The following is a 54,628-nucleotide window of genomic DNA, read 5'->3' on the forward strand; positions in this document are numbered from 1 at the left end:
GCTCGAGCGCGATGGCACGCATGGCTTTTTCGTGATCTGATCGACGGGTTCAACGCGGGCGCCGCATCAAGCGCGCGCCCGCATCGTCGTTGTTATGCCGCGCGCGACAGGCGCGCTGCCCTGAAGCTCTGCTCGACGCTTTCCGACAGCACGGCGAGCGCCGATTGCATCTTGCCGAGCGCGCGCGACCTGACGATCCACACCGCGATCTCGGGCTTGAAGTCGCTGACCTGAATCACGTCGAGCTGCGCGGCATGCGCACTGATGCGCAACAATGGCAGCGGAACCAGCCCCAACCCGACGCCATCGGCGACGAGGCCCAGTTGCAGTTCCGTGCCGAGCGTTTCGAGGTTGAGCTTCAGCGCGTAGCCTTGCGCGGCAAGCGCCTGCTGCAGCCCCGCCCGAAAACCGCAGCCGTCGGGATTCAGCACCCACCCCTGAGACTGGCATTCGGCCAGTGTATGTATGCGCTTTTTCAGACTCCCCTTTTGCGCGACGACAGCGAGCTTCAGTTCGCCGAGCGTTTCTCCGGCCAACGCATCGGGCAACACGCGATTAGCCGGCAACAGCACGATTGCGGCATCGAGTTCGCCGTCCTCGAGCTTCTGCAGCAACGGACTGCCCCAGCCCGTCGACACGCGCGCCCGCAACTCCGGATGCGCGCCGCGCAGCGCATGCAACGCCCTCAGCATCGCGACGTCGGCGACCGTCTGCGCGACGCCGAGGCGCAGCACGCCGGCAAGCGGTGCGTCGTCGGTGACGAGATGCCTGAGCGCATCGACTTCACGGACGATCGCGCGGCACTGCTCGTACACGGCGCGGCCCATCGGCGTGGTCTTCAGCGGCTTGGTGTTGCGGTCGAGCAGTTCGACGCCGAGCGCTTCCTCGAAGTTCTGGATGCGTCGCGTGACGGCGGGCTGCGTCAGCGCGAGAGAATCGGCGGCCTGACTCAGCGACTGGCTGCGCACGACGGCGACGAAGGCCTCGATTTCATCGAGTTTCATGGAATGTTGTGTCCCTGAATGAAACGTTGAACGGTGCGCACACGCATGACCTTTGCATGAGCTTAGCGTGTCGACGCACCGATGTTCAAGCGGCGCGCGCTTTCCTCGCTCGCATATTAACAAAGCAGAACAATGCGTTTGCCTTATAAAACGCGCGTACGTATCGTGTGCTTTTCCACATGGTCCCGCGCGTTCTTCCCATGTCCTCTATTGCGAATCGCTTTCTACTGAAGTTTTCCGGTCTTCTGCTCGGCGCGCTCGGCGCGCTCTTACCCTTTGCGGCGATGGCCGATTCCACGCTCAAGGTCGGCGACCAGCAGTTGCAGACTCGCGGCATTCTCGAAGCGTCTGGACAACTGAACAATCTTCCGTACAAGATCGAATGGTTCAACTTCCCGGCCGCGCAACCGCTCGGCGAAGCGCTCAATGCGGGCGCGATCGACGTCGGCGGTCTCGGCGATGCGCCGCTGATCTTCGCCTACGCCGCGGGCGCGCGGGTGCGCGCGGTGGCGGCGACCCGCTCGATACCGCGCGACCTCGCGATCGTCGTGCCCGACGGCTCGCCGATCAAAACGGCTGCCGATCTGAAGGGCAAGCGCATTGCGACGACGCGCGGCTCGATCGGCCACTACCTCGCGATCGCCACGCTGGAGCGCGCCGGCATCAAGCTGTCCGACGTGTCGCTGCGTTTCATGCAGCCGGCCGATGCGAAAGCGGCGCTCGCGTCGGGCAACGTCGATGCATGGTCCACGTGGGACCCGTACGTCGCGCTCGCCGAGCAAAAGGATCATGACCGCAGCATCGCCAACGGCATCGATCTTTCGTCGGGACTCAGTTTTCAGGCGGCGACGCAGACGTCGATCAAGGACAAGCACGCGGAAATCGCCGATTTCCTGAAACGCGTCGCCGCCGGCCAGCGCTGGGCGCTCGCGCATCCGGACGAAGTCGCCGCGATGCAATCGAAGGTGACCGGCTTGCCGCCCGACGTGCTGAAAACGGTCTACCAGCGCGCGCAACTGCACCCCGTTGCGATCGACGACGGCCTGATCGCCGAGCAGCAAAAGACCGCGGACCTGTATCACCGCGCGGACGTGATCAAGACGCGCCTCGATGTCACGCCAAGCTTCGACCGGCAATTTCCGCTCGACGCGCGATGACATCGCAGGCATCCAGGCAACCCGCAAGCGCAACCCATCCCCTCACGATGACGAGCCGTCCCCCTGATAGCGCGCTTGCCGAAGCCGAGCGCGACGCCGCCGCGCTCGATGCGCTCACCGATCTCGACAGTCCGCAGGCCGGCGCGTGGCTCGACGCGCTGACCCGCGAGTTCGCGGCTGGTGCGGCCGCGCTCGACGCGGGCCCGCTGTTCCCGCACGACAACCTCGCGCGCCTGCGTCGCGCGGGGCTGCTGTCGCTGACCGTGCCGCGCGCGCTCGGCGGACGCGAGGCCACGCTCGCGCAAACGCTGCGCGTGGTCGGCGCGGTCGCGCGCGGGGAGCCGTCGACGGCGTTGATCCTCGTCATGCAATGCCTGTATCACCTGCGTCTACAAGCCAATCCGAACTGGCCTGCCGCGCTGAAGGAGCGCATCGCGCGCGATGCCGTCGAGCGTGGCGCGCTGATCAACTCGCTGCGAGTCGAGCCCGAGCTCGGTTCGCCGTCGCGCGGCGGCCTGCCCGCGACGATCGGACGGCGCGAAGACAATCACTGGCTGCTGAACGGCAGCAAGCTCTATTCGACCGGCAGCCCGGGCCTCACATGGTTTGCGGTTTGGGGCCGCACGGACGAGGCGTCGCCGCGCGTCGGTACATGGCTCGTGCATCGCGACACGCCGGGTATCCGCTTCGGCGAGCCCTGGAATCATCTGGGCATGCGCGCGACCGGCAGCCACGAGGTGATCTTCGACAACGTGCGCGTGCCGCTCGACCACGCGGTCGATTTACAACCGCCGCAGCAGGCCGCCGGCATGGACCCGCTAACCGGCGTCTGGATGAACGTGCTGCTGCCGTCGATCTACGACGGCGTCGCGCGGGCCGCGCGCAACTGGTTCGTGCAATGGGCCGCGCAGCGCGCGCCCTCCGGGCTCAACGCGCCGCTGTCGAGCCTCGAGCGGTTTCAGCAGACGGCGGGCCGCATCGACGCGCTGTTGTTCAACAATCGCGCGCTGCTCGATGCGGGCGCGGCCGGTCTCGTCGATGCGGCGCAAGCGCCGGCGATCAAGTATCTGGTCAGCCAGCACGCGATCGAAGCCGTGCAGCTCGCGCTCGAAGCGAGCGGCAATCCGGGGCTGAGCCGCAACAACCCGCTGGAGCGCCACTATCGCGACGTGCTGTGTGCGCGCATTCATACGCCGCAGAACGATACGGTGCTCGGCAATCTCGGGCGCTCCGCCTTTGCGGGTGTTCCCTCTTCTTAGACTCGGCCGTGCGCGAAGCGCGCGTCGTCTTGTCCATTTCATTAGGAGAATCCACGGATGAGCATCGAATTCATCGGCTACGTGAGCCATCAGGAATCTAGCGAAATCCACTTGCCGAAAGGCCCGGCCGTCAATCCGGCCTATATCGCCGCGCTCGCGCAGGCACACGAATATGGCGGTTTCGATCGCGTGCTGATCGCGCATTCGAGCGCATCGCCCGATGGCTTCCAGATCGCGTCGTTCGTCGCGCAACAGACGAAACGCCTCGGCATCCTGCTCGCGCATCGGCCTGGCTTCGTTGCACCGACGCTGGCCGCGCGGCAGTTCGCGACGCTCGATCACTTCAGCGCGGGGCGAGCGGCAGTGCACATCATCTCGGGCGGCGACGACGTCGAGCAGCAGCGCGACGGTGACTACCTGTCGCACGACGAACGCTACCGACGCACCAATGAATACCTCGACGTCGTCAAACGTTCATGGACGAGCGACGCGCCGTTCGATCACGCGGGCGCGTTCTACCGCGTGAGCGGCCACAAGTCGCAGATCCGGCCGCTGCAACAACCTCATTTGCCCGTGTACTTCGGCGGTTCGTCCGATGCGGCGATCGACGTGGCGGGCAAGCATGCGGATGTCTACGCTCTGTGGGGCGAATCGCTCGCGGCCGTCGAGGAGACCATCGCGAAGGTGCGTCAAGCAGCCGCACGTCATGGACGCGACGAGCACATTCGCTTCAGCCTGTCGCTGCGCCCCATCATCGCCACGACCGAAGACGCCGCGTGGAGCCGTGCCGAATCCATACTCGCGCGCGCGAAAGACGTGGTCGCCGCGTCGCCGAATTTCACGCGGCGGCCGAAGGAGCCGAAGAATGTCGGCTCGCAGCGGCTCCTGGCCGAGGCAAACAAGGGCAATGTCGTCGATCAACGTCTTTGGACCGGCATCACGGCACTCACGCGCGCGGCGGGCAATTCGACGTCGCTCGTGGGCACGCCTCAACAGGTGTGCGACGCGCTGCTCGAATATCACAAGCTCGGCGTATCGACGTTCCTGATCCGCGGCTTCGACCCACTCGAAGACGCGCTCGCTTATGGCCGCGATCTGCTCCCGCTCGTACGCGGCGCTGTCGCGCAACGACAAGGCGCAGCCGAAGCGATTCCGGCGTAAGCGCTACCCGATTCGTAATACGGCGACGAAAGAGCGCGGCGCGTGAGAAGCTCACTCGCCGCGCAATCATTTGAACCAAAACTCTGTCAAGCCAGCACGTCGGAAAACACGCGAGTTGCGAAGCGTTCCGAACTCGTTCCGGCATTGAGCACACCGACCGATTTCAGATCGTCCGCATAAAGCGCGATTTCCCTTCTGAACGCATCGCCAACCGGATGGTGACGATCGGTGTGGCTCTTCAGCATCCCGGTCAGTTGCGCGGCGTTCGCACCCGGCGCATTCGGCGCGAAGATCGCCGCCGCCTCGGCCGGATGGTTCGCGGTCCATTCGGTCGCTTCGAGCAGCGCCTGCGTGAGTGCCTGCGCGGTCGCGCGGTCCTTGCGGATCAGCGACCCGCGCAAGCCCAGCACGCAGCACACGCGGTTCGCGTACTCGCCGCACAGGTTGTTCGATACCTCCTGCAGATGATCGGTCTCGCGCAGCGTCCAGATGGTTGGATCGCCATCGGCGATCGCCTGCACCTCACCCTTCTTGAGCGCCTCGCCGAGCAGCGGCGCCGGATACTGGCGCCAGCGCACGTCGTTGTCGGGATCGATGCCGAGCTTCTTCAGCGTGATCGCGAAGAAATTCCTGGCCGGGCTCGCCATATCGCTGACGCCGACCGTGCGCCCCTTGAGCCCCTGCAGATCGACGATGCCCGACGCGCGCGTGGCGAGCAGCCGCATGCAGCCGCCGTGGATGCCCGCCGTCAGCTTCACGTCGAAGCCCTGTTCGAGCGGCTTGATCCAGCGCAGCGCCATGCCGACGCCGGCGTCGGACTTGCCCGTCGCGATCGCTTCGAGCAACTGGTCGGTCGAGCCCGCGAAGTTGACGAGTTCCACTTGCAGCCCATGCTTGCGGAAAATGCCCTGCTGCGCGGCGACCGGCACCGGCGCCGTGCAGATCGCGCCCGCATTCCACGACAGTTTGAGCGGCTTCAACGCTTCGTCGGCCGATGCCCGTACGCCCGGCAGCCCGAGTGCTGCACCGCCTAACGCGGCCGCGCCCGCGGCCCGTGCCGCACGGCCGAGCCATGCGCGGCGCGCGAGGTTCGTCGGCGCGCGGTCGTCGTCGAAATGGTTCATTGCTGTGCTTTCCCAGCGGTGTGATGTGGTGATGAATGAGCGGCTCGGAGATACCGGCGCGCGTGTCAGGTGTCGAGGCCCAGTTGCGCCAGCACCTGGCGGCGCAGCGCGACGAGCGCGGGATCGTCGCGATGCCGCGGATACGGCGCGTCGTTGCGCACCTGCGCGACGATGCGCGCAGGTCGCTCGCTGAGCACGATCACGCGATTCGCGACATACAGCGCTTCCTCGACATCGTGCGTGACGAGCAGCACCGAAAACCCCTGCGCCTGCCACAGCTGCACGAGTTCGCCCTGCATGCGCATGCGCGTCAGCGAATCGAGCTTGCCAAACGGTTCGTCGAGCACCAGCAGTTGCGGATCGTTGACGAGCGCGCGAGCCAGCGCCGCGCGCTGCGCCATCCCGCCCGACAGCTGATGCGGAAACGCGTTCGCGAATGCGGACAGGCCGACCAGGTCGAGCGCGGCATCGATGCGTCCAGCGGCATCGCGCTTCGTGCGACGCGCCTCGGGGCCGAGCCCGACGTTGTCGCGTACGGTCCGCCATGGGAACAGCGTCGGGTCCTGGAACACGACCACGCGCGAGGGGTCCGGTCCGCTGACGCGCTCGCCGTCGGCGTGGATCGCACCCTGCGCCGGCGCTTCCAAGCCGGCCACGAGACGCAGCAACGTCGATTTGCCGCAGCCGCTCGGTCCTAGCAGCGCAACGAATTCGCCGGGCTCGATCGACAGACTGACGTCGTCGAGAACTGGCAACGCGGCGCCACGCAGCGCGAAGCGATGACTGACGTTGCGCAAGTCGATGCGTGCGCCTTGCCGCGTATTGGCGGCGAAGCGCGCTTCGGTAACGGCTACCATTTCAGCATTCCTTTCTGCCAGACCAGCAGACGGTCGCGCACGCGAAACAGCAACGTGATGAGCCCGGAGCACATCAGCGCCATCACGAGCAGTGCGGCATACATGTTCGGATAGGCCGCCCACCCCTGCGCCCATTGCAGGTACCAGCCGAGCCCCGCCTTGACGCCCATCATCTCGGCGACGATCAACACCGCGAACGACGCGCCGAGCCCCATGAACAGGCCCACGAACACGGACGGCAACGCGGCGGGAATCGCGACGCGCAGGATCAGGAACGAAGGCCGCGCGCCAAGTGTGCGGGCCACGTCGTAGTAAGCGGAATTGACGCTCGCGACGCCCGACCATGTCAGCACGGCAACCGGAAACGCCGTGGCGAGCGCGATCAGGAACACGCTCGCGCTGAAGCTCGACGGAAAGAAGAAAAACGCGAGTGGCAGCCACGCGGTGGCGGGCAGCGGCCCGATCAGCCGCAGCACCGGATGCACCCAGTAACCGACCGCCTTCGACCAGCCGATCGCGACACCGATCACGAAGCCAGTCAACGCACCGGTGACATAGCCATAAGCAAGCAGCACGACCGAATGCGCGACGCTCGCGGCAAGCCGCGGCAGATCGTCGGCGTAGACGGCGAGCAGGGCTTGCGGCGGCGCGAAGAATGGCCGCGGCAGCCATTCGAGCTGGGCGGTGGCGATTTCCCATCCGGTGATGCCGAGCGACAGCGCGAGCAGCCACGGCGTCGCATCGAGCCATGCGTCGAGACGCGTGCTTGCCGCGGTAGCCGGGCGGAAATTCGACGCGGCGCCAACGCGCCACCCGGCCGCGCCGATTGCCAGCGACGCCGCCGCGAGCACCAGCTTCAGAATCAGCAGTTCGCGCGTGTACGGCCAATCGTCGAGCGCGGGCCACCATTGCGTGAGCGCCGCCCCAGCCAGCCAGCCAAGCGCGGCCAGCACCGCGACGACACGCTTGCCTCGTTCGCGGGCGGCGGGTGCGGCGGCGTCGGGAAAGCCGGCGTGTTCGACAGCGTGAGATTGAGTCGACCGCGCGTCGCGCTCCGTCAAGGTCAGATCATGCGTTGGCAAGATGAGTCTCCGAAATCGCGCGCACGTCGATGCGGCCTGGCAGGATCGCGTCGCGCTGCGCGCGGTCCGCGACTTTTTGCAGCGCGTCGATGTCGCTGTCATTGACGAAATGCTGCTTCAGCGACGCGCGTTTCGTGATTTTCCGCGCGGCGTCGAACGGCGAGCGCGTGAGCGTCGCATAGATTTGCGCGTAGGCCTCGGGGTTGGCGATCGCCCAGTCGCCCGCGCGTTGATAGCGCAGCAGCAGGTCCGCGATCGCGGCGCGCTTGCGCGGGTCCGCGAGAGCCCCGCCCGATGCCGTGATGAAGCCGAGTCCGCTGTTGATGCCGGTGCCGTCGCGCAGCACGCGGCCGCCGCGCTGCACGGCGATGCCGTAGTACGGATCGAACGTCGCCCAAACCTCGATCGAGCCCGATGCGAAGGCGGCGAACGCATCGACGGGCAGTATGAAGCGCACCGATACGTCGTCTTTCGACAAGCCCGCCTCGGCCAGCGCGCCATACAGCTGGAACTGCGAAATGCTGCCGCGCGCCGACGATACGAACACTGTCTTGCCCCTTAGATCGGAGACCGAACCGATCGTGGAGTGCGGCGCGACCAGAATGCCGAGTTGCGCGCCCGATCCCACTCGCGTCGCGACGATTTTCAGCGATGGGTCGCCGACGGCCGCCGCGAGTACCGGCAAGTCGCCCGCCGGCGCGAGATCGACCGAACCGGCGCGTTGCGCTTCGAACAACGGTGCCGCGCCCTGGAAGTTGGCCCAGCGCCACGCGTACGGCGTGCCGTCGAGCACTTTTGCGGCTTCGACGAGGGCGCGCGTGCCACCGGCCTGATCGCCGAGCACGAGGGTGACGTTTTCCGTGGCGCGGGCATCGCTCGTGCTGGCGAATGCGGATACCGCGGCGATTGGCGTCGCGGCCAGCGCACGCACAAGCGAGCGCCGCCGTGTCGAAATGGGCGTTGAAGCAGATGCGGTCATAGGTCCTCGCTGTCGATGTGCAACACAGCGTAGCGACGAACAACCGCGCTGAGAATCATTCTATCTCGATATGTTTATATCGATTCAATATTTATGTTTTGCATCTTCCGGAGCAGCCGCACAGGCATGCAACACGCGACGAAATTTTATCGAGGAGGCCCTATGAGCAATTGGATCGCGCAGCTTTTCCGGCATTTGACTGCGGGTGTGTATGTGATCGGCGTCGCGGACGGCGAGCGCCGCAATGCGTTCACCGCAAGTTCGGTGATGCAGGTTTCGTTTGCACCATTGCTGATCGCGCTCGGCATCAGTCCCGAGCATGAGTCGTACGAACTCCTGCGCAGCGGCGCGGTGTTCGCGATCAGCGTGTTGCGCGCGGATCAACAGAAGCTCGCCGAGCACTTCGGCACGCAGTCGGGCCGAGCCGTCGACAAGCTCGCGGTGGCTCGCTGGCGTACCGGCGTGACCGGCGCGCCGCTGTTGCTCGATGCGCTCGCGCATTTCGACTGCCGGGTGACCGGCGACATCGAGGCGGGAGATCATCGGCTGATAGTTGGGCGCGTCGTCGATGGCGCGCTCGCCGGCGCGGACGGCGACCCGCTGATCTACGCGCAGACTGGCAATCTCGACATGAGCGAGGATCTTTATCCGGAGACGTTTTCGTAGTTGGCTGGCGTGCTGGCTGCTCAATGCCCGTGCCCGCCATGTCCTCCGTGCCAGTGGCCGTAATAGCCGCCATGGCCATGGCCACCGCCCCAGTAGCCTCCGATCACCACTGACGGTCCCCACCATCCGTAGTAGCCCGGCCATGAATAGCCATAGGGATAGCCGTAATAGCCCGGATAACCGTAATACCCGGGATAGCCGTAATAAGCAGGCGCAGGTACCGCGACGTACGTGCAATTCTGTCCCGACAACGGCAAGTCGTTTGGCGTCGCATTCGCGGCCGCCGTACCGCTCGCCGGCACAGGCGCGTTGCCAGACGATGCTTCCGCGGGGCCAGTGGCAGTGGCGCTGGTGCAGGCGTAATAGCCACCGGCCCCCGGATAGTACGAATAAGGACCGTAATAGACGCAGCCAGACAACACACATACGCCCGCCACACCAGTGCATAGACCAACGATTCCACAACGCATGATCGCTCCCCCTATCCGGGCGCAGCGCAGCCGTCTCGACACGGCGTGTTTTTATTCTAGTCTTCGAATCCGGTATCGGGTACGCGTCTTGCGGACGACAGGTATTCCGTGGAAATCAGGAGTTTCGACATGAACCCGCTCGATCCCCTCGACCCGAACGCCTCCGCGACTCCCGCACAGCCCAGCACCGGCGCACGTATCGCCGGCGGCGGCGTCGGCGACGGTCCCGGACCCGAGGTCATGGCCGCCGCGACGCTCGGCGGCAACAAGGTGATCTCTTCCGATGGCCAGGACCTCGGCAAAATCTCCGACATCATGCTCGACGTGCGCAGCGGCCGCATCGCGTATGCGGTGCTGACGGAGGGCGCTTTTCTCGGCATCGGCGGGACCTTGCACGCGATCCCGTGGCGTTCGCTGACGCTCGACACGGACCGCAAGTGCTTCCAGCTGGACGCCACGGCCGAGCAGGTGAAAAGCTCGCCGGGCTTCGACAAGGACCATTGGCCGGCGATGGCCGATCGCGCATGGGGGACGTCGGTCCATCAGTTCTATCGTCGCGAACCGTACTGGGAAGCGACGCGCAGTGTCGTCGAAAGCGATCCCGCGACACGCGTCGATCCGACGAACGGAATCTGAAGACACTCATCGCGACGCTCGAGCACCGCTACCTCGCACGCGTTGCCTGTTACGGCGAGCACGCGAGGCGCGGTGCGCTGTTACACCCCGATGGTCCGCGTCGTCTTCAGCGCGATCCACGTCATGCCTTCGCGCAAGCCTTCGAGTACCGCTTCTCTTTCCACGGCGAACACCTGCGACTGATGGAAGGTGCGTTCGAAGTCACCCTCGGGCGACACATGTTTGACATGGATCGTCGACTGAAACCCGCCTTCCTGCGTCTTCTGCGTCTCGACGCTCACGGACCAGGTTCCTGCCTGCGCGTTTGCTGATATGGTCATTGGATGCTCCTCGGGGTTGTCGCGAGCGACTGCCATCGTCAGCGTAATGACCCGCCACGCCTCTCTCGTTGATCCACGTCAACCGTCAACACGAACCATGAGTCACGCTCGACGTCGTTCGCTTTCCCCGATACTTTCAGCTCCGTTTCAGACGCACGCCATCGAGTGAAAACCCTACCGGGAAAACGCGCAATGCCTCTTGCACGCGGCGTGCTTGGCGCGCCGCGCGCACCGATTTCGCGCCCCTCGCCCCGACGTTTCGCGGTAAGCTTTGCGACGGTATCCGCGTCACGAGTTCGTGCCGGTGCGGCAACGCTGCCCTCATGATCGACGAACGTCGGAGTTCATCATGTGGTACGCCTTCATCGATGCACAGCAACGCCTCGCGCGCGCGATGGTCGGGGGAGTTCTGTCCGAACCGGAGTCGGGGCCGCGCCCGCAGGCGGGCTGGCTCGGTCCGGAACAGGCGGCCGACGCGCTCAGCAACTGGCTGCTGAGATGCGCCTGCGCTTTCGAACGAACGCCGACATTCGCGATCCACTCCGTTGCCGCCAACGATAGCCGCGTTACCGTCGACGAAAGCGTCGTCGCCTCCTTGCCGCTCGGCGCGCTGCTCAGGTTCAAGCGCAACCCCTCTACGCCCCCTAGCGACGCAAAACTGCCGGTGCTGTTGTGCGCGCCCCTCGCCGGACATCACTCAGTCATGCTGCGCGAGACCGTCGAAACGCTGCTCGAGGAACGTGACGTGTTCGTGACCGATTGGGCCGACGCGCGCGACGTGCCGCGCGAAGCGGGCCCGCTATCGCTCGACGACTACGTGCAGGCGCTCGAAAGCTTCGTCGGCGCCGCCCGCGCGTTCGGTTCGCCGGTTCATGTGATCGCGATCTGTCAGGCGAGCGTGCCTGCGCTCGGCGCCGCGGCGCTGCTCGCCATGGACGAGGCGGCGCCCATCGCGAGCCTCTCGCTACTCGGCGGTCCGATCGATACCCGTTTGAACCCGACCGTCACCGACCGCTTCGCCAGTTCCCATTCGCTCGAGTGGTTTCACGACCATGCGATCGATATCGTTCCACCGCCCTATTGCGGTGCGGGGCGTCTCGTGTATCCGGGCTTCATCCAGCAGACCGCGATTTTTGCCGCGCATCCGGAGCGGCAGTTGCGACTCGAAGCGGATTACTGGTCCCGATGGCTCGCCGGCGACATGCCCGGTGCGCAGCAGGCGCTTCGTTCGGCAAACGAATATGCCGCGGTGCTCGACATGGCGGAGTGCTACTTCCTCGACATGCTTCGTGTGGTGTTTCACGAACATCAGTTGCCGCGCGATCTGTGGTCGGTCGCCGGGCGCCGGGTACGAATCGCCGCGCTGCGCGATACCCCGCTGTGCACGATCGAGGGTGACAGCGACGAGATCACGGGCGCGGGGCAAACGCATTGCGCGCATGCGCTGTGCGATGCATCGCCGATGCGATCCGCGCGGCAGCTCACCATCGAGCAGTGCAATCACTACGACCTGTTCATCGGGCCGCGTTGGCGCGATGGGGTTCATCCGGGGCTCTGCGAATTCTGGCGCGATGTCGAGCACGCCGCGTTGAAGGTTTGCCGGCCGCGCCGCGCAGCCAGGGGTTCGGCAAACCGCAGATCGGCGTGAGGTGCCGGGAAAACGTCTGCAGTGCGCATCTGGCGATCGTCGAGCGTCACGTCACGACGCAAGTTCGTCAGTTCCCACGCTCGGTGTCGATCGCTTTTTCGAGGATCATCTCCGCCACATCGAACGCGCGACGGATCGCCGCTTTGGCGTCGTCGTCAGCGCAGTGCGCGACGGGCTTGAGTTCGTGCGCGGGCGTGACCAGATCCAGCCGCACGTCATACATCGGATGCGCCGATCCCGGACGCAACGCCTCGATGGCGAGATGGCAGTGCGACACGAGCGCGCCAAACCGCGCGAGACGCACCAGTTGCGCACCTGCTTCCGCTTCGAGCGGAGCGGCACCCGCAAAGCCAAGGTAGACGATCTGCATGTCGATGCCCATCTTCGCCTCCCCTTGCGAGTGTCGATCGAACCTGTTCCGCGCAGACTCAGGGTCCAGGCGCTTGCTATGGGGCTTATCTTGTTCTTGCCAGAAAGGCGGTCATTGACGTGGGTCAAGCGCGGTGAAGGCGAGCACCCTCACTGCATATGCATACCCCCGTTAATCGCAATGTCCGCACCGGTGATAAAAGCCGCCTCCTCTGAGCATAGAAACGCGATCAACGCCGCCACCTCGTCCGGACGTCCCAGCCGGCCAACCGGAATCTGCGGCAGGATCTTCGTGTCGAGGATCTCGCGCGGCACCGCTTCGACCATCGCGGTCGCGAGATAACCAGGCGACACCGTGTTCACCGTGACGCCGTGCTTCGCGGTTTCGAGCGCAAGTGCCTTCGTGAAGCCGTGCACGCCCGCTTTGGCCGCTGAATAATTGGTTTGCCCGTAGGCGCCGCGCGAACCGTTGACCGACCCCACGTTGACGATGCGGCCGTGGCGCCGCTCGAGCATGCCGGGCAACAGCGGCTTGCTCATGTTGAACAGGCCATCGAGATCGGTGCGCAGCACGGCGTCCCAGTGCTCCTTGCTCATCTTCGCGAAGCTCGTGTCGTGCGTGATGCCCGCGTTGTTGATCAGCACGTCTACCGCGCCCAGTTCGGTCAGCACGAGTTGCGCGCAGCGCGCGCATGAATCGAAGTCGGCGATGTCGGCTTCGTACGCGTGAAACCCGCGCCCCGTGTCGCGCTCGTGCTGCAGCCATGTCGACACGTGATCGTTGTGCGTCGAGTGCGTCACCGCGACCGTCATGCCCGCGTCATGAAGCGCCCGGCTGACCGCCGTGCCCAAACCGCCCATCCCGCCTGTGACCAATGCCACGCGATCCGTTCCCATCTGAACTCCTCCTTGCCGTGTCTGCCATTGACGGTGCGCGCGCCGGCCTTGCCGGCTCGCGCGGCTAAACGACGCCCGCGAACGGCAGCGCGTTCTGCGAGCTCCACCACCATGCGCTCAGGCCGCCCGCGAGCGGCGCGACGCCTGGCGCGATGCCGTACACCGCCTGCCACCACGCATACCAGGCGGCGCAAGCGCGGTTGGCCTCGCCGAACCAGTCCGCCTCGCGCTGCGCGACGAAAGCGATCGACTTGCTCCAGTCGGCGACGCACCGCTCGGCGTACTCGTGTGCCGCGCCCTGTGCGGTCTGATACGCCGCCGCGTAGTCGAGCCAGCCTTCGGGCGGTCCGGATGCCGTCGAGGTCCATGGTGAAGCGGGGCGCCCGAGCGGCGCATCGGATTCGGAAACCATGATCGCTGCCCTCCAGAGCAAAGCATAGGATTGCCAGGCGCAGTTGCAAACCGTCGAGTGCGCCTGCCACTGTATCGAGCGCGCGGCGGCCCGCGCTTGATCTGCATCAACAGCCGCGGCCGCCGGGCCCTTAGACTCCATTCGACGACGGGCTCGAGCCTGCTTGCGCCCGTTTCCCCACGTTCTGTCACGGAGCTTTGGCGATGCGCTACAAAAGCATTCTCGTTCACCTCGATACGAGCGTTCGCGCACATCCGCGTCTCGAAATCGCATTGCAGCTCGCACACCGCTTTCATGCGACGCTGACCGGCCTGTTTTCGACTTACGTGCCGCCGCAGCACGCGTTCTTCGTGATGGGCGGCACCGCCGACTACTACGCGGAGTACGAGCGCCTGCGGCACGAGCGTGCCAGCGCGCTCGAGCGGCTGTTTCGTGCGGAACTCGCGCGCGCGAACGTCGAAGGTCATTGGATCGCCGCGAACGGCTACGCGAACGACGTCGTGCCGCCCTATGCGCATCTCGCCGATCTGATCGTCCTCGGGCAGACCGACCGATCCCGAGGCGTTCGTCGCCGAACAGTTCGTCGAGCACGTCGTGCTGTCGGCCGGGCGGCCGGTGCTGCTGGTGCCGTCGGGCGGCACCTTCGCGGCGCCCGGCCGCCACGTGCTGATCGCGTGGGACGGCAGCCGCGAAGCCACCCGCGCGATCCACGACGCGCTGCCGTTCCTCGCGCACGCGTCCAAAGTGACGCTGCTGACGGTTCATTCGTCGGGTGATCGTCCGCCGCGCGACACGGTTCCGGGCGACGACATCGCACTCACCGTCGCGCGTCACGGCGTCAAAATCGACGTGCGCGAACTGAGCGTCGCGGACGGCACGCCGGTCGGCGACGCGCTGCTGTCGCAGGCGGCCGACCTCGGCTGCGACATGATCGTGATGGGCGCTTACGCGCATTCGCGTCTGCACGAAGTCGTACTGGGCGGCGCGACGCGCACGATGCTCGAGTCGATGACCGTGCCGGTGCTGTTGTCGCACTGAAGTGCGCGCTTAAGGAGTCCGCCATGTTTCACCGCCTGCTCGACGCGCTCGACGGCAGCGACACCGCCTCCCGTGCGTTCGACGCCGCGCTGACCCTTGCCGCCGAATCGGGCGCCGAGCTGCAGCCGCTGTACGTGATCGACGTGCCCGTCATCGCCTACGACGCGCCAGGCTTCGACCCTTGCGTGATCCAGGACGCCTTCATCGAGGAAGGCAAGCGGATCGCGGCCGATGCCCAGAGCCGGATGACCGCGCGCGGGATCAAGGGCACGGCCCGCACCGTCGAAGCCGCGATCACCGGCGAAGACGTCGCGCATCGCATCGTCGAGGCGGCGCTCGAATGGCACGCCGACGCGATCGTGATGGGCACGCACGGCCGCCATGGTGTTCAACGACTGATGCTCGGCAGCGTCGCCGAGCGCGTGCTGCGCAGCGCCAGCTGCCCGGTGCCGATGATTCCCGCGCACGCGAACGGCGCGACGCGCGACCAGTCAGTCCCGGCCTGCGCCGAAAACGAACTCACCTGAGCCGCGAAAACCAGGCTGCTGCGCGGCCGCTCCGACGCGATCGCGCCACGGCTGCGCGACGCGGCGCTTCAGGGCCGCGCGTGCCCGTGTTCCTCATGCCGCACGATCAGCACCGGCTTGTCGGTCGCACGCACGAGCGACTCCGCGACGCTGCCGAGCAGAAAGCGCTGCACGCCGTGGCGACCGTGCGTGCCCATCACGATCAGGTCGGCTTCGATTTCGTCGGCGACGCGCGCGAGCACCGCGGACACGCTTTCGGCGTACGCGTCGATCACCCGCACGCCGCCGGGCACCTGTGCCTCGCGCATCAGCTCGCGCGGCGCATCGAGCGCGCGGCTGGCGAATTCTTGCGCCGCGGCCGCCGGTTCCGGCTCGAAAGCCACATCGGCATTGTCCGACCACTTGCCGTGCCCTACCACGCAGCAGGCTTCGAGTGTGGCGCCCGTCAGCTTCGCGAGCTTCAGCGCCTCGGCAAAGGCGCGCTGCGCGCTGGGACTGTCGTCGAGCGCAACCAGAATTCGTGCATACATGTTGGACTCCCTGTGAAAGCGCTGCCATGAACCGAAGCGGTGCCGTCGCGTGTCTGCACCGACAGTGTGAAGCGCGCGCCGTCGCGCGGCTTGACGCAGGTCAATGGGTCGCCGCTCGGGGTCGCCGCTTGCGAGCGGCGACAACTCCTTCAACGACCAGTTCCTTGCTGCCGATCATCGAGTCGATGATGTCCTTCATCTGCTCGCGCTCGACGCCATAGCAGCGCGCGAGCACCCGCACGACCTCGACCAGGGCGATCTGCGAAACGTACCCCGGCCGTCCGGCCGACAGGGACTCCATCAGCGCCGTCGCCTTCTTCGATCGCACGGCGTCGTTCTGGGCGAAGTGGCGGACCAGAACGTTCGTATCCAGTCCGATCATCGCGCCAATGCCCCCTGCTCGGCGATGGCCCGGTTCATGTCCTCGATCGACACCTGTTTGGCGGGCTTCTTCACGATGCCCTCGAGCGACGCAAGCGAGCGCGTGGCCGGACAGATCTCATAGCGGCCCGTCGCCTCGTTGAAGCTGAATTCGATCCGGTCTCCCGCCTCCAGGCCAAGCTTGTTGCGCACGTCCACCGGGATCGTGACCTGGCCCTTCGAAGTGATAGTTGCTGCTGCCATAGTGGCACCTCCGATGCTCCTAGCATTAAGGTAAGGAGAAGAAAAAGGCAAGGACGAAATGGCCGCACGCCGATGAGGTTTTTAACAGCAGACAGGCTAGAAACGCCGAGCAGCCTCGGAAGGCAGCGTCCGGACGTTATCGTCTATCGTGCCAGCACGGTCTACGATGAGCAGGAGTGGGAAATATCGATAATTTGCATCGTAGGCACGTCTTCCCCGGCAGTAACAAGCCTCAGACACTTACCATTCTTCGAATAAATGAAAATACATAATGGCCGGTCTATCGCACAGCTTTCCACTTCTTTAATACCACTTCGTATTAGTATATTTTTCGACGCCGATATGTTCGCCGGTCACTTTTGATTGAACAGGATGCCAACCTTTGTGGATTAAAAGCTTCCTGGCGCGCAAAAAATTCATGGCGACTATCCTGCGGAAACCATTCGCCGGTTTCGACGTTCAGCGCCATTGCGGACGGCATGGGCGGGAAGTTTGAGTATATTGCATAGGTGATACGGCAAAGCAGGCACTCTTCCTTGCCCCCGGGTTTCATCCTGTTTCTGTTGTTCCATTTGACCTCTTCTGATTTTCCAGAAAACACCGGCAAGCCCGCCCGCGAACTGGAAGTCGCCGCAGCCGTGGGCCGCGCCGAGGACGAGGGCTGGCGCGTACGTCGCGACGGCTCGCGTTTCTGGGCCAACGTGATCGTTTCCGCCGTGCACGACGCGTCGGGCGCGCTGCTCGGCTTCGCCAAGATCACGCGCGACCTGACCGAGCGCATGCGCCTCGCGGAACTCGAACGCGCGAATCAGGTATCCACCCACGTGCAAATCGCCCGCGAAAACGAGCAGAAACGTATGGCGCGCGAACTGCACGACGATCTCGGCCAACGGCTGACCGCGCTAAAATGAGCGTCGCGCTGCTCGAAGCGAAGCTGAAAAGCCAGGCCGACACCGAGCCGTTGGCCGCGCAGACGCACGAACTGCAAAAGCAGATCGACCGGATGGCCGCTTCGCTGCGGCGTATCGCCGCCGATCTGCGGCCCCCGCTGCTCGACGACCTCGGACTCGCCGCCGCGCCCGACTGGCTGGCCGAAGACTTCACGAAACGCTACAACGTGCGCTCGAGCGTGCATCTCGAACCGGCCGAGCCGGTTTGCGGCGAATTCGCGGCGACGGCGCTGTTTCGCATCGTTCAGGAGGCGTTGACGAACGTCGCGCGGCACGCCCAGGCCAGCCGCGTACGCATCGACATGACCTGCGCGGGCCCCATCGTATCGCTCGATATCGAGGATGACGGCGTGGGTGTCGCGCTGGATCGGTCGCGGGGAACAGATTCATTCGGTTTGCTCGGCATTCGCGAACGCGTGCGGCAGTTGCGCGGCAACGTGTCGTTCACCAGCTCGCCGGGCCATGGCTTCAGGATCTCGATCCAGATACCGGCCGACGCGCTCGCGTAATGTTCACGCGCTGCAGCGCCCCGCTGTCGCGGGTTACTCTGCAGGCGCATCCCCGGTGCTTTGCTCGCGCATGAGCAGCACCGGACAGGTCGAGAAACGCAGCACCCGCTCCGCCACGCTGCCGATCACGAGGCGCCGCACGCCGCGTCGCCCATGCGTGCCCAGCACAAGCAGATCGGCGTGGATCTGCTCGCCGTGGCGCAGCACGATCGCGGCGACGTCGTCGGACAGGCTCTCCGACTCGATCATTTCAGGGCGGCAAGGCACATCGGCGGCGGCGCAGGCCTGTTCGGCCTCCTCCAGCACCGATTGGCCGTCCTGGCGCAACGCGTCGACGAGCGTGAGCGGGTCGTAATAGCCGGCATAGGAAAAGAGCGGCGTCTTGTCGACCACATAAACCGGATGCACGACGCCCTTCGTCAACGCGGCGAGATTCACCGCTTCTTTCAGCGCGCGTTTCGAGAAAGTACTGCCGTCTAGCGCGACGAGGATATGTTGGTACATGCCGATTCTCCACTGAGGTTGGATTTGTCAACGCGCGTGGCGCGCTCCTGCTACAGATAAAAGGGCCCGCCCGCACTGCCCAGATACGGCTCCCGCCACTCGCCGTGCAGCACGTCGTCCGCCCGCAATGACGACGCGCCGCGCGGACACACGAGCACGGGACACGCCGCGTCGCGCAGCGTGCGCGACGTCACGTGCCCCGGCAACGGGTGCGGCGCGCCGCGCATGCCGTGCGAACCCATCACGATCAGGTCCGCGTGCCAGCGTTGCGCTTCGTCGAGAATCGCGGTCGACGCATCGCCGGAATCATCGTCGAACTCGAGCAACGCGGTTTCGGCCGCGCGCCGGCTTTGTTCGAGCATCGCCGCGCCGCGCCGCAAGACATCGATTCGATGCTGCGACACGACTTCGAACGGCAGCCATTCGCACCACGCGAACCGGTCGTCGGCCGCGTAGACGACCTTGATGCGCGCGTCGGGCGGCGCTACCGCGAGCGCGGTGCGCAGCGCGTCGAGCGCGGTGTCGCTGCCATCGATCGCGACCAGCACGCGGCTCACCGCCGAGGCATCGCTCGCGTCGGTCGACCTCGCCGATATGTACAGCACCGGACGCCCGATCGACGCGACCAGTTCCTCGGGATCGATACGGCTGTCCCAGCGATGTTCACGCGGATGCGCGGCCACCGCGACCAGATCCGCGTCCCATTGCGTCGCCGTGTGGGCGAGCGCTTCGGCCGCGCCCTGATGCAGCGCGGTGAGATCGACGATCTCGGCGTCGGTCGCCGCGACGACGCCGTGCAACGCGATCACCGCGTCGCGCAGCGCGGCCTGCGCGCCGTGCAGCATCGCGCGATGCGCCTCGCACCAGTCCGGATAGCTGAGCATCAGCGTCGGATAAAGCGCGGCAGGATTGCAAACGATATCGACGAGACGAAAGCGCGCATCCGCCGCGACCAACTGCCGGGCGACGCGCGTGCCGAGCGGCAGTCCGCTGCCGCCCGCGGACGCGATCATCACGCGGTGGAAGGTGTTGCGCTCGGCAGCAGTGTTCATCGGCTCTCCTCGGATCGTCGCACCGCAAGGCGGCGCGTCAACCGCGTCGCTTCACACCTCGGCCCGTGACGGGGACGCCAACGGTTCGCGCTTACATGATGAACGCCAACGCGGCACGCGGCTTGATCTGTATCAAGCGCCAACGGCTCGCTAGCGGATCACGGGCGGACCGCGAGCACGGCCGCGCCGGTCAGGTTGCCGTTGCGCAGATCGTCGAGCGCGCGGTTCGCGTCGCGCAACGCGTAAGTCGTCGTCTCGATCGCGAGCTGCATCTCGGCGGCGCTGCGCATGAACTGAAGCCCATCGTCGCGGGTCAGATTCGCGACCGACACCACCCGCCGCTCGCCCCACAGAAACGCGTACGGGAACGACGGAATGTCGCTCATATGGATGCCGCCGCACACCACCACGCCGCCTTTCGCGACCGCCTGCAACGCCAGCGGCACCAGTGCGCCGACCGGCGCGAACAGCAGCGCGGCGTCGAGTTCGCCGGGCGGTGCCTCGTCGCTGCCGCCGGCCCATGCCGCGCCGAGGCGCAGCGCGAGTTGCTGGGCCGCGTGGTCGCCGGGACGCGTGAACGCATAGACGGTGCGCTGCTGGTGACGCGCCACCTGCGCGACGAGATGCGCGGCCGCGCCGAAACCGTAGATGCCGATCCGTTCGGCGTCGCCCGCCATGCTCAACGTGCGATAGCCGATCAAACCCGCGCACAGCAGCGGCGCGGCCTCGATATCGCTGTAGTGCGGCGGCAGATGAAAGCAGTAGCGGCTATCGGCGACGGTGCGCTCGGCGTAGCCGCCGTCGATCGTGTAGCCGGTGAAGCCAGCGTCGTCGCAGAGATTTTCGCGGGCGGACAGACAGTAGCGGCAGTTGCCGCAGGTGCGCCCGACCCACGGCACGCCGACCCGCTCGCCCACCGTGAAACCGCTGACGCCCGCGCCCAATGCGGCCACCACGCCGACGATTTCGTGGCCGGGAATCACCGGCCACTTTGGATGCTCGAGCTCGCGATCGACCAGATGCAGGTCCGTGCGGCACACGCCGCACGCATGAACGTCGATCAGGATCTCGCCGGCACCGGGCCGCGGATCAGGCACTTCCCGCTCGGTCAGCGTCGCCGAGCTGCCGTCGAACACCATCGCTCGCATCGGGTTCTCCTTCAGATGCTTCGGCAGCGACAAGCTGCCGTCATCGCAGACAGCGAGGCGCGCGCCGTTCTCATCAGCGTAGGCGCGCCATTGTGTCGCGCGATCGGCCCGCGCGCCGTAGACCGTTTGATCGAAGTCAATAAGGGCGGTTTCGCCGCCCGTACACTGATCTTATTCCTGATACGGGAGTACGTGCCGTGATTGCGCGAATCCGAAACTGTCTGCTCGTGTGCTCGGCGTCCGCGCTGAGGGCCGGCGTTCCCTATGGCGAGCCCGAGCCGAGCGCGATGGCGCCGGCAATGCGAATCAGTCGTGTACATTGCGGAGACATGTCATGCGTTTGACTGTTCATCTCGACACGTTCGATCGTGTCAACCCGATGGCCTTCGCCATTCTCTGGCTCGACAAGGACACGCGGCAATGGTCGCGCGAAGGTCATTTCGGGCTCGAGTTGCCCGAATGGGGCGCGTTGCATATGGATTGCCCCGCCGAATTCGAACACGTCGCGCTCGGCGAGATCGAGTGCCTGAGCAAGCGACTCGCGCAACATGCTGCGCGCGCGAACATGCCGGCTCCGCACCGTCGCTTCGGGAATGTTCAGACACCGCGCGGTCTCCTCGACGCTCATTTCCTCGATCGAGCGCAGCACGAATACGACGCGAAACAGCTCGGGCAATTCATCGAGTTTGCGTTCGAGCAGCGCGCGCACTTGCGAACGCGCAAACGCCTGGTCGGGGGCATCGTCGTCGTGCGTGGTCATTGCATCGGCATGTTCGATGGATTCGGGCGCGTCGATCACGCTTTCATATCTGCTGCGCGAACGCCTTTACGTCCTTCGATTTCGTTTTGGTTTCCGCGAGCTTGCCCGCGTCGATATCGACCTGATTGGCCGTCACGACGATCGCGGCAATCTGCGGATCGCTCGGCCCGGAGCCTTGCGCATTAGACGCGATGCTCGCTAACGCGAGCGCCGCCGCCAGCACTGTGTGGATGAGTTTCACATGACATCGCCCATACTCCGTTGCGGATACGGGATTGGATGTCACGTCGGAGAAGCGCGTTCCCGAGCGGCTGAAAGCGCCGTGGCTGCGCACGCAGATTCGCGCCGCGCACACTACATCGCGATCACCTTGCCCGGGTTCAGGATATTGTGCGGATCGAGCGCGAGCTTGATCGCCTTCATCGCGGCGAGTTCGGCCGGCGAGCGTGACAGGCCGAGCACGCCCAGCTTCTCCTCGCCGATCCCATGCTCGGCCGATACCGAACCGCCCATTTCCCCCGTCAGTTCATAGACGACGCGCTTGACGTCGTCGATGGCCTCGTCGGTCCAGCCAGGTTCTTGCACCACTACGTGCAGATTGCCGTCGCCGAGATGCCCATAGACGAGGATCGTCGCTTGCGGCCAGCGCGCGCGCAACCGCTCGTCGCAACGCTGCGCCGCGTCGCCCGCCTGCGCGACCGCGAAGCTGATGTCGAACGAGATGCGTCCTGGGATCAGGCGCGGATATTCGGCTGGCGCGTCGCGAATCGCCCAGAACGCCGCGGCGTCCGCGTCCGATTGCGCGATTGCGGCGTCGGCGATCACGCCGGCGTTCAACATGTCGGCGAGGAATTCCTCGAAAGCCGCCGACTGCCGTTCCGGGTCCGCGCCGCAAGTCTCGAGCAATACGTAGTAGGCGTGATCGCTCGCGAGCGGCACACGCAGCTCGGGCAGGCGTTGCCGCACGAAGTCGCAATAGCTGGGCCACATGACCTCGAACGCGGACACGCCGGCCGGCAGCCGCTCCTGCGCGCGGCCGAGCAGCGTGGTCACCGCCGCGTAGTCCGGCATGCCGCACCATGCGGTCGAGATCGCGCGCGGCTTGGACCGCAGGCGCAGCACCGCGCGCGTGATGACCGCGAGCGTGCCCTCGCTGCCCGTCAGCAGGTTGCGCAGGTCGTAGCCGGTATTGTTCTTGATCATCTTGCGCTCGCCGCCGATCACGCTGCCGTCGGCGAGCACCGCTTCGACGTCGAGCACCTGGTCGCGCATCATCCCGTAGCGGATCACGCGATTGCCGCCCGCATTGGTCGCGATGTTGCCGCCGATCGTGCAACTGCCGCGCGCGCCGAGGTCGAGCGCGAACATGAAGCCGGCGTGATCGGCCGCTTCCTGCACGACCTGCAGCGGTGTGCCCGCGAACACGGTCATCGTCGCGCTGACCGGATCGATGTCGATGACGCCGTTCATCCGCTCGACGCTCAGCGCGACCTCCCCGCCAAGCACGCAGGCACCGCCCGCGTGCCCGGTCATGCCGCCTTGCGTGACGACCGGCTGCCGGAATTGATGGCAGATCCTGAGCGCGGTGGCGACCTCTTCGGTCGTGCGCGGGCGGATCAGCGCGATCGGATCGGTCGATGGCGTGCCGCTCCAGTCCGCGAACTGCCGCCCGCCAAATTCGGCCGGCAGGCTCACGATGTCCGCGCCGAGCGCCGCGCGCAGCGCGGCGACGGCTTCGTTACCGCGGGTCGCGGAGATCGGTTCGTGCTGCATCGGATATCTCCAGTTCGTCAGACGGGCAGAGCCGCTGCGCGCGCTTCACGTCGCGGCCTGAATAAAGGCGGCGTTCCAATTGCATCCTCCAATGCGTGATCCATTCGGCTATTCGGTTGTGTCGCTGCAATGCACCCGCTCAGGTCACCACGCCGACCTGCCACGGCACGAACTCGCTTTGCCCATAGCCGTGCAGCTCGCTCTTCGTGCGCGTGCCGGACGCGCAGTCGAGCATCATGCGAAAGATCGCTTCGCCGAGTTCGTCGATGCTCGCGCTGCCGTTGATCACACCGCCGCAATTGATATCGATGTCGTCCTGCTGGCGCTCCCACAACGCGGTGTTGGTCGCCAGCTTCAACGACGGCGACGGCGCGCAGCCATAGGCGGAGCCGCGCCCGGTCGTGAAGCAGATCAGGTTCGCGCCCGAGGCGACCTGTCCCGTCGCCGACACCGGATCGTAGCCGGGCGAATCCATGAACACGAAGCCCTTCGCGGCGATCGGCTGCGCGTATTCGTAGACGTCGACCAGATTTGTCGTGCCGCCCTTCGCGACCGCGCCGAGCGATTTTTCGAGGATCGTCGTCAGGCCGCCCACCTTGTTGCCCGCCGATGGGTTGTTGTCCATCGCGCCGCCATTGCGCGCGCAATAGTCCTGCCACCATGCGATGCGCGCGAGCAGCTTGTCGCCGACCGCGGCGCTCACCGCACGCCGCGTCAGCAGATGCTCGGCGCCGTAGATTTCCGGCGTTTCCGACAGGATCGCGGTGCCGCCATGCCGCACCAGCCGATCGACCGCGGCGCCGAGCGCCGGATTCGCGGAGATGCCCGAATAGCCGTCCGAGCCGCCGCATTGCAGACCGACGCATAGATACGAGGCCGGCACCGGCACGCGCCGCACGCGGTTCGCGTCGGCGAGCATCTCGCGCACCGTCGCGATCCCGCGTTCGATCGTCTTGCGAGTACCGCCGCTGTCCTGGATCGTGAAGCTGCGCAGCTTCGTCGTATTGGCGTCGAGCCCGCCCGCCGCGAGCACGCCGGCGATCTGGTTCGTCTCGCAGCCTAGCCCGACGAACAGCACCGACGCGAAGTTCGGATGCACCGCGTAACCGGCAAGCGTGCGGCGCAGGATCGCGATCCCCTCGCCCTGCATGTCGATGCCGCAACCGAGCCCGTGCGTCAAGGCGATCACACCGTCGACGTTCGGATAGTCGGCGAGCGCGTCGGGACGCACGTCGCGCCGGAAATGATCGGCGATCGCGCGCGCGACCGTCGCCGAGCAGTTCACACTGGTCAGAATGCCGATGTAATTGCGCGTCGCGATGCGGCCGTCGTCGCGACGAATGCCCATGAAATGCGCGGGCTCGTCGACATAGACAGTCGGCTGCGCATCGACGCCGAACGCGTGCTCGCGGGAGAACTCGGACATGCCGAGATTGTGCGTGTGAACATGCTGGCCGCGCGCGATCGCTTCACGCGCGACGCCGATGATCTGGTTGTAGCGCTTGACCGGCTCGCCTTGCGCGATGTTGCGCGTCGCGATCTTGTGCCCCGGTGGAATCAGCCCGGCGACGACCAGTTGTTCCGCCTCGATGCGCGTGCCCGGCAACAACTGTCGGGTCGCGATGATGACGTCGTCGCCGGGATGCAGGCGGATGATCGCGGACGTGACGCTAGCTTGAGTCGACATGAGAAGCCTCGATAGCAGGGTTATTCGAATGCGTTGGAAACAGAATACGTCAGATCGTGGAGCCCGCGCCCTTCGGCAGCTCGCGGCTTTCCGATTCCAGCGACAGCGGCTCGATGCGTCCCACGATCACCAGATAGCTGAACGCGCCAAGGAAGCAGAAACCACCTGCCACGACGAGCGGAATCGTGAATGAGCCCTTCGTCATCGCGACCATCACGCCGGTGAACGTCGTGATCACGATCCCCGCCAGATTCGACGCGAAGTTCTGGATGCCGCCGATCGACGCGACATGGCGCGGCGTCGGCGCGACGTCGCAGGGCAACGACCAGATGCTCGCCGCGGCGAACGCGAGGCTGCCATAGGCGATGCCGAAGAACGCGAGCATCAGATACGTGTTCTCCGTGAACGCCGACAGCGTGATCACCGACGACAACAGCATGCCGCCGACCATGCAGGTCTTGCGCGCAGCGGTCAGGCTCCAGCCGCGCCGGAACAGCGCGTCGGACACAAAGCCGCCGAGCCAGCCGCCCGGAATCGCGATCAGCGCCGGAATCATGCCGAGCGTGCCGAGCGATTTCAGCGAGAAGCCGCGCGTCTGCACGAGATAGCTCGGAAACCACGTAATGAAGAAGTAGATCACGAAGTTCAGGCAGAAGAAGCCGAGCATCATGCCCCACAGCGTGCGATGGCGAAACAGCGATGCCCAGGTCACGTTGTCCTGGCCGCCTCTCGCTTGAGCCGCCGGCGCAGCGTTGCGCGCGGTCTCCATCGCGTCCTGCACGGGATTCCGATAGATCACGAACCAGCCGACGATCCACACCGCGCCGAGCAAGCCAGTGAGGACAAAAGCGGCCTTCCAGCCGAGCGTGCCGATGATCAGCGCGACCACGGGAATCGACAGCGCGGAGCCGACCCGCGAGCCGCTATCGAAGATGCTGGTCGCGATCGCGCGCTCCTTTGGCTCGAACCATTGGCTGACGAGCTTCGTGCAGGACGGATACGCGCCCGCCTCGCCGACGCCGAGCAACAGGCGGCAGCCGAACATGCCCGCGACGCTGGTCGTGACCGCGGTGGCCGCGGTAAACACCGACCACCACCCGACCGCGAGTGGCAACGCGATGCGCGCGCCGACACGATCGACGAACCAGCCGAACGGCATCTGCATCAACGCGTAGGTCCAGAAGAATCCGCTCAGGATGAAGCCCATCTCGGCGGGGCCGATGCCGAGCGCCTTTTCGATTTGCGGCGCGGCGACCGCGAGATTCGCACGATCGATGTAGTTCACCGCGATCGCGAGAAAGCACAGAAAAATCACTACCCAACGCATCTTCTTCATGAAACCGTCTCCTCCTGGGCTGGCATCTACTCTATTTGGATGAACCATGCGGCCTCGTGGCCGCCGGTGTGCTGCCGGGGTGTGCTGCCGGGGTCTGCTACAGATCTACTGCGGATTTGCGGCCCGCGTCGTTAGCCGTCGTGCGCGCACGCGGCAAGCGCCGCGTTCAGACGCGGTTGCTCGACACGCACGCCAAGCTCGCGCGCGAGTTCGATCACCGGCTTGAAACGCCGCTCTTTCTTTTGCTCGTGATTGCGCGCGATGTCGGCGAGGCGATGATCGAGGAACCGCCGGCATCGCGCGTTCGGCGAGCGCGAGCTGGCGGGGTTGTTCGCAAATGACAGTCTTCGTCGTCATGGAGAAATTGATCGGGTGTCGGGATGCGGAGCGACCAGCAGGGCTGCACGGCTGGCGTCTCCGTGGCGTCGATCTGGCCTTACCAATTTGCAAAAATAACGGCGCGTGCGATACTGGTCAAGCCAATTCGCACGGAGTTGGGGAAACCCCGAACACTGTCGCCGCGCCGCCCGAGCGGGCACGATTTGCGCGCCGGGCGCTTCGATCTACAATCGGCGCTCGCCTTATGGGGCTTGCACAAGCTACATCGCCGGGAATCGTTTCGTGACCACCAGACCTGCCGACACTCGCCGCCTCTATCTTCAGATCGCGGAAAAATTGCGCGATCTGATCGCTCAGCCGAAGTTCGCGCCGAACGGCCGGCTGCCGTCCGAGCGCGCGCTGGCGGAGACGCTCGGCGTGTCGCGGCCGTCGGTGCGCGAGGCGCTGGTCGCGCTGGAACTGGAAGGGCTCGTCGAGATTCGCATGGGCTCGGGCGTCTATCTGTGCGCGACGCCGTCCGCGCAAAGTGATGCGTCGCTGTCGCAGGCCGAACTCGGCGATAGCCTGCTCGACATCCTCGGCGCGCGCTGCCTGATCGAAGGCTCGATCATCGCGAGCGTCGCACCGTTCTGCAAACCGAAAGACCTGAAGATGCTGCGCGCCATTTACAACGAGATGGAGCGCGAAGTAAAGGCCGGCAGAATTCCGGTCGCGTCCGATCGCGCGTTCCATCTCGCGATCGCGCAAATGTCCGGCAACGAAGTGCTGGTGCGCACCGTCAGCTCGCTATTCGATGCGCGGCATAGTCCGCTGTCGGAAAAGCTGCGCGGCCACTTCGAAAACGAGACGACGTGGGGCGCCGTGCCCGACGAACATCTTGTAATTCTGGAAGCGCTGGAGGCGCATGATGCGATTCAGGCGCAGGCGGCGATGCAGCGTCACTTGAAGCTGTCGTTGGAGCGGGTGATTGCGGGGGGGCAGCGGACGTCTTAGGTGCCGCGGCGGGAATATCGCTGATTCATCAGTGCGCGTCACCCTCACACGTCGGTATAAACCTGCATCGCAATCCGCTTGCTCTGCGGCTCACCCTCCGAGATCTGGATCAGCTCGCAAGCACGGCGCTCCGGCTGCGCCATGGCTGGCGTCCACACCCAGTAGTGATTGCCCGGCAAGCCATTGACCGCCACCACGCGGTGATTGCCCGCGGCATCGATCGCGTGGATCGTCACGCGGCTGATCAAGCCGCCCTTGAGCGCGCGCATATCGTCGACCGCTTCGCTGACCGCGCGCTCGACGCTCATCCCCATTTTCATGTAGAGCACCACCGCGCGCGCCGTGCCGGCGCGGATCGTCATCTCGCCCGCGCCCGTGCAGGCGCTGGCGCCGTAACGGCTATCGGCATAGGAACCCGCGCCGATCACGGGACTGTCGCCGAGACGGCCCGGATATTTCCAGCCCCATCCCGACGTACTCGTGCCGCTCGCCCAGTGGAAAGGTGTTTGCGCCGGAATGGCAAACGCGTTGACCGTCGAGGTGGCTTGTATCAGCGCGCCACCGCTGCCCGTGCCCTGCCCGACTTCACGCGCCAGTTCGCGAGCGCGCCGAGCGCCATCAGCACGCTGGTGCCGAGAAACACCGCGCGCATGCCGACGTGTCCGCCGACGAAACCGCCCAGCAACGGGCCGGCCACCTGCCCCGCGTATTGCGACGACACCGAGTACCCAAGGATCGCGCCCGTCACGCTCGCCGGCACGTTATGGCGGATCACGCTCGCGATGCACGGCAACAGCCCGCCCAGTGCCATCCCCATCAGGAAACGCAGCACGATCAGCTGCCAGCTCGCGGTGACGAACGCCTGCGGAACGAGCAACACCGCCGATACGGCGAGGCAGCCGACGATCACATTCCAGTGCCCCGCGCGATCGGCGAACTTGCCGAGACGCGACGACGAGATCACGCTGCCGAGCGCCGCGCCCGACATCACGAAGCCCGCGATCATCGTCACGCTTTGAGGCTTCGTGAGCTGGGCGACGTAGACGGTGATGATCGGCTCGATCGACATATTCGCGACCATCAGCAGCAGACCCGTGGCAAGCATCGCGATGGCCGGCCCCTTGTCGTCCACCGAGGCCCACGCGCCCTGCTTCGGCGCGCTGTCCGCGCGCTTGCGAACCGGCATTTCGCGAATCAGAAACGCCGTCGCGAGAAACGCGACGAAGATCGCCGCGCCCGAGGCCCAAAAGGTCGCGCGGATGCCGATCAACGGCGGCAGGAAGCCGCCGATCAGCGGGCCGACCAGATTGCCCGCCATGATCCCCGACGAGAGCACGCCGAGCGCCCAGCCCGAACGCGCCTTCGGCGTCTGCGTCGCGACGAGGATCATCGAGCCCGACGCATAGCCGCCGAGCAACCCGGCGAGCAGCCGCAACGCGACCAGCTGCCACGCCGAGTGCGCCATGCCGATCAGCGACATCGCGACCGCCATGCCGAGGCTCGAGCGGATCAGCATCAGCTTGCGGCCGTAGAGGTCCGCGAGCTTGCCCCACAGGGGCGCGACGAGCGCGGCGCTGAAGAAGGTCGCGCCGAACGCGGCGCCGGACCACTGCACGATCGCCGCATGATCCTTTACGCCGAGCTGTTCGACATAGAGCGGCAGGAACGGCAGCAGCAGCGTCATCGCGACGATGGTCGTGAACGAGCCGAACACGCACACGCACAGATTGCGCTGCCAATGCGCGGCGGCTTCATCGCCGGCCGGCGGGGCGGCCTTGGCTGTCGCCGTGGCCTGCGCCTGCGGCGGCACCGGTTCGGCCGATGGTACGTCGAGCTTGCGATTCATCTTCGAGGCTTTCCAGGGTGACGAGGGTCTGTTCGAGCTATCCAAAGCATCGTAACGGGCTGCGCCGCCGCCAGGCAGTCAACCCATCATCCTGGTATCGCTACTACCTCTTCGGAACGCGCGGGCCTGGCTGCGCGCCTCCTTTGCAACTAGTGGCCCGCGGGCGACGTGCTGTGCGACGTCTGCGGCGCGGCCGCCGCCGATGCCGCCGCATCCGACACCCCCACCGCACCGCCAGGCAGATCGGCCGGCTTCGTCGAACTCACCGCATCCGGATAGAGCTGCATCAGCACGCGCAGCACGCCATTGGTCCAGCCAAAGCCGTCCTGCAGCGGATACTCGCCGCCCCCCGCCGACTTGCCGCTCGCGTCGACGTCGTACTTCTCGACCAGCTTGCTCGTTGACCGCGAAAGTATATTTTAACACAGACGCCGCAAAGCCTTACGCGACAAGCGTTCGCGCCGATTACGGGTAGCCGGAACACGTCCAGACGTCGAGCGTACGCGTCGCAGGAATCGCAAATGCTGACCGAACGTATCGAACCTCGGAGGACTGTGCCATGTGTTATCAGAAACCCGTCCAGCTGCTCGAAAACCTGCTGGAAGCCGTACCGCTCGAACCGGACGAGCGCGGCCATACCGCGATGGATGACTTTGAGCTCTGCGCCTACACAGGCTGCTCCGAGGAACTGATCGGCCCGCAGGCGTTCGCATGGGTGAAGCTCGCCTACATCGACGCCAAGACAACCGCGTCGTGCTAGTAACCCCGGGCCGACGACCACCGCCGCAAGTCGACCCTGTAGCCGTCGGTCGACCCACTGACGTGTAGTGGACGGCTTTTGTTCTGGAGCGGTCATTACTATGCCCCAGGAGACGTCACTTTTGGCGGCTCGCCCAAGGTTGGTCGGCAACCTGCTGCCCAATCCGGCATTATCGGCGAGCTCGCGTGCCCGGAGCGGCCTGCGGTCAGCGGGCGAAGGCCGCAGGCGTCCCGGATTCGGGTGTAACCCTCAGTTACCGTGGCACGTAATGGCGGCGTTTGATGCCCCACCGACTCCCTTGATCTGATCGCTCGTGATCGTGACGCACCGCGGCGTGGATGAGATTCCCGCGCCGCTCACGATAATCGAATAGTTTCCGGGTACCATGCCTGTCTTCAGAGTGAAATCGACCGTCTCCTCGTTCGCACCCTGACCGACGCCTGTCTTGGCCCAATTCGTGGTCCTTCCGTAATACACGTGGCCCGCCGCGTCCTGGAGGCGAACGATGGGGTAGTTTTCATCCGATTCAACATCGTCGCCGTAGCTTGATCCCGCGGATTGGCCATTCATGCGGACGCCGTGCAACGTGAAAACCCCTGCGCCGCTGTACTTGACGTTCGAAAAAACGGGCACCCATGATCGCTGTGGAGCGCCATCCGGGCTGTATACCCAGAGTTGGCGCGACGAGTCAGAGAAGAGTATCTGGCCGTTCGGCAACACCAGCAGCCTTGTGATAAATGCCGCAATGCTGCCAAGGTTAGAATCAGGAATGCTCGGCGACAGAGGCGTAATCGAATTTGCGACTGGGTCGTAATCAAACAGTTGCGTCGGAGGACTGAACAAACCGCTTGTGGGCCCGGCGTCCGCAGCAAAGACGACATGGCCGCTCGGTATCACCGCGCCGGGTGCATCGTCAGAACCAAAAAGAACCGATTTGCCGGCAAGCGAACCAAAGACATCCGGGCCGGGTGCCCACGTGTTGGTCGAGGGTGAGTACAGAGCGGTATGCCCGGTCGCACCGATACCAAAGATCTGCCCCTGAACTCCATTGCCACGAATTTTCAGGAACGGGCCAAGCTCGTATCCGATTGCGGCGCTGCTCAGGGCTGGAATGGTCCCGCGTGCAGAGCCGTCGCTCGGACTGATGCTCGACCACGTATGCGTGGTGGGATCGTAGGTCTCGGCATATTGACCATTCTGCGCGACGCTTTCGAAAAGGTCGTAGGTAAGTACTTTACCGCGGACCATCTTGACCCAGGTCTCCTCGTCGCTGCGATCTGGATAAACCTTGGATCCCGCAAACGACCACGAATTCGATGCGATATCGTAAAGGTAGGTTTGGTTTGTGAAAATCGACCCGGCGAGGATTTTCCCGTTCGGTAGCAACATCGAAGGATCATCTCCAAAGTACTGCTCCGGAAAGTCCGTTACGGGAGCCCACGTATTGGCCAGCGGATCGTACAACTCGCCCGTGTTCGTTATGTTCTGCTGGAGTGGGGTGCCGCTATATTCGCCGCCAAGAACCCAGACCTTGCCGCTCGGTAACACATTCAACGCAAAATACAGACGCGCCTTGCTCATCGGCGCCAAAGCGGACCAAGTGCCGTCCACATAGCTTCCGGTAGCGGAGGGGCTCAGGCGCAACCAGGTGTCGTAAGGATTTCCCTGCACCATGACTGTGCCGTCCGTCAACAGCACCATGGTCCCCACTCCACTGGGTGCAGCATTCGTCAGCTTTGTCCACGTTGCCGCGTGGCCTAACGTAGACCAGCCGAGCACACATACAATGGCGCAAGCAGACGCCTTGACCTTCGCCGCCTTAAGCACTCCATCAATTTCGATATCCATTGTGTTTTCCTAATCATTAGAACGACGTTGATTCGATTTCACCAGATAATGAACACCATCAACACCTGGCCGCTTCGGTGAATCTCTCCGTAGGAAAACGAGTTAATGTCCTCGACGACAGGCAACCACACCACGGCCAAAATGCGGTTTCTTGCCACGCGGAGAGCAGGTCCTTCAATGAAAAGAAGGATTGGAGAAGCCCATCGTTTATCTGTGCCGGGCAACGATGAGTGGTGCTGGGACGGGATGCTCGAGTGTTATAGCCACGCGGCGAGACAATATCAATCTGGGATTTTCGCCAAATCTTTGAGCACACGTCGGCGGATTCAGTTTTATCGAGCGGGTTGAGGCCGACAGCGATTACGACTCAACCCGGGCCTTTGACCTTGATATAACTTTCATCCATGCGCCAACTCCTGCCCACCGGGCGCTTGTGCTTGCGAAATGTCTTTTCGAAGCAGAGGTCAAACACAAACCGAAACCGCAAGGGGCCGCGGCGTGCGGCCCGGTTGCGGGCTTAACGCGTAGCGACATACATCACGATTTCAAAACCGAGGCGTACGTCGGTGTAGCTCGGAGTCGTCCATTGCATACGTGCTTTCTCCTTCGGTTGAAACAGCGGTTGGAACAGCGTTGCGCCGGCGGCCCGGCGAAATTTCATGCCCGGTGTCGACAGCAGCCGGCATCACGTGCGAAGCTAGGGCTAGCCCTTATGTAAATGGTGACCACCAGTCTTTGCCTCGTTCAGATTGAAACCGATTGCAGCAGTTCTTCCATTAGCGCCAATCGGTTTCGGCACAAACTGGAATTGGCAAAGACGTCAGTTCGTGGGCACCCAAGATTCAGGGTCGTCCTTGGCACGAAGAATTGTTTCCGCGTGCCACGCTCCACTGCTGAATGGGCCGAAGACGTGGACGGCCTTTCCGACCACGAGCGGAACGCTCAGGTGAGCCTGCTCGGCAGCCGAAGTGTCAACGAGCACAGGGGCTCCAGTCTGAGGTTGGATGGTTATTTGCAACGTGCCTACCGAAGTGACAATTCCGTAGATTTGGCTGGGCAGAGGTCCTGGCGGAGTAGCCGGGGGCGGGACTACGACCGGAGCGAGCGTCCCGCCCGGAGCGAAGATGTTCAGGGCTGCGAAGCTGGCCACAAAGACCTTGCCGTTGGCGACAGTGGGCACGATGTTGGCGTTGGCGCCGTGAGGCCAGGAGCCGGCGACGGACGAGAAGATCGGTGTTGTGCCACCTGAGGCGTCGAAGGCGTATAGCGTCACGTTGGCCGGCGCAGTAGTGGAGGTGGGGCGACCGACGGCCCAGATGATCGCGGACCCGGATGTTGTGCCGTTCGATGAAATCGTCGTGAAAAAGCCACCATCCTGGCCGGATTGGATGCTAGAAAACGATTTTTCCAGTTGCAGCGTCGCCGTTGCCGGAACCTTCCATAGTTTGATGCTTCTGCCGCCGCTGCTGACAACGCGGCGGACGCCGTCCGATCCCATAAAATACGATGGGCCGCACCAGCAGGAACCGAAATCGGCGATGGAACGCGCTCTGCCGGAGTCGTTGTGACCCATCGCGGCCCGGTCGATGAGGTACAGACGGCCGCGCTTTCCGCCGGCAACGAGCGTAGAAGCCGATTGTCCAGGGATGTCCGGTATAACCATGGCCCCACCGGCACCGAAATCGTCGTCCGTTTCATCTAGCAATGCGACACCATTAGGTGTACCTGAAGGGGTGAAATAGTCCTGCAAGGTGGTCAAGTCGGCAGAGAGCCTCACCACGCTTTCCTGGATGTTGTTTGGAGGAGCGTAGGTCGTACCAGACGGGTCTGAGTTCCCGGTGACAGCGTACAGCACCCCCGACGGACCTGCGGCAATGCCATACCCGGACATCCAGATGGATGACAGAAAAAAGGTGTTGGGTGAAGTCGACAGCTTGTCCATCAACTGATTCGCAGGCAGCGGTGACAGCGTGCTCGCCTTCCATCCCAACAACCAGCCTCTCGACTCATCGGCGCGTATGTCGCAAAAGCTGCCGAAAGCGGCGTAGACGTTTCCGTTCGCCAGAAGAAGACCGGCACGCTGGCGGCTGAACTGTGCGGCGAAATGGTGGGTCGTGCCGTTCGTCAGGGTATGCGAAGCCGAGACCGAGGTCGGAGAACCCGCTTTGTCAGCCAAGGTGGTGATGTCAAGAGCGTGGAGCCAATAGCTCGGCGTGCCGCCTACCAGCTTGAACGAGACCACATATAGCGTGTGGGTGCCCAGATCGATCACCGGCGTGGAGTTGATTCCCACGGTGGGGCCGTTGTTGCCACAGCCGCCGGGAAGCCTCGATCGCGGTACCGGAGTCCCGAGGTTCCGTTGGAGGAGCAGCTTGCCGGTGGAAGCCGAGTAGGCGTAAATGTTGTTGGCTCCGGTGGCGACGTATACGACATCCTGCGTTGTCCCGTTTACGCTCAACGCTGAAACAACCAATGGCTGCGCGTCGACCCAGTCGTTCACTGGGTCGCCGAGCTTGATTGCATGCGCGACGCCGAACGAACCGGCTCTGACGTTGGAAGGGGTAAGGGTCGTCTCGCTCGAATTCCAACCAGTACGATTCGTGTCGCCATGATAGGTCAACACGTTCGCGGACGTGGCCGCCAACGTATTGATCGGAGATGCCGTCGCGGCAGGAGCTAAGTCGGTGACTTCTGGAGATAAAGGCTGTCCAACTGACTGCCCGGACGCGACGGACATCCAGGCACCTAAAAAGACGGCGGCGAACAGATAGGATAGGAACGAAAAATGCTTCGCCGAAATTGCGCCGGATCCTTCGTTGTTAGGATTAAGCTTCGCGTTTTTCATGACAGTCCTGCCTTCTTTAAGGAGTTATGTAGCAGTTCGCTGGACGCGAAGATCTTCGCGTTTGATTAAACTTATTTCGTAAGCAATCCTGCGCCAGTCAGGACATAGGTGGCGTCCGCCATCCACCGTACGTTGGGTGCTTCGGCGCTGAATTGCCGGCGCACCGGTTCGGGCGCGCGCCGCGCACCCGGGTGCTGCCGCGTGGTGCGGGCCAGCGCCGCCGCCTTACGCCGCACAGACCGGCAAGGCGCATCAGGCGCGCCACGCGCTTGCGTCCGTGGTCACTGGCTGCAGGTTGTCGCACAGCACTTTGGCGGCGAGATCTTGTACCACCGCCCGTTGTGATAGTCCCGAAACATGCTCGAGGTTCAAGCGGTGCTTGAGACGCTTGTACGCTTCTTCTATTCGCCAGCGCTGATGGTAGAGATCGCCAAACTGGCAGGCCGGATAGCGTGCGCTGTCGAGTAAATTGGTCATCACGACGCGCACTTTGCCGGTGGATACGACGTGACTGCGTGACGGACCAGGCGCACGGTCAGCGCCATGGTGCGAACTGGTCGCTTTCAGGCGGCGTGAAGTGGCGCCGCAGCCAGGCGAATTTTTCCAGTCGGTGCTGATCTATGCGCCTGGCAGGCTGAACCCGAACTACATGATGAACGTCAACCAGACGCTGCGGTTCGTGCTTCAGTTAGGTCTCTCTGAGGACCAGACCGCCTCCGGGTGGGGTAAGTGGCAGTTGCTTCAAGGGCACGGCGTGCACCCCGCGCCTCAGCGACCGGGACGGCAGTTTCATCTGGGCAATGTGTGGACCGTCGACGGCGTCATCGCCCTGCAGCAGCAGTAGCAGCGGGTCTGGCGCAAGCGGTGTCGCCGAAGCGCCGCGACGCTCCAGTGTAGTGGCCGCTGACAGGGCGTCCGCTTCCTGGCAGGTTGATTCGAACGGGCAGAGTCCACTTCTGGCCGACCAGCGCCCGATGAATGAACGCGGGGGTTTCCTCCTGCGCAGCTCTCATGCAAAAGGCAAATCCCGACCCACTTCGGCCCGTCGTCTCATCGAGACGACAAATGCCGCTTCCAATGTACAACAGACATTCGCGTGGTTGACTACCCGCGCAGCAAACCCGGGCATTCCCGGCGGCCGTGTCAGTTGTGCGTTCGGGATTCGCATGATTACGCGTTCTTCACGAGAACCTCGCGCTATTAGGAAGTGCTCCGCGACATCTTGATGGGGACCAAAGGGAGCGCCCCAGGCTGGCCGCTTGGACGAAACAATGGGTCGCTCAATAATGAATTGTCAGCGGCTCCGGGTAGTTCTGCGTGAGCGAGTAGGTGCTTTCGGCATACCAGCCTTTTACCATGTGGAGTCGGTCGGGACGACTGGTGTCAGGCGCGCACTTGCCGTGTGCTACGTACGACCGAAGAGTGACATCCGTTGTGTGGGTATCGGGCGCCACGTACGCCGTCGCGTCAGCACCCTCTCTCACGACTATCGAAGGCCTTAATATGTCCGATGCATCGCCGCCCGCAGGAACGACCGGAGGGCCACTGCAGTCCGTAGTCGGATATCCAAGGGATGATGCCAACCACCCCCATTGATACTGGGATGCAGGATACTGGCCCCCGCTGTCAAACGGCCGCGAAATCGGTACAAGAATGGTCGCTCCGCTAACATGCAGAACGACGCCCGGGAAAAAACCGAGTGTGACCACTGGCCCGACATTCTTTCCTGTTGCGTCGAAGACCTTCAGGACGCGATGTTCCCCTTGTTTGCCGGCTTCCGGGCCGTCGGAGCGGTTGCCATCACCTCCGTACGACAGTGACGTTATACCCGAAGCGAGCAAAACAGCCACAAGCGATTTGCGCATTTGAAATCTCCCTTGGCGGTGACGGGGTAGGCGGCCCTAAGGTCCGTGCTCCTTGCCGCCGTCGAGTAGTGCTACCTTCCGGCGCGCCAGTCCGATGTACGAGTCGAAAGAGTGGCTGTGCCAGATGGTTAGCGATAGGTGCTGAGTCAAGCTGACACAAGGCGCTTTATGAACGGGCGCTCAATCATGAATTGTCAGCGGCTCAGGGTAATTCTGCGTGAGCGAGTAGGCGCTTTCGGGAATCCAACCTTTATCACTGATGGAGGGGGGCACCCTGGGGTAGCATTGGGCCGGGGACCCTGCCCGATACGTCAGGGCAGTGATATCCGCTGAGTAGGTGTCGGGCGCGATGTACACCGTTGCGTCAACACCCTGTCTAACGACTACTGAGGGCCTCAATGTCTCCGTTATATCGCCAATGATTAACGGGGGCCCACTGCAGTCAGTACTCGAATAAAAACTGATGTCATCGGAGAATTTGCCCGACCACTTATATTGGGACGCAGTAATCTGGCTACCGCTGTCGGATACCCGTCGAATCGGTACAAGAATGGTGGCTCCGTTAACATCGAGAACGACGCCTGCCGCCGAGCCCGCGGCGACCAGTGGCCCGACACTCTTTCCTTGAGCGTCGAAGACCTTCAGGGCACGATGGTCACCTCGTTCGCCCGTTTCCCGGCCATCGGCGCGGCTGCCATCGTGACCGTATGACAGTGACGTCACACTTAAAGCGAGCAAACCAGCCACAAGCGATTTGAGCATTTCACATCTCCTATATCGGCGACGCGATCAGACGGCCCCGGGGAACTTGCAGTCTTGCCGACACAAATTTTATCAACAGCGATCAATAATGAATTGTCAGCGGCTCCGGATTGTTCTGCGTGAGCGAGTAGGTGCTTTCCGCCTGCCAGCCTGGTACATTAAAGGGAAAGGGCGAAGATGAAACGCAATCGCCGTTAACCAATGACGACCTCAAGGTGACGTCCATTGAGTAAGTGTCGGGTGCCACGTATACCGTCGCGTCAGCACCCTGTCTAACGACTGAGGAGGGTCTCAATTTCGCGAATATGTCATCAATAACAGGAACCCCACTGCAGTCCGAAGTTGGATATTTAGCAGGGTTGAAGTCGCCAGCCCATTCATACTGGGAGGCAGAAATCTGACCACCGCTGTTGGACGCCCGCTGAATCGGTACCAGAATGGTGGCTCCGTTAATGTTGAGAACGACGCCGGCCGTCCGGGGAGGGCTCGAGACCGAGACCAGTGGCCCGACACTCTTTCCTTGAGCGTCGAAGACCTTCAGGACGCGATGCTCTCCACGTTCGCCATTTTCCCGGCCGTCGGAGCGGTCGCCATCGCCACCGTATGAGAGTGACGTTACGCTCAAACCGAGTAAAGCAGCCACAAGCGATTTGCGCATTTGATATCTCCTTTTGTCGGTGACGCGGTCAGTCGGCCCCGGGTGCCTGCGGTCTTCGCGTCCTCCAAGGAAGGGACGTTCCACGTGCCATTGATTGACGCGAAGCTCATCCGGGGCGGGCCAGCGAGCAGAGTGGTACGGGAAATGCGGTCGCCGCTTCCGGTGCGATCGGTGCGATCGGTGCGATGCGTCTCTCCTGCCGCCGTCGAGAAGCGTTACCTTTCTGTGCGGCGGTCTGACGGACGAGCAAAGAGGTCAATCGGATAGTTAAACATAGCTGCTGAGTCGAGCTAAGACAAGGCGGTTTGTGGCCTCTTCGAGGCGGCAAATAGTCGGCAGGTATTGTCGATTTTTTAATTGGCGCAGGCTAGACGCTTAACATAAGGATGACTGATTGTGCGGCAATGCGATCCAGCATCGACTGTCCGTTACGGTTTCCCACGCCTTCCCACGCCTGTTTGCGGGCCTGCCCTTCTATTGCGCCTTCGCGTGGTAGCGGCAGTGGCCAACTCAATTCCCCCAGCCGCCGTCTACGGCGGCACATCGGCGTCGCGGACGTGCCGCTGCTGGTCGGTTACGGATGGCACATTACGACCGCTCCTCTGCGTATGCTCCGACGTCGTGTCTGCTCTCGAATGCGAAAGAGACGTTCGAGCGTCCGCGTCGAGACACTCCCCAATGTCCCTGCATGGCCGGGAGTCGCCTCAGCCGGATCTTGAGGCGTGTGCCGCGCCTCACAGCGATCTAGTGAGGTTGACCCGGTTCGACGGACGGATTTGCAGCCTGCGATTTGATGCGATCTAACCTCCGTTGAGTGTTGAGTCGCGGGTTGTCCACGGGCGGGCGGCGGGTCGCCTCTCACGACCATGACGCTGCCCGCCGGTGGACAACCCGCAAGGCGATACGGTTTGCCTTTTAACGTTGAGGTTTTCGAATTCAAGCGGCGAACGATAGCCAATGCCGCTGTGTAAGCGGCGTACGTTGTACCAGCCCTCCAGGAACCAGAAGATGCGTTGCCGGGCCTGTTCACGAGTCGCAAAGAGTTCTCGCGAGAGTAGCTCCGCTTCAAGCGTGCCGAAGAACGATTCGCACATCGCGTTGTCGTACGCGTCGCCGGCCGTCCCCATCGACGGTTGCACACCGGCTTCGCGGCAGCGCCGTCCGAATGCAATAGAGGTGTATTGGCATCCCTGGTCCGAATGTAGAATTACGCCCTCGTGGCGTCGCTGCAGCAACGCCATATCGAGTGCGCGCAGCATCAGTTCGGTGTACAGATGGCTTGACATCGCCCAGCCTACAATTCGGCGACTGAACACGTCGAGGACTACGGCCAGATACAGAAACCCCTCGCCAGTCGGGATGTAGGTGGCGTCCGCCACCCACAGCATGTTTGTCGCCTCCGCGCAGAAGTGCCGACGCACCAGATCCGGAGCGCGCCGAGCCCCCGCGCGTTGCCGCGTGGTGTGTGGCCAGCGCCGCCGGCTCGCACCATGCAGGCCGGCCAGGTGCATCAGACGTGCGACCCGCTTGCATCCCACATGCACGCCTTCCCACGCGAGCTGCGCATGGATACGTGGCGCCCCATATGTGCCGCGTGAATTCGCATGCAGCGTGCGGATGCGCTCGAGCAGTTGCGCATCGCTACACGAGCGTTTCGATGGCTCACGCACCAGCCATGCGTAGTAGCCGCTCGCGGAGACCCTGAGCAGCCGTGCCATCGTGGCAATGGGCCACCTGGCCCGGTTCGCTCTCATGAATCCGTACCGCCCTTCGGCGGAACGGCTCCCGTCTCCCTCGCGAACCAGGCCGCGGCCTGCGAGAGAATGTCCCTTTCCATCTTCAGTTGCCGGTTCTCGCGACGCAACCGTGTGAGTTCCTGCCGCTCGGCCGTGGTCAGCCCGTCGTGACGCACACCCGCATCGCGATCGGCCTGCGCGACCCAGTTGTTGATCGTCTGTTCGGTCGGCTCGAACTCGCGCGCCAGATCCTCAGGCGTTCTTCCGGCCTTAACCAGCTCGACCATGTGAGCCCGGAATTCCACAGGGTATGGGGTACGATGCCTGCCCATTTTCGACACCTCCTGATCAAAAGCATAGGTGTCCGTTTTCGCGGGTCAACTTCACTAGCGCTTCTGTCTGAGCAAGTCAAATTGGCGCTGTTGTCTCAGCGAATTCAGTTCGCGCTGCTGCCTCAGCAAATCCAGGTCGCGCTGTTGTTTCAGTAATTGGAGTTGTTCGTTCTGGAGTTCGATCTGTTGCTTCTGCGCTTCCAATTGCGCTCTATAGGCCCCCATGTTTTGGTCAGCCAGCGCTCCCTGCGGGTAAGTCTGCGCGTAGGTGATGGAACAGCCAGCCGCCAATGTCGCAGCAACGATAAGTGCTTTCATGATGCCCCTCGCACGGATGCTCCTTTGAAATATCTTAGGCCAGAAAGACCGGGCATCGGCGGGACCGACGTGGCTATCGGCGTCGTGCCTGGATCGGTGATTGCGTATGTTGAGCGAGCGGCGTGCTTTTCGCAGTGGCAACGAGAGGCCGGGATCGACCCAATCCGGTCGGCCAGCCGCAGACTTCGAACGGCGGCTCTTCGAGGATGAGCGGCCGCACACGGCCACAGGCATTCCCCGTTCAACCGCCTCGCGCAGGCAAGATTCTCGACGCCCCGCCACTCATCCGCAGACGCGATCCTGGTCTTGGAAGCGTTGCATCCAGTAGGGGAAGGGCACTGACCGTTCAGATACTTTATCGAGCCGCGCGCACTGTTCGGAGGTTAATGCGAGATTCTGCGCATCGAGGTTAGCTGCGAGCTGCTCGCCCGTGCGGGCTCCGACGATGACAGAAGTAATCTGCTCGCGCGCAAGCAACCAGCCTAATGAGACTTGAGCTGGAGTGGCCGCCAGTTCGTCGGCGAGTTCACGCAATACTTCGAGGATCGGCTCCGCTCTGACCGTATCAACCGGAGGAAAGTCGAGCTTCGCACGCCGCCCGGCAGCTTCGCCATTCTGCGAGTACTTGCCGCTCAGATAGCCACCTGCGAGCGGACTCCAGACCAGAAGGCCCATTCTGTTTGTCGCTGCACCGGCATGATTTCGTGTTCGATATCGCGGCTCGTCAGCGAATAGTGCACCTGATTGCTCGCGACATGAGCCCGATCGGTACGGGACGTTATGCCGACGGCCCGCTCGAGATCGGCTGCACTGAAATTGCAAACGCCAATGTGGCGGACTTTGCCCTGGGTGACGAGGTCGTCCAGCACACGAAGCGTCTCGTCGACCGGAACAAGCGCGTCGCGGTCATGCAACTGGAACAGGTCGATGTGATCGCGACCGAGTCTCTTCAAACTTGTCTCGACCGAGCGCATGATATGCGAGCGGCCCAACCCCACTTCGTTCTGGCCGGGGCCGGTGGGTAGCCGAACCTTGGTCGCGACGAGCATTCGATCTTCGTCCAGCCCCAGCGCTTTCAGCACATGGCCCACGACCTCTTCTGAGCGACCCTGCGAATAGGCGTCCGCCGTGTCAATCAGGTTGACGCCGCGTTCCACGGCCATCGCGACGAGCCGGGCGGCCTCATCGCTGTTCAAGCCGGCAATATTGCCCCAGATGCCCGAGCCAGCACCGAAAGTCATTGCGCCAAGGCTCAGCCGTGAGACGCGTAGACCAGTTCTGCCAAGCGTGCTGTATTCCATCGTGTATTCCTTGTTTGAACGTAAACCTGATGCATCGGGAGAGTCAAGCCCAGAGTCCAAGCGTCGCCGTATCGGCTCTGGTCAGATTCGACGCGACACAAGCTCGCCCAGAACGGTCTCCAGTTCGACGTGGCCGCGCAAGATTTCGTCAGAATCGCTTTCGAAATCGATCCAGCCGTCGTTGAAGCCGTCCAGCATGCGCATGCGGGGTAGAGGATGCTTCATGCCCTGCCTGTGGAACAGCGCTTCCCACGTCTGCCTTTCGACGACTTCCGCACGTACCTGACGGCGCAACACGCCGGCGAAAGCCAATGCGAGATCGTTGGGACTCACCCGGCGTGGACCTTCAAGCTCGACGACGCGCACACCGCGCCTTGCCTGCTGAAGCAGTTCGGCAGCAACGCGGCCTACGTCCGCAGTGGCGACCATCGGCACCGGCTTGTCGAGCGGCTGCAGGTAACTGGCAATGACGCCATCGTCGCTTGCAGACGCAACATCCCATGCGGCGTTCTCCATGAACCAGCCAGGGCGCAGGAACGTCACCGGCATCGGCATCTCGCGCAGTGCCTGCTCCATCAGCGTGCGCTGGGTGAGCAGGTTGACCTCGTCAGCCTGTGCGCCGATCGTCGAGAGGCAAACGACATTTTCGGGTCGCGCCTTCAGGAGTGCTGCGGACACGGCCTCAATCACCGTGCGCGCTTCAGGAAACCCGGGCTCCGGATCGAACTCCGAAGGCGGCAGGATGAAAACGCCCGTCGCGCCTTCGAACGCGGCGGCGAGCGACGAAGGGTCTTCCATGAAAGCCGTCGCGATCTCGCAACCTCGCTCTGCCCACGCCTCTGCCCGCGTCGCATCGCGCACGACTGCGCGCACCGGCTGACCAGTAGCCAGCAGTTCGCGGGCCAGTGCGCCGCCCACCTTGCCGGTGATTCCCGTGATTGCATACATTGCTCGTTCTCCATGTGTGGATATATCGGGTGACGCAGTGTGGATGTGCCGACGGTCAACCACTCAGGCACGACGCAAACCGTCGTAAAACGCCTACTCGAACTGTCCGTAGAGGTTCACGACGCGCGCATCGTAGAAGGGCAGCATCTGCGTAAAGAGCGATCCGGCGACCCGCTTGACCGGATCCACCCAGAAGTAGGTGTTCAACAGCCCAGCCCAGCTCACGCTGCCTGCGCTTCGTCCGTGAAGTCCTTGCTCTGTATTGATGTCGAACGACAGCCCCCACTTGTGCGCTGTGCCCGGAAACTGATCGAAGCTGTTCGACCACGACGGCTGCGCCGTCCTCATTTCCGCGACCTGCAGTTCGCCAAGGTGATTGCGGAACATCGTCGCGACGGTGTCGGCGCGTAGCACGCCTTCGCTGCGATACGTGCCGCCGTTCAACAGCATCTGCAGGAACGACATGTAGTCGCGCGGCGTGCTGAAGAGTCCGCCTCCGCCCATGAAAAATTTGGGGCGCTGGTTGATCTCGAATGGCTCGGGCGCAAGTGAGCCGTCCGCTTGACGCCTGTGCATGGTCGCGACGCGCTGCTTCTGCGCGCTGTCGATGAGGAAGCCCGTGTTGCGCATCCCCAGCGGATCGAAGATGTGCTCGCGGAAGTAGATTTCCAGCGACTGATCGGTCACGGCCTCGACCAGTTTGCCGACCCAGTCCATGCTGATGCCGCACTCCCAGCGCTCGCCCGGGTCGAACTCAAGCGGTGCCGCGAATGCACCGTTCATCGAATAGCCGATGTCCGGCATACCCGTCACCCTCTCGTACCGGCTGAGCTCGTCGCTCCAGATGCTGTACGTAAAGCCGGAGGTATGCGTCAGCAGATGTCGCACCGTAATCGCATTGCGCGCAGGACGCAGCTTCGGCTGCCCGTAGACGTCGAATCCGTCGAGGATTTGAGGCGACTTCAACTGCGGCAGGATCTCGCCCGCAGGTTGATCGAGCCGCAGTCTGCCCTGTTCGATGAGCTGCATGCACACGGCTGCGGTGATCGCCTTTCTCATCGACAGGAGCCAAAAGACTGTGTCAGGACTAATGGCCTCGCCAGTGCTGGCATTCGCCCGGCCACACGCTCCCTCGTAAACCAGTCCGCGGCCCGTTGCGCCCATGGCGACAACACCGGCAACCGTGCCGTCGTCCACCGCCCGTTGCAGGCATTGATCGATCGAACTGTAGGCCGGGTGATGGGCCAGCGCGGCGTCGCCAGGCGCACGCTGCGATACCGCCCGCGCGTCGCGGCTTGGGAAGCCACCAAGTGTCGCAAGAGCCAGCAGGCTCGACGCTCCTTTCAGGAGGCGACGACGATCCGTTTGAACTGCCATTTTCAGTTCCTCTTCGAATGAATGAATCGCGGCATTACAGTGCTTCAGTGATAGGCGAACAACGCGCTCCGCGACCGGTTCCCGTTAATGCGTCCAACGGTCGCCAGGGCAACGATGCAAATAGGGTGTGCATGGCGACTTCCTTTCGATTGGCGAGACCGGATGTCTCGGTGAGGCGTATTCTGGACAAGCACCGAACGAAACAAAATGACATGGATGTCATCAGATAAGTGACAACACGTCACTGATTTGGCATGATCAAGGGAGACGTCCGGCACTGCTGCGCGGCGCAGCGTTCGCCTTCAGTTGGTCGGTCGTGCTCTGCAACTCGTATTAACTCGAGCAACCATGAGATCCAGCAGCGAGAAGCTTTCCGGCAGCATTAGCGTGTTCGCCGCCGTAGTGGATGCGGGAACGTTTGTGGCCGCTTCGGAGGTGATAGGAATGACGCCGCCGGGCGTCAGTCGGGCGATTGCGCGGCTGGAAAAAAGGTTGAACATCCGGCTCTTCAGCCGAACAACGCGCTCCGTCTCCCTGACTGAAGAGGGCCGCCGCTTTTACGAGCAGGTCATGCCCCATCTCGCCGGGCTTGAGGAAGCAGCGGCCGCTGCGGCAGGTGGCGCCGCCGCTGTGCGTGGAAAACTAAGGATCAATCTGGATCCTGTCGTCTACCGGACCATTCTTGGGCAACAACTCGATGCGTTCATGGACGCACACCCCGAACTCGAAATCGAGTTCATCGCGCGAGACAGTCTTGGCGACCTCGTCATGGATGGGTTCGACCTCGCCGTGCGATTCGGCGAACCCAAAGCGTCTACCCTGATCGCGAGAAAGCTGCTCGACACCCGCATTGTGACGGTCGCAGCGCCCTCGTACGTTGCTCGCTGGGGACGGCCGGCAAAACCGGCGGACCTTGAAAGTCGAAGCCACAGATGCCTTGAATTTCGCAACCCAGAGACAGGCAAGCCGTTCCAGTGGGAATTCCATCGCAAGCGAAAACGCATTGTGGTTGACACTCAGGGACGACTCACTGTCAACGATCCGGGTGCCCTGCTCAACGCATGTCTCGCCGGTTCCGGCATTGCGCAGATGTTGCTGCTCGGTGCCGAGCCCCTGATTGCCGACGGCCGATTGATCAATCTTTTTCCCGAATGGGTAGACGAACGGTATCCGTTATACGTCTACTACGCATCCCGGCACCACGTGCCGGCAAAGACCCGAGCTTTTCTTGACTTCGTGGTCGAACTGACGGGCAATCACTAGCGCGTCGGCACGCGCTAGTGCAGTCGCGGCGGACTGGCAAGGCAATATCGAATGGCCGGTTACGTGTGGGTTGCGGTCTGCCATGATCAGATTACGAACGTCCAGTTCTGGCCCAGATTGTGTCAAAACGCATTTTGGAGCGCTAGAATTTGCCATCCGATAGCGAAGGATGAGCAAGATGAAACGGTTCGTTCAAGGCGACAATCGTACGCAAAGCTTTCTCCTCCCCGAAGCCCTCGATGACTACGTGACGGACACCAATCCCGTGCGCGTAGTTGATGTCTTTGTCGATGAGCTTGATCTGCATAAGCTTGGGTTTGAAGGCGTCGAACCAGCATTGACCGGTCGGCCGTCGTATCACCCCGAGGTGATGCTCAAGATCTATATCTACGGTTACCTGAACCGTATTCAGTCGAGCCGCCGCCTTGAACGCGAGGCCCAGCGCAACGTCGAACTGATGTGGCTTACAGGCCGCCTTGCACCGGACTTCAAGACCATTGCGCGGTTCCGTAAAGACAACGGCAAAGCGATCCGTAGCGTCTGCCGTCAGTTCGTCATGCTATGCCAGCGTCTGGACCTCTTCGCCGAAGCGATCGTTGCGATTGACGGCAGCAAGTTCAAGGCGGTGAACCACCGTGACCGTAACTTCACGAGCGCGAAGCTTGAACGACGCATGCGCGACATCGAGTCAAGTATTGCTCGCTATCTTGAGGCGATGGACACAGCGGATCGTCAGGAGCCTGCAATCGCGAAGGTCAGGACGGAGCGACTGCAAGACAAGATTGCGGCCTTGAAGGAGCAGATGCGAGGCCTCAAGGAGATCGAGGTCCAACTCAACGCAGCACCCGACAAACAGGTATCGCTCACGGATCCAGATGCCCGTTCGATGAAGACTCGAGGTACGGGGGTTGTTGGTTACAACGTGCAGACTGCAGTTGACGCAAAGCACCACCTGATCGTCGCGCACGTCGTTATCAATGATGGGATCGATCGTGATCAGTTGACGTCAATGGCGAAGCTTGCCCGTACAGAGATGGCCGTGGACAAGCTCACTGCAGTTGCGGACCGGGGCTACTACAAGAGCGAGGAAATACTCGCATGCCATGAGGCTGGAATAAGCGTGCTCGTTCCGAAACCGGTGACATCGAGCGCAACGGCTAATGGCCGCTTCGGCAAGGATGACTTCATTTACAACGCACAGACGGACGAATATCGGTGCCCGGCGGGCCAGCGGCTAATCTGACGATTCTCAACTGTTGAGCGCGGTCTGAAGATCAGTAAATACTGGAGTTCAAATTGCCAGCAATGCTCACTAAAGGGGGATTGCACTCCAGGCCCTCAACGTCGCGTGGCACGCTGGGAACACGAAGATGTTCTCGATGAGATGCAGGCGCGACTTGATCATGCGCCTGAGATGATGCGCATCCGGCGACAGACTGTCGAGCATCCGTTCGGGACGATCAAGGCATGGATGGGCGCCACTCATTTCCTGACACGGACCATCGAGCGGGTGAGCACAGAAATGAGCTTGCACGTGCTTGCGTACAACATGAAGCGGGTGATCAAGCTACTCGGTTCAGAAGCGTTGATGACAGCGATGCGGGCGTGAGCCCTGTTGGGAGGTGCTGCGCCTTCGCAATACTTTCGCTGTGATTTGACGCTCGGATCGCCGCAATCGAAAAGTCGAGACCTGCGTCAAGCCAGGTTTCGTTAATTCCCAGTCGCTGCCCGTTTTGACCCGCTCTGGGCCATCGTGGCGATCGTGGCAAGCGCTTCGGCCTGGCGCATCACGTCCGCCTGCAGTCGGTGCGCCTTGTGGTGCGAATGCAGCATCAGGCGGTTCCTTGTCGACGGGTTCATGACTGCATCGGCATGGCTTCGCAGACGCCATGCGGTACGAATGTCTGTTCAAGGCGACGCAGCGCGCGCAGTTCCATCCCGGCCGCTTCGTCGTCGAGCCATTGCGCTACGCGGCCGAGTGTGGACTTGCTCGATCCCGTCGCCCTCGCGATGGCACGCAACGAGAAACCGTCGCGGTACTTCTTCGGCACGTAGCGCCGCCAGATCAGCGAGGACAGCGCGGCGTGATTCGTGATCGGCGCGACCGGCGCCAGCCACAGCATCAAACCATCGACGCCAATGCCCTTGATGCGTTCAGTCGGCGCGAAGCGAGCCAGTATCACGCAGAGTTCCGGGTACGGCAAGCGGGTCTGTACGGCATCGATGATCATCGCACACTGGCCGTGAATTTCATGCCGCGTCAGACCGCTGAAGTTCACCGTCGATGATCGCGTGCCGATCATTCTCGCCAGCGTGGATGCCTGCTGGTAGGTCAGCACCGGCATGCACTCAAGCATGTGGATCAATGCGCCGCGCAACGATGACGGTTCCGAGACCGGCAGCGCGCCGATCAGGAACGATACGTGAAGCGCAGTCGGCGTATCGAGAAAGACCGTGTTCATGTTCCACCTCATGTTTTCCGCTTCCACTCGCGGTTCTCGGTCGAGCGTTCAAGCATGCGGTACTTGCCCGAGTCCACGCCCGCCATCAGCAGCACGCCGATCTGATGCGCGTACACGTTGACCACCTCGGCGAGTACCCAGCGGTACTGCGGTGCATCGGGATAGAACTCAAGCACCGCAACCAGATCACCGGATTTGGGTTCAACCATCGTGTTCATGACCCGTCCCTTCGTACTGCCCGATCCATGCGAGCGCGGCGGCGTGCGCCTCGCGCCATGACTTCGACGGATGATCGCCGCGCTCGATGCCCTGCCGGTACGCGCGACCGATCCATGCGCGCAGGTTGTTCGGCAGTGCGTACCAGTGCGCGCGACAGCCCCACATCGACTTGCAAACCGGAATATCGCATCCGGGCCACAGACACCTGTGCATCACTGTTCCCCTTTGCGCTTCAGCGCCTGCGCAACGATGTCCGGCAGTTCGTGAACGAGGTCCGTTCCCTGCGGGGCATCGACCACGATGCCGATGCGATAGAGCGCAGTCGTGCGCGCGACGAGCCACACGTCCAGCTGCTCCAGCACATTGGCGATCGTCATGCGTTCGTCCACCGTCAGCGGCCGCTCCGCGTTCAGCAGCAGTTCGACCTGCTGTTCGACCCATCGGCTCATAGCCGCTCCACGTCAAAAACGTCATACGGCACTTCGTCGAAGTCGAGCATCGACTGCTGGGCCTGTAACGGCTCGACGCGGATCTCGGCGCGCGGGTTTGCCCGGTCGATGCCGTGCAGGATGAATTTCTGCCGCACCTGCCGGTCGTTGATGTACACGCCTTCGCGCAGGCACTTGCGAACATCGGGGTGGCCCTTGCGCTTCACGGTCTGAAACTTCGATTGCAGGCAATCGAGCACCACCGACTCATCGAGGTCGGGCCGCTCGCTCGCGTAGAAAATCCGCATCGTCACGCGCACCGGACCGGTGAGCGCCACGCGCGCCGACTTCGGAATCTGCTTCATCGCCGAACGCTCGTAGTCGCGCGCCTTGTCCGACTTGATCGACATTGGCCGCGTCTTGATGCCGCCCCACGCATCGCGCATTTTCCGCTCGACGATCTCGCGCGAGTTGGCCTTGCTCGCGGGCTCCCCAAGGATCGTGAACTCGATGCGCATCATTCGCCCGCCTTCATCGCGCGGAACAGCGCGAGCCCGAAGATCGCCACGCCGAGCGCATAGCCCGCGGGGTGACTGCCGAAGTACGCCGCCACGATGCTGGCGGCGCCGCAGACAGCCTGCACCACGTCGATCCAGCGTTTGTCGCTGATGCTTTCCATGATCGCCTCACTCGTCGTCGCTGCCGGGTTCACGTTCGTGGCCGTTGATGTGCTGGCCGTGTGTACGGTTGTAGCTCTCGATGGCTTCCTTCGCAAAGCCGATCTGATGCGCCGTGATGTGCTCGCCGTCCTGCGCGCGTTGCAGCAGCCGGAACGCCCAGCGGATGCCACCGCCTGCCGGTGCGCCGTGCTCGCGCAGCAGACCGCCCGCGATCTCGCGGATGCGGGCCAGCTGCTCGCGGGCCTGCTCGGGCGAGGTACGCCGCTCGTCGGTGAGTGCCACGCGGTTCGGCTGGTACATCGCCGGCTGCGGCCGGCACAGTTCGATAAAACGCGGCAGCGTCGGCGGATAAGGTGGTTCGTGAAAGAGCGCGGCCACGCCACGACGCAGCGCGTCGTCGCTCTGGCCTGCAAGTCCTTCGCGCCACGTCGCCTTGATCTCGTCGATCTCGCCGTCGCGCCACATGTCGGCGAAGCGCGAACCGTAGAGCGACGCCATGCGGCTGAACAGCCGTTCGATCCAGTGCTCAGGAATGCTTCGCAGCATGACCGATCTCCTTCGCGGGCACGTCGATGACTTCGCCGGTATCGCGCGACCTGCGCGAGCGGCCCGTGAGTCCTTCGACCGTGCGCTTGCGATCCTTCGACCGTTCATCGAATGCTGGCGATGAGCCATGTCCGTTCGCCTGCTGCGGTTCACGCTGCCAGCGCTCGAGGATCGAGCAGACGTAGGCCACGGGAATCGCTTCGTGCGGATGTACGCGGTGCGCTTCCTCGCAGGCATCGTTGACGACTTCAGGTGTCACGCCTGCATCGGCCAGGGCGACGATGCGCGGATTGGACGGCTGCGCACCGGTGATGTTCGCCTGCCGCATCGCGAGCGTGATCGACGCGGGGCCGGTGGGTGGGTGGGTGTCGGATGCGCGCACTTTGCGCATGCGCGCGGATGTACCACTAACCCCACTACTACCACTGGTTCTTTCCTTTTCCTTTTCCCTTTCCCTTTCCCTTTCCCTTTCCCTTTCCACTTCCACTTCCTTTTCCGTCCGTGAGTGTTCAGTGAGTCGTGCATGAGTGCGACCGGTAACAGTTTTTTTTCCATGCTTTAGCGAATCGAGCAAAGCCTTATCCGGCAGGGGATAGATGGGCTTCGAGCGCCTGTTGATAACCTGATGCTTCGTGAAGGTCGGAATATGCAGGAAGCGCTCTCCGGTATCACTCACTGAATATTCAATGAGCAATCCCTGAGCGATCAGTGAAACGATCAGCGGCTCGACATCGACACCGGCATCGTGGCGGCTCGGAAAGGCCTTGTTCTTCAGCGCCTCGGGATCGCGCGGCAGGTTGCCGTGATCGTCCGCGAAGTTCCACGTTGCGATGAAAAGTAGTCGCGCAGCGTGGTTGACGCTCGCCACCTGCGGATTGGTCCAGAAGTCCGGCTTGATGGTGCGGATGCGTGGCATTGCAGTCCCCGTTGATCACGACTGCGAGAACGGCAACGGTGCGACCTGCATCAGCGCACGACCGCGCGCTTCCTGATCGCGCAGTTCGTTTAGCATGAAGTCCATGCTTACGCGCACCATCTCGTAATCGCGCATGAACACCTTCGCCGCGCGTTCGTAGTCGGCGAGCGTCAGCGGCGGGTGATGACGCGGATAAAATGTGAAGCGTGATTCGCACTTCGAAACATGTATCTCGTCGATAACGACGCTGTTGCGGCTCTTACTGGTCATCGCTATTCTCCCTGTTCTGATCACGTAGAACCTGCACCGCCGCATCTTCGTAAGACATGCCGGTTGCGGTATAGGCACGGACCCGGATACGAAAAGCAGAGTTCTTCTCGTGCTTTGTTGCTGCCCGGGAAATATTGCGAATTTCACGTTCCTCGGCTTTTGCAAGGTCATCGTCGGTCATCGAACTTTGATGAATCACCGTGCCATCGCCGCATTCGAACGTAGTCAAACGTAGATGCTCGCGCAGGCTTTCTTCGGAGAACAGCCGCAGCTGATCAAGCGTAAGCGCTGCATCGTCGGACGTGCGGGCGATAAAAGAGTCAACGATGTCGCTCGCGACAATCGACTTCGCATAAGTCGCGGTGATCTCGTCCCGGCCGAGGAACACTGCCAGATCGGTCGCAAGGGTATCGCGCGGTACGCGCTCGCCTTTTGCCGCGTCGATCAGTTCGTGAAGTTTCGGAGTGCATCGGTCAACAAGTTCCCGAAGTACCGCTTTTGCCTGATTCGGATGACGCTTGCTCATTCCCGTTCCCCTTCGGTAAGTTTGGCTTTAAGGTTGACAAACACCCCGATCCATTGATCGATGTCATCGGCAAGGCACGCAGTCTTGAATGCCTCGGGGCGGTCGCGGTAAGCCTGGACCAGTAGATCGCCCTGCGCCTTGTCGATAAGACCGATACGGGTCGCAAGTTCGCTGATCGTTAATGCCTTGGAACGGATCAGATGCTCGTGTTTCTCGTTGCGCTCGCGTGCTTCGGATTCGGCCGATGCGAGTGAAAGCGTCTGTTCGCGAACAAGCTGTGCAAGGTCGGGGTGTGCAGCATCGAGCGCATTGAATCGTTCCTCGTTGCTTTCGCCAGCACGTTTGCGCTGCTGCGCTTCGTTATACGCATCATCGAGACTCATCTTGCCGTCGATGATCGGCTGAACCATTTCAGGGCAATATGCGAGAACGGCGCGAGCTAATGAAATGCGAGCTACAGAAAACTGTTTCGCATCGAAAGAGTTTTGTTTTTTGCCGCGCCCGCCCTTATTCGGTTCGGGAAAGCGCACTGCAATCAGCATTGCCTTTTGTCCTTTCGTCAGGTCGCGCCGTTCAAGGTTGGCGTCGGCGATAAAGGCGTCCTGATCGTCGCCCTTGAGCATGATCGTGTGCGGCTTCACGCCAGCACGCTGACACGCCGCGATGCGGTTTCGACCGTCGATTACACACAGTGTCGGCGCGGCGCCTTCGGCCACGACTGCCCTTCGAGTTCCGGGTCGTCGGCATCGACGATATAGCCACGCGGCGGCCGCGCCAGCTGACGCGCGAGCATCGCCCAGCCCTTCAGATGATCGGGGCGCAGCGTGACCGGACTGACGTCATCGTGGTAGACCGCCGCGACAATGAACGGCACGTATTCAAGCGGCACCCTGCGCGTTTTATGTAACCAGCGGCTGATATCTTTCGCCTCAACGCCAATCGCCCGCGCGAGCAGTTCCTGCGAGCCGGTTAATTCAATGGCGCGGATTAACGCGCGCATGCCGGGATAGGCACTCGCAATAGCGAGCGCTTCAATGGATCGCGTCATTAGGATTACTCCCTGTCTAATGCCCGATGCGGTTTGAACTGCGATTGAACGATATGCCACCGACCCGTGACGTTCAACCCTTCGCGAAGTCGCAAATGGCCGTATAAAACGGGGACAGTCCGGGCGTGACTGCACCCCCTTGACAGGAACCGGAACACTTCAACCACGCGCCTTTGCCGGGAAAAAACGTTGTCAAAACGTTGTCAAAACGATGTCAAAACGATGTCAAGTAGTCTTTTTCCGCCAGCCCGAAAAAAAATATATGGCTTGAACTGCACTACTTTCCACACCTAAATTCCCACTCACGTTCAAAGCGAATCGCAATGCAGGTAGTGGCATCCGGCAGGGAGGGAAATAAATGAATGCGCGCGAAGAATGGCTAATTGAAAGGCGAAAAGGAATTGGCGGTTCTGATGCACCCGCCGTATGCGGTCAGAGCCGCTATCAGACTGCATTCGAAGTGTTCCTTGAAAAGACCGGACAGGCACCGCCTGAGCCTGAAACCAATGAAGCGATGCGCTTCGGTCAGGCAATGGAAGCGATCGCCGCGCAGATGTTCAGCGAGCGCACGGGGCTGCGGCTGCGGCGGAAGAACTCGATCATCCGCCACTCGCGCTGGCCGTTCATCGCCGCATCGGTGGACCGTCTCGTCGAAGGTCGGCGCGAAGGCTTCGAAGCGAAGAATACCTCGTATGAGTACTGGAAGTACTCGGGCGACTGGGGTGCGGAAGGCACGGACCAGGTGCCGGTCGAACATCTGATCCAGACGCAGCATTACCTGCTCGCGACCGGGTTCGAGCGCTGGCATGTGGGCGCGGTGGTCGGTGGAAACAGTCTGAAGTGCTATGTAATCGAGCCCGATCAGGAACTGCACGAACTGATCCTCGAGGCCGAACACACGTTCTGGGAACACGTCGAGCGCCGCGAGCCGCCCGACATGGATTATGACCATCCACACGCGATCGGACTGCTAAAGCGTCTTTATCCCGGGACGGGCGGCGGCGTAATCGATCTGCCTGCCGACATTCAGGCGTGGCATCAGGTGCGCCTCGATGCGGATGAACAGATCAAGGCGTATCAGGCGGTGAGCGACGGCGCCCGCGCGCACATCCTGCATGCGATGGGCGAGGCGGCTATCGGGCGGCTACCGGATGGCGGTCAGTACCGTCGCAAGATTATCCATCGCGGCGAGTACACGGTAGAAGCCTGCGACTACACGACCCTGACTTTCAGCAAACCGAAGGCGGGCGACACGAAGGAGAAAGCCGAATGAGTACCGCGATTCACGAAGTACAGGGCGAGCGTTTCACGCTGAACGCCGCCCTGATCGAACAGATCGATCACCTTGCCGGACTGATGGCGAGCGCGGGTCCGGCCGTCCCTGCCCATCTGCGCGATAACAAGGGCGCCTGCTTCGCGATCATCATGCAGTCGCTGCGCTGGGAGTTCGACCCGTACATGGTGGCCTCGAAAACGCACATCACCAAAAGCGGCCTGATCGGTTATGACGGGCAGCTGGTCGCGGCGGTCGTGATCGCCCGCGCGCCGATCATCGCGCGTCCCGACTATGAATATCTCGGCGACTGGTCGCGCGTGCTCGGCAAGATCGAACAGCGCAAGTCGGACAAGGGCGGCGAATACTACGTGGCGACCTACACGAAGAAGGACGAGGAAGGGCTCGGCGTGATCGCGCGTGCGACCTTTCGCGGCGAGACCGCGCCGCGCACCGTGCAGGTCATGATGGCGCAGGCCTATCCGCGCTTCTCGACGCAGTGGGCGACCGACCCGCAGCAGCAGATCGGCTATCTGGCGATCCGCAAGTGGGCGCGACGCCATGCACCTGATGTGCTGCTGGGCGTCTAT

The 54,628-nt window shown here is 63.0% G+C and carries 55 protein-coding genes and 11 pseudogenes (2 of these 66 running past the window's edge); 18 read left to right on the plus strand and 48 right to left on the minus strand.

Translation table 11 applies throughout. From position 1 onward, the window contains the following. Positions 1-40: the end of a rhodanese-related sulfurtransferase gene (locus OKW28_RS21070; RefSeq protein WP_429448536.1), read on the plus strand. Its footprint begins 1,568 nt before the window's first position; only the last 40 of its 1,608 coding nucleotides appear in the window; the start codon falls outside the window, past its left edge; it ends in the stop codon at positions 38-40. A gap of 52 nt (positions 41-92) precedes the next feature. Here the strand turns inward: OKW28_RS21070 and OKW28_RS21075 are convergent, their stop codons facing one another. Continuing rightward, positions 93-1,004, minus strand: a complete 912-nt coding sequence (locus OKW28_RS21075) for a LysR family transcriptional regulator (protein WP_429448538.1) — start codon at positions 1,002-1,004, stop codon at positions 93-95. A 200-nt stretch (positions 1,005-1,204) separates the two neighbouring features. Here OKW28_RS21075 and OKW28_RS21080 point away from each other — a divergent pair, with 200 nt between their 5' ends. The 3 genes from OKW28_RS21080 to OKW28_RS21090 are packed head-to-tail and all read left to right on the plus strand — an operon-like array spanning position 1,205 to position 4,581. Further along, entirely contained in the window at positions 1,205-2,161 is a 957-nt protein-coding gene (locus OKW28_RS21080) for an ABC transporter substrate-binding protein (RefSeq protein WP_260327670.1), read from the plus strand. Positions 2,162-2,208: 47 nt separating this feature from the next. Beyond that, entirely contained in the window at positions 2,209-3,420 is a 1,212-nt protein-coding gene (locus tag OKW28_RS21085; protein ID WP_429448828.1) for an acyl-CoA dehydrogenase family protein, read from the plus strand. Positions 3,421-3,477: 57 nt separating this feature from the next. Beyond that, positions 3,478-4,581 (plus strand): LLM class flavin-dependent oxidoreductase, encoded by a 1,104-nt coding sequence (locus OKW28_RS21090; protein WP_429448540.1) that lies wholly within the window; start codon positions 3,478-3,480, stop codon positions 4,579-4,581. Between the two features lie 86 nt (positions 4,582-4,667). Here the strand turns inward: OKW28_RS21090 and OKW28_RS21095 are convergent, their stop codons facing one another. The 4 genes from OKW28_RS21095 to OKW28_RS21110 all read right to left on the minus strand — a co-directional run bounded on the left by OKW28_RS21095 (position 4,668) and on the right by OKW28_RS21110 (position 8,623). After that, positions 4,668-5,705 (minus strand): ABC transporter substrate-binding protein, encoded by a 1,038-nt coding sequence (locus tag OKW28_RS21095; protein WP_429448542.1) that lies wholly within the window; start codon positions 5,703-5,705, stop codon positions 4,668-4,670. A gap of 65 nt (positions 5,706-5,770) precedes the next feature. After that, entirely contained in the window at positions 5,771-6,562 is a 792-nt protein-coding gene (locus tag OKW28_RS21100) for an ABC transporter ATP-binding protein (RefSeq protein WP_429448544.1), read from the minus strand. Beyond that, entirely contained in the window at positions 6,556-7,644 is a 1,089-nt protein-coding gene (locus tag OKW28_RS21105; RefSeq protein WP_429448546.1) for an ABC transporter permease, read from the minus strand. The genes OKW28_RS21100 and OKW28_RS21105 overlap by 7 nt, the downstream gene beginning before the upstream one ends. Continuing rightward, positions 7,631-8,623 carry an ABC transporter substrate-binding protein gene (locus OKW28_RS21110; protein WP_429448547.1) on the minus strand — a complete coding sequence of 331 codons (993 nt, stop codon included), beginning with the start codon at positions 8,621-8,623 and terminating at the stop codon, positions 7,631-7,633. The genes OKW28_RS21105 and OKW28_RS21110 overlap by 14 nt, the downstream gene beginning before the upstream one ends. Before the next feature lie 162 nt (positions 8,624-8,785). On the opposite strand from OKW28_RS21110, the gene OKW28_RS21115 reads away from it, so the two are divergent. Then, positions 8,786-9,289, plus strand: coding sequence for a flavin reductase family protein (locus tag OKW28_RS21115; protein ID WP_429448549.1), 504 nt, complete (start codon positions 8,786-8,788; stop codon positions 9,287-9,289). A 20-nt stretch (positions 9,290-9,309) separates the two neighbouring features. On the opposite strand, the gene OKW28_RS21120 is transcribed toward OKW28_RS21115, so the two are convergent. Then, positions 9,310-9,711 (minus strand): hypothetical protein, encoded by a 402-nt coding sequence (locus tag OKW28_RS21120; protein WP_429448551.1) that lies wholly within the window; start codon positions 9,709-9,711, stop codon positions 9,310-9,312. A 177-nt stretch (positions 9,712-9,888) separates the two neighbouring features. On the opposite strand from OKW28_RS21120, the gene OKW28_RS21125 reads away from it, so the two are divergent. Continuing rightward, complete coding sequence (locus OKW28_RS21125) at positions 9,889-10,395, plus strand: PRC-barrel domain-containing protein (protein WP_429448553.1); 507 nt, start codon at positions 9,889-9,891, stop codon at positions 10,393-10,395. Between the two features lie 80 nt (positions 10,396-10,475). On the opposite strand, the gene OKW28_RS21130 is transcribed toward OKW28_RS21125, so the two are convergent. After that, on the minus strand, positions 10,476-10,715 hold the full coding sequence (locus tag OKW28_RS21130; protein ID WP_429448555.1) for a hypothetical protein: 240 nt from the start codon (positions 10,713-10,715) through the stop codon (positions 10,476-10,478). Positions 10,716-11,064: 349 nt separating this feature from the next. On the opposite strand from OKW28_RS21130, the gene phaZ reads away from it, so the two are divergent. Next, entirely contained in the window at positions 11,065-12,363 is a 1,299-nt protein-coding gene (phaZ, locus tag OKW28_RS21135) for a polyhydroxyalkanoate depolymerase (protein ID WP_429448557.1), read from the plus strand. A 67-nt stretch (positions 12,364-12,430) separates the two neighbouring features. Here phaZ and OKW28_RS21140 read toward each other — a convergent pair whose 3' ends face one another. From OKW28_RS21140 to OKW28_RS21150, 3 genes are all read right to left on the minus strand, one after another. Further along, positions 12,431-12,745 carry a hypothetical protein gene (locus OKW28_RS21140; RefSeq protein ID WP_429448559.1) on the minus strand — a complete coding sequence of 105 codons (315 nt, stop codon included), beginning with the start codon at positions 12,743-12,745 and terminating at the stop codon, positions 12,431-12,433. Positions 12,746-12,882: 137 nt separating this feature from the next. Beyond that, entirely contained in the window at positions 12,883-13,629 is a 747-nt protein-coding gene (phbB, locus tag OKW28_RS21145) for an acetoacetyl-CoA reductase (RefSeq protein ID WP_429448561.1), read from the minus strand. Positions 13,630-13,693: 64 nt separating this feature from the next. Then, entirely contained in the window at positions 13,694-14,041 is a 348-nt protein-coding gene (locus tag OKW28_RS21150; protein ID WP_429448563.1) for a polyketide synthase, read from the minus strand. Between the two features lie 203 nt (positions 14,042-14,244). On the opposite strand from OKW28_RS21150, the pseudogene OKW28_RS21155 reads away from it, so the two are divergent. After that, positions 14,245-15,079, plus strand: a pseudogene (locus OKW28_RS21155) (universal stress protein). A gap of 23 nt (positions 15,080-15,102) precedes the next feature. Beyond that, entirely contained in the window at positions 15,103-15,606 is a 504-nt protein-coding gene (locus OKW28_RS21160) for a universal stress protein (protein WP_429448565.1), read from the plus strand. Between the two features lie 68 nt (positions 15,607-15,674). On the opposite strand, the gene OKW28_RS21165 is transcribed toward OKW28_RS21160, so the two are convergent. The 3 genes from OKW28_RS21165 to OKW28_RS21175 form a co-directional block, all read right to left on the minus strand. Continuing rightward, positions 15,675-16,136 carry a universal stress protein gene (locus tag OKW28_RS21165; protein WP_429448567.1) on the minus strand — a complete coding sequence of 154 codons (462 nt, stop codon included), beginning with the start codon at positions 16,134-16,136 and terminating at the stop codon, positions 15,675-15,677. A 100-nt stretch (positions 16,137-16,236) separates the two neighbouring features. Continuing rightward, positions 16,237-16,518, minus strand: coding sequence for a PIN domain-containing protein (locus tag OKW28_RS21170; RefSeq protein WP_429448569.1), 282 nt, complete (start codon positions 16,516-16,518; stop codon positions 16,237-16,239). Further along, entirely contained in the window at positions 16,515-16,760 is a 246-nt protein-coding gene (locus OKW28_RS21175) for an AbrB/MazE/SpoVT family DNA-binding domain-containing protein (protein WP_429448571.1), read from the minus strand. The genes OKW28_RS21170 and OKW28_RS21175 overlap by 4 nt, the downstream gene beginning before the upstream one ends. Before the next feature lie 599 nt (positions 16,761-17,359). Here OKW28_RS21175 and OKW28_RS21180 point away from each other — a divergent pair. Continuing rightward, positions 17,360-18,219, plus strand: a pseudogene (locus OKW28_RS21180) (sensor histidine kinase); the annotation flags it as partial. Positions 18,220-18,252: 33 nt separating this feature from the next. Here OKW28_RS21180 and OKW28_RS21185 read toward each other — a convergent pair. The 3 genes from OKW28_RS21185 to OKW28_RS21195 form a co-directional block, all read right to left on the minus strand. Then, positions 18,253-18,723, minus strand: coding sequence for a universal stress protein (locus tag OKW28_RS21185; protein WP_429448573.1), 471 nt, complete (start codon positions 18,721-18,723; stop codon positions 18,253-18,255). Positions 18,724-18,773: 50 nt separating this feature from the next. Then, on the minus strand, positions 18,774-19,775 hold the full coding sequence (locus tag OKW28_RS21190; RefSeq protein ID WP_429448575.1) for a universal stress protein: 1,002 nt from the start codon (positions 19,773-19,775) through the stop codon (positions 18,774-18,776). A 158-nt stretch (positions 19,776-19,933) separates the two neighbouring features. Continuing rightward, the gene (locus OKW28_RS21195; protein ID WP_429448829.1) at positions 19,934-20,923 is read right to left on the minus strand and encodes a zinc-dependent alcohol dehydrogenase family protein; all 990 of its coding nucleotides are present in this window, start codon (positions 20,921-20,923) and stop codon (positions 19,934-19,936) included. A 334-nt stretch (positions 20,924-21,257) separates the two neighbouring features. Here OKW28_RS21195 and OKW28_RS21200 point away from each other — a divergent pair. Further along, positions 21,258-21,407, plus strand: a pseudogene (locus tag OKW28_RS21200) (DUF3564 family protein); the annotation flags it as partial. On the opposite strand, the pseudogene OKW28_RS21205 reads toward OKW28_RS21200, so the two are convergent. From OKW28_RS21205 to OKW28_RS21230, 6 genes and pseudogenes are all read right to left on the minus strand, one after another. Then, a pseudogene (locus OKW28_RS21205) lies at positions 21,405-21,719 on the minus strand (sigma-70 family RNA polymerase sigma factor); the annotation flags it as partial. The pseudogenes OKW28_RS21200 and OKW28_RS21205 overlap by 3 nt on opposite strands. A gap of 10 nt (positions 21,720-21,729) precedes the next feature. Further along, positions 21,730-21,924 (minus strand): annotated as a pseudogene (locus OKW28_RS21210) (DUF4142 domain-containing protein); the annotation flags it as partial. Positions 21,925-22,037: 113 nt separating this feature from the next. Beyond that, positions 22,038-23,456, minus strand: coding sequence for an FAD-binding oxidoreductase (locus OKW28_RS21215; RefSeq protein ID WP_429448577.1), 1,419 nt, complete (start codon positions 23,454-23,456; stop codon positions 22,038-22,040). Between the two features lie 139 nt (positions 23,457-23,595). Beyond that, a complete protein-coding gene (locus tag OKW28_RS21220; RefSeq protein ID WP_429448579.1) occupies positions 23,596-25,143 on the minus strand; it encodes a UxaA family hydrolase in 1,548 nt (515 codons plus the stop codon). A 49-nt stretch (positions 25,144-25,192) separates the two neighbouring features. Next, a complete protein-coding gene (locus OKW28_RS21225) occupies positions 25,193-26,479 on the minus strand; it encodes an MFS transporter (RefSeq protein ID WP_429448581.1) in 1,287 nt (428 codons plus the stop codon). 131 nt (positions 26,480-26,610) lie between these two features. Further along, positions 26,611-26,766 (minus strand): annotated as a pseudogene (locus tag OKW28_RS21230) (mannitol dehydrogenase family protein); the annotation flags it as partial. 334 nt (positions 26,767-27,100) lie between these two features. Between OKW28_RS21230 and OKW28_RS21235 the strand changes: the two are divergent. Further along, positions 27,101-27,811 (plus strand): FadR/GntR family transcriptional regulator, encoded by a 711-nt coding sequence (locus tag OKW28_RS21235; protein WP_429448583.1) that lies wholly within the window; start codon positions 27,101-27,103, stop codon positions 27,809-27,811. Between the two features lie 44 nt (positions 27,812-27,855). Here the strand turns inward: OKW28_RS21235 and OKW28_RS21240 are convergent, their stop codons facing one another. The 3 genes and pseudogenes from OKW28_RS21240 to OKW28_RS21250 form a co-directional block, all read right to left on the minus strand. Further along, on the minus strand, positions 27,856-28,407 hold the full coding sequence (locus tag OKW28_RS21240) for an isoaspartyl peptidase/L-asparaginase (RefSeq protein WP_429448831.1): 552 nt from the start codon (positions 28,405-28,407) through the stop codon (positions 27,856-27,858). Continuing rightward, complete coding sequence (locus OKW28_RS21245) at positions 28,362-29,657, minus strand: MFS transporter (RefSeq protein ID WP_187615676.1); 1,296 nt, start codon at positions 29,655-29,657, stop codon at positions 28,362-28,364. The genes OKW28_RS21240 and OKW28_RS21245 overlap by 46 nt, the downstream gene beginning before the upstream one ends. A 149-nt stretch (positions 29,658-29,806) precedes the next feature. Beyond that, positions 29,807-30,058, minus strand: a pseudogene (locus OKW28_RS21250) (trehalase family glycosidase); the annotation flags it as partial. A 158-nt stretch (positions 30,059-30,216) separates the two neighbouring features. Between OKW28_RS21250 and OKW28_RS21255 the strand changes: the two are divergent. Further along, a complete protein-coding gene (locus OKW28_RS21255) occupies positions 30,217-30,417 on the plus strand; it encodes a hypothetical protein (RefSeq protein WP_429448585.1) in 201 nt (66 codons plus the stop codon). Between the two features lie 249 nt (positions 30,418-30,666). On the opposite strand, the gene OKW28_RS21260 is transcribed toward OKW28_RS21255, so the two are convergent. The 5 genes and pseudogenes from OKW28_RS21260 to OKW28_RS21280 form a co-directional block, all read right to left on the minus strand. Continuing rightward, positions 30,667-32,265, minus strand: coding sequence for a hypothetical protein (locus OKW28_RS21260; protein WP_429448586.1), 1,599 nt, complete (start codon positions 32,263-32,265; stop codon positions 30,667-30,669). Positions 32,266-32,641: 376 nt separating this feature from the next. Beyond that, positions 32,642-32,722 (minus strand): annotated as a pseudogene (locus OKW28_RS21265) (IS6 family transposase); the annotation flags it as partial. A 60-nt stretch (positions 32,723-32,782) separates the two neighbouring features. After that, positions 32,783-32,926, minus strand: a complete 144-nt coding sequence (gene pqqA / locus OKW28_RS21270; RefSeq protein WP_429448588.1) for a pyrroloquinoline quinone precursor peptide PqqA — start codon at positions 32,924-32,926, stop codon at positions 32,783-32,785. A gap of 159 nt (positions 32,927-33,085) precedes the next feature. Next, positions 33,086-35,110 (minus strand): hypothetical protein, encoded by a 2,025-nt coding sequence (locus OKW28_RS21275; RefSeq protein ID WP_429448590.1) that lies wholly within the window; start codon positions 35,108-35,110, stop codon positions 33,086-33,088. Positions 35,111-35,362: 252 nt separating this feature from the next. Then, positions 35,363-35,599 (minus strand): transposase, encoded by a 237-nt coding sequence (locus OKW28_RS21280; protein WP_429448592.1) that lies wholly within the window; start codon positions 35,597-35,599, stop codon positions 35,363-35,365. Positions 35,600-35,687: 88 nt separating this feature from the next. On the opposite strand from OKW28_RS21280, the gene OKW28_RS21285 reads away from it, so the two are divergent. Continuing rightward, the gene (locus OKW28_RS21285; RefSeq protein WP_429448594.1) at positions 35,688-35,954 is read left to right on the plus strand and encodes a hypothetical protein; all 267 of its coding nucleotides are present in this window, start codon (positions 35,688-35,690) and stop codon (positions 35,952-35,954) included. Positions 35,955-37,819: 1,865 nt separating this feature from the next. On the opposite strand, the gene OKW28_RS21290 is transcribed toward OKW28_RS21285, so the two are convergent. From OKW28_RS21290 to OKW28_RS21315, 6 genes and pseudogenes are all read right to left on the minus strand, one after another. Next, positions 37,820-38,395 (minus strand): hypothetical protein, encoded by a 576-nt coding sequence (locus OKW28_RS21290; protein ID WP_429448596.1) that lies wholly within the window; start codon positions 38,393-38,395, stop codon positions 37,820-37,822. A 929-nt stretch (positions 38,396-39,324) separates the two neighbouring features. After that, positions 39,325-40,463 (minus strand): annotated as a pseudogene (locus OKW28_RS21295) (IS3 family transposase); the annotation flags it as partial. A 54-nt stretch (positions 40,464-40,517) separates the two neighbouring features. Continuing rightward, a complete protein-coding gene (locus tag OKW28_RS21300; protein WP_429448597.1) occupies positions 40,518-40,781 on the minus strand; it encodes a hypothetical protein in 264 nt (87 codons plus the stop codon). A 282-nt stretch (positions 40,782-41,063) separates the two neighbouring features. Further along, a pseudogene (locus OKW28_RS21305) lies at positions 41,064-42,082 on the minus strand (aldo/keto reductase). An 81-nt stretch (positions 42,083-42,163) separates the two neighbouring features. Next, positions 42,164-43,030, minus strand: coding sequence for an NmrA family NAD(P)-binding protein (locus OKW28_RS21310; protein ID WP_429448599.1), 867 nt, complete (start codon positions 43,028-43,030; stop codon positions 42,164-42,166). 93 nt (positions 43,031-43,123) lie between these two features. Continuing rightward, on the minus strand, positions 43,124-44,407 hold the full coding sequence (locus OKW28_RS21315) for a serine hydrolase domain-containing protein (protein WP_429448600.1): 1,284 nt from the start codon (positions 44,405-44,407) through the stop codon (positions 43,124-43,126). Between the two features lie 348 nt (positions 44,408-44,755). Between OKW28_RS21315 and OKW28_RS21320 the strand changes: the two genes are divergently transcribed. Both OKW28_RS21320 and OKW28_RS21325 read left to right on the plus strand, forming a co-directional pair. After that, the gene (locus OKW28_RS21320) at positions 44,756-45,670 is read left to right on the plus strand and encodes a LysR family transcriptional regulator (RefSeq protein WP_429448601.1); all 915 of its coding nucleotides are present in this window, start codon (positions 44,756-44,758) and stop codon (positions 45,668-45,670) included. 178 nt (positions 45,671-45,848) lie between these two features. Then, positions 45,849-47,279, plus strand: a pseudogene (locus OKW28_RS21325) (IS1182 family transposase). 247 nt (positions 47,280-47,526) lie between these two features. On the opposite strand, the gene OKW28_RS21330 reads toward OKW28_RS21325, so the two are convergent. Genes OKW28_RS21330 through OKW28_RS21385 form a run of 12 tightly spaced genes read right to left on the minus strand, consistent with a single transcriptional unit; the run spans position 47,527 to position 52,765 of the window. Then, a complete protein-coding gene (locus tag OKW28_RS21330; RefSeq protein WP_429448602.1) occupies positions 47,527-48,132 on the minus strand; it encodes a hypothetical protein in 606 nt (201 codons plus the stop codon). Positions 48,133-48,140: 8 nt separating this feature from the next. Next, positions 48,141-48,350, minus strand: a complete 210-nt coding sequence (locus OKW28_RS21335) for a hypothetical protein (protein ID WP_429448603.1) — start codon at positions 48,348-48,350, stop codon at positions 48,141-48,143. Next, on the minus strand, positions 48,334-48,516 hold the full coding sequence (locus tag OKW28_RS21340; protein ID WP_429448605.1) for a hypothetical protein: 183 nt from the start codon (positions 48,514-48,516) through the stop codon (positions 48,334-48,336). Before OKW28_RS21340 ends, OKW28_RS21335 begins: the two co-directional genes overlap by 17 nt. A 47-nt stretch (positions 48,517-48,563) precedes the next feature. Then, entirely contained in the window at positions 48,564-48,800 is a 237-nt protein-coding gene (locus OKW28_RS21345) for a hypothetical protein (RefSeq protein WP_429448607.1), read from the minus strand. Then, complete coding sequence (locus OKW28_RS21350; protein ID WP_429448609.1) at positions 48,797-49,300, minus strand: hypothetical protein; 504 nt, start codon at positions 49,298-49,300, stop codon at positions 48,797-48,799. The genes OKW28_RS21345 and OKW28_RS21350 overlap by 4 nt, the downstream gene beginning before the upstream one ends. Then, complete coding sequence (locus OKW28_RS21355; protein ID WP_429448610.1) at positions 49,297-49,458, minus strand: hypothetical protein; 162 nt, start codon at positions 49,456-49,458, stop codon at positions 49,297-49,299. The genes OKW28_RS21350 and OKW28_RS21355 overlap by 4 nt, the downstream gene beginning before the upstream one ends. A 7-nt stretch (positions 49,459-49,465) precedes the next feature. After that, a complete protein-coding gene (locus tag OKW28_RS21360; RefSeq protein WP_429448612.1) occupies positions 49,466-50,005 on the minus strand; it encodes a hypothetical protein in 540 nt (179 codons plus the stop codon). Continuing rightward, positions 49,986-50,921, minus strand: coding sequence for a hypothetical protein (locus tag OKW28_RS21365; RefSeq protein ID WP_429448614.1), 936 nt, complete (start codon positions 50,919-50,921; stop codon positions 49,986-49,988). The genes OKW28_RS21360 and OKW28_RS21365 overlap by 20 nt, the downstream gene beginning before the upstream one ends. A gap of 15 nt (positions 50,922-50,936) precedes the next feature. Then, entirely contained in the window at positions 50,937-51,191 is a 255-nt protein-coding gene (locus OKW28_RS21370) for a hypothetical protein (RefSeq protein ID WP_429448616.1), read from the minus strand. Next, positions 51,181-51,717: a hypothetical protein gene (locus tag OKW28_RS21375; protein ID WP_429448618.1), complete on the minus strand. Its 537-nt coding sequence runs from the start codon at positions 51,715-51,717 to the stop codon at positions 51,181-51,183. Before OKW28_RS21375 ends, OKW28_RS21370 begins: the two co-directional genes overlap by 11 nt. Further along, entirely contained in the window at positions 51,714-52,433 is a 720-nt protein-coding gene (locus OKW28_RS21380) for a hypothetical protein (RefSeq protein ID WP_429448620.1), read from the minus strand. The genes OKW28_RS21375 and OKW28_RS21380 overlap by 4 nt, the downstream gene beginning before the upstream one ends. Beyond that, positions 52,400-52,765, minus strand: coding sequence for a transcriptional regulator (locus OKW28_RS21385; RefSeq protein ID WP_429448622.1), 366 nt, complete (start codon positions 52,763-52,765; stop codon positions 52,400-52,402). The genes OKW28_RS21380 and OKW28_RS21385 overlap by 34 nt, the downstream gene beginning before the upstream one ends. 358 nt (positions 52,766-53,123) lie before the next feature. Between OKW28_RS21385 and OKW28_RS21390 the strand changes: the two genes are divergently transcribed. Further along, entirely contained in the window at positions 53,124-54,038 is a 915-nt protein-coding gene (locus OKW28_RS21390) for a YqaJ viral recombinase family protein (RefSeq protein WP_429448624.1), read from the plus strand. After that, positions 54,035-54,628: the 5' portion of a RecT family recombinase gene (locus tag OKW28_RS21395; RefSeq protein ID WP_429448626.1), read on the plus strand. The gene runs 519 nt beyond the window's last position; 594 of the gene's 1,113 nt are visible here — the first part of the coding sequence; its start codon is at positions 54,035-54,037; the stop codon falls past the right edge of the window. Before OKW28_RS21390 ends, OKW28_RS21395 begins: the two co-directional genes overlap by 4 nt.

The organism is Paraburkholderia sp. 40 (genome assembly GCF_050434105.1).
GTDB classification, from domain to species: domain Bacteria; phylum Pseudomonadota; class Gammaproteobacteria; order Burkholderiales; family Burkholderiaceae; genus Paraburkholderia; species Paraburkholderia tuberum.

Bases quoted from the DNA above. Each gene is read 5' to 3' on its own strand.
- OKW28_RS21300 (WP_429448597.1), bottom strand. From the start codon at position 40,781: ATGAAAGCACTTATCGTTGCTGCGACATTGGCGGCTGGCTGTTCCATC.
- OKW28_RS21375 (WP_429448618.1), bottom strand. From the start codon at position 51,717: ATGAGCAAGCGTCATCCGAATCAGGCAAAAGCGGTACTTCGGGAACTT.
- OKW28_RS21335 (WP_429448603.1), bottom strand. From the start codon at position 48,350: ATGAACACGATGGTTGAACCCAAATCCGGTGATCTGGTTGCGGTGCTT.
- pqqA (WP_429448588.1), bottom strand. From the start codon at position 32,926: ATGAAATTTCGCCGGGCCGCCGGCGCAACGCTGTTCCAACCGCTGTTT.
- OKW28_RS21095 (WP_429448542.1), bottom strand. From the start codon at position 5,705: ATGAACCATTTCGACGACGACCGCGCGCCGACGAACCTCGCGCGCCGC.
- OKW28_RS21175 (WP_429448571.1), bottom strand. From the start codon at position 16,760: ATGGCAGCAGCAACTATCACTTCGAAGGGCCAGGTCACGATCCCGGTG.
- OKW28_RS21190 (WP_429448575.1), bottom strand. From the start codon at position 19,775: ATGAACACTGCTGCCGAGCGCAACACCTTCCACCGCGTGATGATCGCG.
- OKW28_RS21100 (WP_429448544.1), bottom strand. From the start codon at position 6,562: ATGGTAGCCGTTACCGAAGCGCGCTTCGCCGCCAATACGCGGCAAGGC.
- OKW28_RS21075 (WP_429448538.1), bottom strand. From the start codon at position 1,004: ATGAAACTCGATGAAATCGAGGCCTTCGTCGCCGTCGTGCGCAGCCAG.
- OKW28_RS21090 (WP_429448540.1), top strand. From the start codon at position 3,478: ATGAGCATCGAATTCATCGGCTACGTGAGCCATCAGGAATCTAGCGAA.
- OKW28_RS21310 (WP_429448599.1), bottom strand. From the start codon at position 43,030: ATGTATGCAATCACGGGAATCACCGGCAAGGTGGGCGGCGCACTGGCC.
- OKW28_RS21370 (WP_429448616.1), bottom strand. From the start codon at position 51,191: ATGACCAGTAAGAGCCGCAACAGCGTCGTTATCGACGAGATACATGTT.
- OKW28_RS21260 (WP_429448586.1), bottom strand. From the start codon at position 32,265: ATGGATATCGAAATTGATGGAGTGCTTAAGGCGGCGAAGGTCAAGGCG.
- OKW28_RS21130 (WP_429448555.1), bottom strand. From the start codon at position 10,715: ATGACCATATCAGCAAACGCGCAGGCAGGAACCTGGTCCGTGAGCGTC.
- OKW28_RS21085 (WP_429448828.1), top strand. From the start codon at position 2,209: ATGACGAGCCGTCCCCCTGATAGCGCGCTTGCCGAAGCCGAGCGCGAC.
- OKW28_RS21385 (WP_429448622.1), bottom strand. From the start codon at position 52,765: ATGACGCGATCCATTGAAGCGCTCGCTATTGCGAGTGCCTATCCCGGC.
- OKW28_RS21390 (WP_429448624.1), top strand. From the start codon at position 53,124: ATGAATGCGCGCGAAGAATGGCTAATTGAAAGGCGAAAAGGAATTGGC.
- OKW28_RS21160 (WP_429448565.1), top strand. From the start codon at position 15,103: ATGTTTCACCGCCTGCTCGACGCGCTCGACGGCAGCGACACCGCCTCC.
- OKW28_RS21165 (WP_429448567.1), bottom strand. From the start codon at position 16,136: ATGTATGCACGAATTCTGGTTGCGCTCGACGACAGTCCCAGCGCGCAG.
- OKW28_RS21110 (WP_429448547.1), bottom strand. From the start codon at position 8,623: ATGACCGCATCTGCTTCAACGCCCATTTCGACACGGCGGCGCTCGCTT.
- OKW28_RS21225 (WP_429448581.1), bottom strand. From the start codon at position 26,479: ATGAAGAAGATGCGTTGGGTAGTGATTTTTCTGTGCTTTCTCGCGATC.
- OKW28_RS21340 (WP_429448605.1), bottom strand. From the start codon at position 48,516: ATGTGGGGCTGTCGCGCGCACTGGTACGCACTGCCGAACAACCTGCGC.
- OKW28_RS21365 (WP_429448614.1), bottom strand. From the start codon at position 50,921: ATGCCACGCATCCGCACCATCAAGCCGGACTTCTGGACCAATCCGCAG.
- OKW28_RS21195 (WP_429448829.1), bottom strand. From the start codon at position 20,923: ATGCGAGCGATGGTGTTCGACGGCAGCTCGGCGACGCTGACCGAGCGG.
- OKW28_RS21330 (WP_429448602.1), bottom strand. From the start codon at position 48,132: ATGAACACGGTCTTTCTCGATACGCCGACTGCGCTTCACGTATCGTTC.
- OKW28_RS21150 (WP_429448563.1), bottom strand. From the start codon at position 14,041: ATGGTTTCCGAATCCGATGCGCCGCTCGGGCGCCCCGCTTCACCATGG.
- OKW28_RS21315 (WP_429448600.1), bottom strand. From the start codon at position 44,407: ATGGCAGTTCAAACGGATCGTCGTCGCCTCCTGAAAGGAGCGTCGAGC.
- OKW28_RS21350 (WP_429448609.1), bottom strand. From the start codon at position 49,300: ATGATGCGCATCGAGTTCACGATCCTTGGGGAGCCCGCGAGCAAGGCC.
- phbB (WP_429448561.1), bottom strand. From the start codon at position 13,629: ATGGGAACGGATCGCGTGGCATTGGTCACAGGCGGGATGGGCGGTTTG.
- OKW28_RS21115 (WP_429448549.1), top strand. From the start codon at position 8,786: ATGAGCAATTGGATCGCGCAGCTTTTCCGGCATTTGACTGCGGGTGTG.
- OKW28_RS21360 (WP_429448612.1), bottom strand. From the start codon at position 50,005: ATGCTGCGAAGCATTCCTGAGCACTGGATCGAACGGCTGTTCAGCCGC.
- OKW28_RS21245 (WP_187615676.1), bottom strand. From the start codon at position 29,657: ATGAATCGCAAGCTCGACGTACCATCGGCCGAACCGGTGCCGCCGCAG.
- OKW28_RS21320 (WP_429448601.1), top strand. From the start codon at position 44,756: ATGAGATCCAGCAGCGAGAAGCTTTCCGGCAGCATTAGCGTGTTCGCC.
- OKW28_RS21125 (WP_429448553.1), top strand. From the start codon at position 9,889: ATGAACCCGCTCGATCCCCTCGACCCGAACGCCTCCGCGACTCCCGCA.
- OKW28_RS21215 (WP_429448577.1), bottom strand. From the start codon at position 23,456: ATGCAGCACGAACCGATCTCCGCGACCCGCGGTAACGAAGCCGTCGCC.
- OKW28_RS21140 (WP_429448559.1), bottom strand. From the start codon at position 12,745: ATGGGCATCGACATGCAGATCGTCTACCTTGGCTTTGCGGGTGCCGCT.
- OKW28_RS21170 (WP_429448569.1), bottom strand. From the start codon at position 16,518: ATGATCGGACTGGATACGAACGTTCTGGTCCGCCACTTCGCCCAGAAC.
- OKW28_RS21255 (WP_429448585.1), top strand. From the start codon at position 30,217: ATGTGTTATCAGAAACCCGTCCAGCTGCTCGAAAACCTGCTGGAAGCC.
- OKW28_RS21275 (WP_429448590.1), bottom strand. From the start codon at position 35,110: ATGAAAAACGCGAAGCTTAATCCTAACAACGAAGGATCCGGCGCAATT.
- OKW28_RS21080 (WP_260327670.1), top strand. From the start codon at position 1,205: ATGTCCTCTATTGCGAATCGCTTTCTACTGAAGTTTTCCGGTCTTCTG.
- OKW28_RS21345 (WP_429448607.1), bottom strand. From the start codon at position 48,800: ATGAGCCGATGGGTCGAACAGCAGGTCGAACTGCTGCTGAACGCGGAG.
- OKW28_RS21290 (WP_429448596.1), bottom strand. From the start codon at position 38,395: ATGCGCAAATCGCTTGTGGCTGCTTTACTCGGTTTGAGCGTAACGTCA.
- phaZ (WP_429448557.1), top strand. From the start codon at position 11,065: ATGTGGTACGCCTTCATCGATGCACAGCAACGCCTCGCGCGCGCGATG.
- OKW28_RS21185 (WP_429448573.1), bottom strand. From the start codon at position 18,723: ATGTACCAACATATCCTCGTCGCGCTAGACGGCAGTACTTTCTCGAAA.
- OKW28_RS21355 (WP_429448610.1), bottom strand. From the start codon at position 49,458: ATGGAAAGCATCAGCGACAAACGCTGGATCGACGTGGTGCAGGCTGTC.
- OKW28_RS21220 (WP_429448579.1), bottom strand. From the start codon at position 25,143: ATGTCGACTCAAGCTAGCGTCACGTCCGCGATCATCCGCCTGCATCCC.